The sequence below is a fragment of the Mesorhizobium sp. M1322 genome, assembly GCF_040318085.1.
Taxonomy (GTDB): Bacteria; Pseudomonadota; Alphaproteobacteria; order Rhizobiales; family Rhizobiaceae; genus Mesorhizobium.
This window is the reverse complement of sequence record NZ_JAMYLP010000033.1, coordinates 1-55,934: the sequence shown is the minus strand read 5'-3', so window position 1 is coordinate 55,934 and position 55,934 is coordinate 1. Positions and strand designations below refer to the sequence as shown.

At 57.9% G+C, this 55,934-nt stretch carries 46 protein-coding genes, 1 tRNA gene and 1 pseudogene; 8 read left to right on the top strand and 40 right to left on the bottom strand.

Annotated features, from left to right (window positions below):
- Positions 1-329: 329 nt before the first annotated feature.
- The 14 genes from cysQ to NKH12_RS14750 all read right to left on the bottom strand — a co-directional run bounded on the left by cysQ (position 330) and on the right by NKH12_RS14750 (position 17,983).
- Positions 330-1,118: a 3'(2'),5'-bisphosphate nucleotidase CysQ gene (gene cysQ / locus NKH12_RS14815; RefSeq protein WP_352953804.1), complete on the bottom strand. Its 789-nt coding sequence runs from the start codon at positions 1,116-1,118 to the stop codon at positions 330-332.
- A 10-nt stretch (positions 1,119-1,128) separates the two neighbouring features.
- A complete protein-coding gene (gene cysN / locus NKH12_RS14810) occupies positions 1,129-3,066 on the bottom strand; it encodes a sulfate adenylyltransferase subunit CysN (RefSeq protein ID WP_352953802.1) in 1,938 nt (645 codons plus the stop codon).
- 2 nt (positions 3,067-3,068) lie between these two features.
- Positions 3,069-3,974, bottom strand: coding sequence for a sulfate adenylyltransferase subunit CysD (gene cysD, locus NKH12_RS14805; protein WP_352953801.1), 906 nt, complete (start codon positions 3,972-3,974; stop codon positions 3,069-3,071).
- Between the two features lie 474 nt (positions 3,975-4,448).
- The gene (locus tag NKH12_RS14800; protein ID WP_352953800.1) at positions 4,449-5,768 is read right to left on the bottom strand and encodes an O-antigen ligase family protein; all 1,320 of its coding nucleotides are present in this window, start codon (positions 5,766-5,768) and stop codon (positions 4,449-4,451) included.
- Positions 5,765-6,874 (bottom strand): tetratricopeptide repeat protein, encoded by a 1,110-nt coding sequence (locus NKH12_RS14795; protein WP_352953799.1) that lies wholly within the window; start codon positions 6,872-6,874, stop codon positions 5,765-5,767. The genes NKH12_RS14800 and NKH12_RS14795 overlap by 4 nt, the downstream gene beginning before the upstream one ends.
- Before the next feature lie 37 nt (positions 6,875-6,911).
- Complete coding sequence (locus NKH12_RS14790; protein WP_352953798.1) at positions 6,912-9,290, bottom strand: GumC family protein; 2,379 nt, start codon at positions 9,288-9,290, stop codon at positions 6,912-6,914.
- A 48-nt stretch (positions 9,291-9,338) separates the two neighbouring features.
- A complete protein-coding gene (locus NKH12_RS14785; RefSeq protein WP_352953797.1) occupies positions 9,339-10,124 on the bottom strand; it encodes a polysaccharide biosynthesis/export family protein in 786 nt (261 codons plus the stop codon).
- A complete protein-coding gene (locus NKH12_RS14780) occupies positions 10,124-10,933 on the bottom strand; it encodes a tyrosine-protein phosphatase (RefSeq protein ID WP_352953796.1) in 810 nt (269 codons plus the stop codon). Before NKH12_RS14780 ends, NKH12_RS14785 begins: the two co-directional genes overlap by 1 nt.
- 312 nt (positions 10,934-11,245) lie before the next feature.
- Positions 11,246-11,737 carry a hypothetical protein gene (locus NKH12_RS14775; protein ID WP_352953795.1) on the bottom strand — a complete coding sequence of 164 codons (492 nt, stop codon included), beginning with the start codon at positions 11,735-11,737 and terminating at the stop codon, positions 11,246-11,248.
- A gap of 354 nt (positions 11,738-12,091) precedes the next feature.
- Positions 12,092-12,565 carry a hypothetical protein gene (locus NKH12_RS14770; RefSeq protein WP_352953794.1) on the bottom strand — a complete coding sequence of 158 codons (474 nt, stop codon included), beginning with the start codon at positions 12,563-12,565 and terminating at the stop codon, positions 12,092-12,094.
- 190 nt (positions 12,566-12,755) lie between these two features.
- On the bottom strand, positions 12,756-14,996 hold the full coding sequence (locus NKH12_RS14765) for a mannose-1-phosphate guanylyltransferase/mannose-6-phosphate isomerase (protein WP_352953793.1): 2,241 nt from the start codon (positions 14,994-14,996) through the stop codon (positions 12,756-12,758).
- Positions 14,993-16,168 carry a glycosyltransferase family 4 protein gene (locus NKH12_RS14760; RefSeq protein WP_352953792.1) on the bottom strand — a complete coding sequence of 392 codons (1,176 nt, stop codon included), beginning with the start codon at positions 16,166-16,168 and terminating at the stop codon, positions 14,993-14,995. The genes NKH12_RS14765 and NKH12_RS14760 overlap by 4 nt, the downstream gene beginning before the upstream one ends.
- The gene (locus NKH12_RS14755) at positions 16,165-17,202 is read right to left on the bottom strand and encodes an NAD-dependent epimerase/dehydratase family protein (protein ID WP_352953791.1); all 1,038 of its coding nucleotides are present in this window, start codon (positions 17,200-17,202) and stop codon (positions 16,165-16,167) included. The genes NKH12_RS14760 and NKH12_RS14755 overlap by 4 nt, the downstream gene beginning before the upstream one ends.
- Positions 17,144-17,983: a class I SAM-dependent methyltransferase gene (locus tag NKH12_RS14750; RefSeq protein ID WP_352953790.1), complete on the bottom strand. Its 840-nt coding sequence runs from the start codon at positions 17,981-17,983 to the stop codon at positions 17,144-17,146. Before NKH12_RS14750 ends, NKH12_RS14755 begins: the two co-directional genes overlap by 59 nt.
- A 358-nt stretch (positions 17,984-18,341) precedes the next feature.
- Here NKH12_RS14750 and NKH12_RS14745 point away from each other — a divergent pair, with 358 nt between their 5' ends.
- Complete coding sequence (locus NKH12_RS14745) at positions 18,342-19,145, top strand: hypothetical protein (RefSeq protein WP_352953789.1); 804 nt, start codon at positions 18,342-18,344, stop codon at positions 19,143-19,145.
- 53 nt (positions 19,146-19,198) lie between these two features.
- Here the strand turns inward: NKH12_RS14745 and NKH12_RS14740 are convergent, their stop codons facing one another.
- From NKH12_RS14740 to NKH12_RS14675, 14 genes and pseudogenes are all read right to left on the bottom strand, one after another.
- Complete coding sequence (locus NKH12_RS14740) at positions 19,199-20,275, bottom strand: glycosyltransferase family protein (protein WP_352953788.1); 1,077 nt, start codon at positions 20,273-20,275, stop codon at positions 19,199-19,201.
- Between the two features lie 227 nt (positions 20,276-20,502).
- Positions 20,503-21,234, bottom strand: a complete 732-nt coding sequence (locus tag NKH12_RS14735; protein ID WP_352953787.1) for an O-antigen ligase family protein — start codon at positions 21,232-21,234, stop codon at positions 20,503-20,505.
- 885 nt (positions 21,235-22,119) lie between these two features.
- On the bottom strand, positions 22,120-22,725 hold the full coding sequence (locus tag NKH12_RS14730) for a class I SAM-dependent methyltransferase (protein ID WP_352953786.1): 606 nt from the start codon (positions 22,723-22,725) through the stop codon (positions 22,120-22,122).
- 142 nt (positions 22,726-22,867) lie between these two features.
- Positions 22,868-24,040 carry a glycosyltransferase gene (locus NKH12_RS14725; protein ID WP_352953785.1) on the bottom strand — a complete coding sequence of 391 codons (1,173 nt, stop codon included), beginning with the start codon at positions 24,038-24,040 and terminating at the stop codon, positions 22,868-22,870.
- Positions 24,037-25,362 (bottom strand): polysaccharide pyruvyl transferase family protein, encoded by a 1,326-nt coding sequence (locus NKH12_RS14720; RefSeq protein ID WP_352953784.1) that lies wholly within the window; start codon positions 25,360-25,362, stop codon positions 24,037-24,039. The genes NKH12_RS14725 and NKH12_RS14720 overlap by 4 nt, the downstream gene beginning before the upstream one ends.
- A complete protein-coding gene (locus NKH12_RS14715) occupies positions 25,359-26,900 on the bottom strand; it encodes a lipopolysaccharide biosynthesis protein (protein ID WP_352953783.1) in 1,542 nt (513 codons plus the stop codon). The genes NKH12_RS14720 and NKH12_RS14715 overlap by 4 nt, the downstream gene beginning before the upstream one ends.
- A 134-nt stretch (positions 26,901-27,034) precedes the next feature.
- Positions 27,035-27,550, bottom strand: a complete 516-nt coding sequence (locus NKH12_RS14710) for an acyltransferase (RefSeq protein WP_352953782.1) — start codon at positions 27,548-27,550, stop codon at positions 27,035-27,037.
- Between the two features lie 86 nt (positions 27,551-27,636).
- The gene (locus NKH12_RS14705) at positions 27,637-28,869 is read right to left on the bottom strand and encodes a glycosyltransferase family 4 protein (protein ID WP_352953781.1); all 1,233 of its coding nucleotides are present in this window, start codon (positions 28,867-28,869) and stop codon (positions 27,637-27,639) included.
- Positions 28,870-28,900: 31 nt separating this feature from the next.
- A complete protein-coding gene (locus NKH12_RS14700) occupies positions 28,901-29,899 on the bottom strand; it encodes a glycosyltransferase family protein (RefSeq protein ID WP_352953780.1) in 999 nt (332 codons plus the stop codon).
- Positions 29,900-29,943: 44 nt separating this feature from the next.
- Entirely contained in the window at positions 29,944-30,729 is a 786-nt protein-coding gene (locus NKH12_RS14695) for a glycosyltransferase family 2 protein (protein ID WP_352953779.1), read from the bottom strand.
- A pseudogene (gene gmd, locus NKH12_RS14690) lies at positions 30,726-31,845 on the bottom strand (GDP-mannose 4,6-dehydratase). The gene NKH12_RS14695 and the pseudogene gmd overlap by 4 nt, the downstream one beginning before the upstream one ends.
- 88 nt (positions 31,846-31,933) lie before the next feature.
- A complete protein-coding gene (locus NKH12_RS14685) occupies positions 31,934-33,211 on the bottom strand; it encodes a sugar transferase (RefSeq protein WP_352953777.1) in 1,278 nt (425 codons plus the stop codon).
- 284 nt (positions 33,212-33,495) lie between these two features.
- On the bottom strand, positions 33,496-34,059 hold the full coding sequence (nusG, locus tag NKH12_RS14680; protein WP_352953776.1) for a transcription termination/antitermination protein NusG: 564 nt from the start codon (positions 34,057-34,059) through the stop codon (positions 33,496-33,498).
- A gap of 435 nt (positions 34,060-34,494) precedes the next feature.
- Positions 34,495-35,085 carry a biotin transporter BioY gene (locus NKH12_RS14675; protein ID WP_352953775.1) on the bottom strand — a complete coding sequence of 197 codons (591 nt, stop codon included), beginning with the start codon at positions 35,083-35,085 and terminating at the stop codon, positions 34,495-34,497.
- A 220-nt stretch (positions 35,086-35,305) separates the two neighbouring features.
- On the opposite strand from NKH12_RS14675, the gene NKH12_RS14670 reads away from it, so the two are divergent.
- The gene (locus NKH12_RS14670; protein ID WP_352953774.1) at positions 35,306-36,214 is read left to right on the top strand and encodes an MBL fold metallo-hydrolase; all 909 of its coding nucleotides are present in this window, start codon (positions 35,306-35,308) and stop codon (positions 36,212-36,214) included.
- A gap of 182 nt (positions 36,215-36,396) precedes the next feature.
- Here the strand turns inward: NKH12_RS14670 and NKH12_RS14665 are convergent, their stop codons facing one another.
- The 5 genes from NKH12_RS14665 to NKH12_RS14645 form a co-directional block, all read right to left on the bottom strand.
- The gene (locus NKH12_RS14665) at positions 36,397-37,251 is read right to left on the bottom strand and encodes a phosphorylase family protein (RefSeq protein ID WP_352953773.1); all 855 of its coding nucleotides are present in this window, start codon (positions 37,249-37,251) and stop codon (positions 36,397-36,399) included.
- 80 nt (positions 37,252-37,331) lie between these two features.
- Positions 37,332-38,123: an ABC transporter permease gene (locus NKH12_RS14660; RefSeq protein WP_352953772.1), complete on the bottom strand. Its 792-nt coding sequence runs from the start codon at positions 38,121-38,123 to the stop codon at positions 37,332-37,334.
- Entirely contained in the window at positions 38,116-39,003 is an 888-nt protein-coding gene (locus NKH12_RS14655; RefSeq protein WP_352953771.1) for an ABC transporter permease, read from the bottom strand. The genes NKH12_RS14660 and NKH12_RS14655 overlap by 8 nt, the downstream gene beginning before the upstream one ends.
- Positions 39,000-40,037, bottom strand: coding sequence for an ABC transporter ATP-binding protein (locus NKH12_RS14650; RefSeq protein WP_352953803.1), 1,038 nt, complete (start codon positions 40,035-40,037; stop codon positions 39,000-39,002). Before NKH12_RS14650 ends, NKH12_RS14655 begins: the two co-directional genes overlap by 4 nt.
- Before the next feature lie 28 nt (positions 40,038-40,065).
- Entirely contained in the window at positions 40,066-41,202 is a 1,137-nt protein-coding gene (locus NKH12_RS14645) for an ABC transporter substrate-binding protein (RefSeq protein ID WP_352953770.1), read from the bottom strand.
- 32 nt (positions 41,203-41,234) lie between these two features.
- On the opposite strand from NKH12_RS14645, the gene NKH12_RS14640 reads away from it, so the two are divergent.
- Positions 41,235-42,305 (top strand): LacI family DNA-binding transcriptional regulator, encoded by a 1,071-nt coding sequence (locus tag NKH12_RS14640; protein WP_352953769.1) that lies wholly within the window; start codon positions 41,235-41,237, stop codon positions 42,303-42,305.
- A 97-nt stretch (positions 42,306-42,402) separates the two neighbouring features.
- Here NKH12_RS14640 and NKH12_RS14635 read toward each other — a convergent pair whose 3' ends face one another.
- Together NKH12_RS14635 and NKH12_RS14630 are read right to left on the bottom strand one after the other, a co-directional pair.
- Positions 42,403-43,185, bottom strand: coding sequence for a DUF1499 domain-containing protein (locus NKH12_RS14635; RefSeq protein ID WP_352953768.1), 783 nt, complete (start codon positions 43,183-43,185; stop codon positions 42,403-42,405).
- A gap of 78 nt (positions 43,186-43,263) precedes the next feature.
- Positions 43,264-44,892, bottom strand: a complete 1,629-nt coding sequence (locus tag NKH12_RS14630; RefSeq protein WP_352953767.1) for a fatty-acid--CoA ligase — start codon at positions 44,890-44,892, stop codon at positions 43,264-43,266.
- A 200-nt stretch (positions 44,893-45,092) separates the two neighbouring features.
- On the opposite strand from NKH12_RS14630, the gene NKH12_RS14625 reads away from it, so the two are divergent.
- Complete coding sequence (locus NKH12_RS14625; protein WP_352953766.1) at positions 45,093-45,449, top strand: hypothetical protein; 357 nt, start codon at positions 45,093-45,095, stop codon at positions 45,447-45,449.
- 135 nt (positions 45,450-45,584) lie between these two features.
- Positions 45,585-45,974 carry a DUF427 domain-containing protein gene (locus tag NKH12_RS14620; RefSeq protein WP_352953765.1) on the top strand — a complete coding sequence of 130 codons (390 nt, stop codon included), beginning with the start codon at positions 45,585-45,587 and terminating at the stop codon, positions 45,972-45,974.
- Positions 45,975-46,039: 65 nt separating this feature from the next.
- On the opposite strand, the gene ppdK is transcribed toward NKH12_RS14620, so the two are convergent.
- Positions 46,040-48,718 carry a pyruvate, phosphate dikinase gene (gene ppdK / locus NKH12_RS14615; protein ID WP_352953764.1) on the bottom strand — a complete coding sequence of 893 codons (2,679 nt, stop codon included), beginning with the start codon at positions 48,716-48,718 and terminating at the stop codon, positions 46,040-46,042.
- A gap of 209 nt (positions 48,719-48,927) precedes the next feature.
- Between ppdK and NKH12_RS14610 the strand changes: the two genes are divergently transcribed.
- Both NKH12_RS14610 and NKH12_RS14605 read left to right on the top strand, forming a co-directional pair.
- Entirely contained in the window at positions 48,928-49,272 is a 345-nt protein-coding gene (locus NKH12_RS14610) for a VOC family protein (RefSeq protein WP_352953763.1), read from the top strand.
- A 143-nt stretch (positions 49,273-49,415) separates the two neighbouring features.
- Positions 49,416-49,490 (top strand) — tRNA-Gln (locus NKH12_RS14605).
- A gap of 143 nt (positions 49,491-49,633) precedes the next feature.
- On the opposite strand, the gene NKH12_RS14600 is transcribed toward NKH12_RS14605, so the two are convergent.
- Positions 49,634-50,299, bottom strand: coding sequence for a recombinase zinc ribbon domain-containing protein (locus NKH12_RS14600; protein WP_352953762.1), 666 nt, complete (start codon positions 50,297-50,299; stop codon positions 49,634-49,636).
- A gap of 313 nt (positions 50,300-50,612) precedes the next feature.
- On the opposite strand from NKH12_RS14600, the gene NKH12_RS14595 reads away from it, so the two are divergent.
- Positions 50,613-51,152 (top strand): hypothetical protein, encoded by a 540-nt coding sequence (locus NKH12_RS14595; RefSeq protein ID WP_352953761.1) that lies wholly within the window; start codon positions 50,613-50,615, stop codon positions 51,150-51,152.
- 203 nt (positions 51,153-51,355) lie between these two features.
- On the opposite strand, the gene NKH12_RS14590 is transcribed toward NKH12_RS14595, so the two are convergent.
- The 3 genes from NKH12_RS14590 to NKH12_RS14580 all read right to left on the bottom strand — a co-directional run.
- Positions 51,356-52,666 (bottom strand): HlyD family type I secretion periplasmic adaptor subunit, encoded by a 1,311-nt coding sequence (locus NKH12_RS14590; protein WP_352953760.1) that lies wholly within the window; start codon positions 52,664-52,666, stop codon positions 51,356-51,358.
- Positions 52,659-54,389 carry a type I secretion system permease/ATPase gene (locus NKH12_RS14585; protein ID WP_352953759.1) on the bottom strand — a complete coding sequence of 577 codons (1,731 nt, stop codon included), beginning with the start codon at positions 54,387-54,389 and terminating at the stop codon, positions 52,659-52,661. The genes NKH12_RS14590 and NKH12_RS14585 overlap by 8 nt, the downstream gene beginning before the upstream one ends.
- A gap of 14 nt (positions 54,390-54,403) precedes the next feature.
- Positions 54,404-55,934, bottom strand: a 1,531-nt coding sequence (locus tag NKH12_RS14580) for a tandem-95 repeat protein (RefSeq protein ID WP_352953758.1), incomplete at its 5' end; no start/stop codon positions are given.

The following is a 55,934-nucleotide window of genomic DNA, read 5'->3' as shown; positions in this document are numbered from 1 at the left end:
TAAGCTCTGAAATCGTCATGTGTCGAAGCCCTCAAAGGCTCCGAACATCGTCCTTCACGCCGATCACCGAAAGGTGCCGTCGGGACATCGCTTACGCCGGTTGCCTCACAAAGCCGTATATTCCAATCATGGCGCACGCGGATTTGAGCCGCGGCCAGTTCGTGTATTTTGTCTCAAGGCGCAACGTTTTGGGGCGAATCGTTTCGACGAAGAGATTCTACACTGCGCGCCAGATGCCCACGACCGAGCCGGGGATCGTGACGCGCGGTTTAGAGAGTCATGTTTCGCTCGGAGATTCCTTCCCTGCAGGGCCAGCGACGCTACAATCGTCAGGTTGGCCCGGCTACCTTGCCGCTGGCAATGAAATGCGGGTTGGCGAAATCCTCGTCGTCGCTCTGGTCGCGCTTGCCATAGATGAGCGGCTGGCCGTCCAGAGTGCGCGTCATGCCGCCCGCGGCGCGGAGTACTGCATCGCCGGCCGCGGTGTCCCATTCCATGGTGCGGCCGAAGCGCGGATAGACGTCCGCCTCGGCGCTGGCGACAAGACAGAATTTCAGCGACGAGCCGATCGACACGATCTCGGCAGCGCCCACGGTGCGAATATAGGCTTCGGTCTCCGGCGTATTGTGGGACCGGCTGGCGACGACAGTCAGTGGCGCCACACCCGTTCGGGCCGAAATCGGCCGACGGCCGATGATCTGGTAGTCACCATTGACTTCGATTGCTTCCGCCCTGCCCGGCCGGCCGGAAAAGAAGCGTCCCGTGCATGGCGCAAAGACCACACCGATCTCCGGCACGCCGTGGCGAACGAGCGCGATGTTGACGGTGAAGTCGGTCCTGCGGTTGACGAATTCCTTGGTGCCGTCGAGCGGATCCACCAGGAAGAAGGCGTCGTCGAGGTCGGGCGGCACGATGCCGGTCGATGCCTCTTCCTCAGCCACGCAAGGGATATCGGGGAACGCCGCGCGCAGCCCAACGAGAATGATCTTTTCGCTCTCGCGATCGGCCTCGGTCACCGGCGAGCTGTCTGATTTCTGGTCGACCGCGCAGCCGGCATCGAAGACGCGCATCACCTCTCGCCCCGCCGCCAAGGCGATGCTCTCGAACACGCCGAGCATCGCTTCGTCGTCAGATGCCGCCGCCGCTATCATATTGGTTTTCGGCAATGTCACGCTCGTTCAGCCAGAGTTCCAGGGCCTCTACCATCTCCTCGGCAGACTTGGCGAGTGTCTTGAGATGGATTTCGGGGTTTTCCGGGGCTTCATACGGTGAATCAACGCCGGTGAAATTCTTGATTTCGCCATTCAACGCCCGCGCATAGAGGCCCTTCGGATCGCGTCTGGCGCATTCCTCAAAGGGTGTGTCGACAAACACCTCGACGAATTCACCGTTGGCCATCAACTCCCTGGCCATGCGCCGCTCGGCCCTGAATGGCGAAATGAAGGAAACGATGACGATCAGCCCGGCATCGGCCATCAGCCGCGCCACTTCCGCAACGCGGCGAATGTTTTCGACGCGGTCGGCGTCGGTGAAGCCAAGATCGCGATTGAGGCCGTGGCGGACATTATCGCCATCCAGGATGTAGGTATGCCGGCCGGTGGCGAACAGCTTCTTCTCGAAAAGATTGGCGATGGTCGACTTGCCCGAGCCCGAGAGCCCGGTGAACCAGAACACGGCGGGCCGCTGGTTCTTCAGATCGGCACGGCCGTGCTTGCCGACATCAAGCGATTGCCAGTGGATGTTTTCGGCGCGGCGCAGCGAATGCAGGATCATGCCGGCGCCGACCGTGGCGTTGGTGATGCGGTCGATCAGGATGAAGGCGCCGGTCGTGCGGTTCTCGGCGAAAGTATCGAAGGCGATCGGCGCCCGCGTCGATATGTTGCAAATTCCGACTTCGTTCATTTCGAGCGACTTGGCCGCCTCATGGGCAAAGTCGTTGACGTTGACGCGGTACTTCAGGTCGGTGACGGTGGCACTGGTCTGATCGGCCTCGGTCCGCAGGATGTAGGAGCGGCCCGGCAGCAGCGCATGCTCATCGAACCAGACGATGTTGGCGGCGAACTGGTCGGCGACCTGCGGCCGCGCCGCCGGCGACACCAGCATATTGCCGCGCGAGACCTCGACCTCGTCGTCGAGAACAAGAGTGATGGCCTGGCCGGCGACCGCTTGGCTCAGGTCGCCGCCATGCGAGACGATGCGCCTTACATGAGCGGACTTGCCGGATTTGGCGACGACGACCTCGTCGCCTGTTGAGACGGAACCGGACGCAATCGTGCCGGCAAAACCGCGAAAATCGAGATTGGGGCGGTTCACATACTGCACTGGAAAACGGAACGGCAGTTCGACAACGGTTTCATCGACCGACACGGTTTCCAGATGTTCGATCAGCGTCGGGCCGGAATACCATTCTGTCTTGTCCGAGCGGCTGGAGACGTTGTCGCCATAGCGGGCAGACATCGGGATGGGCACGATCGTCTCGAAGCCGAGCTGGTGCGAAAATTGCCGGTAGTCTTCGATGATGCGTTCGAACACGGTCTTGTCGAAGCCGACGAGATCGATCTTGTTGACGGCCAGGACGATGTGCCGGATGCCCAGCAGCGAGGCGATGATCGAGTGGCGCCTTGTCTGGCGCAGCACGCCCTGCCGGGCGTCGATCAGCACGATGGCCAGATCGGCGGTCGACGCGCCCGTCGCCATGTTGCGCGTGTACTGTTCGTGGCCGGGTGTGTCGGCAACGATGAATTTGCGTTTCGGCGTGGCGAAAAAGCGATAGGCGACATCGATGGTGATGCCCTGCTCGCGCTCGGCCTCTAGGCCATCGACCAGCAGCGCGAAATCGACGTCGTCGCCCGTTGTCCCGTGCTTGCGCGAATCACGCTCGAGCGCGGCAAGCTGGTCCTCGAAAATCTGCTTGGTATCCGAAAGCAGGCGCCCGATCAGCGTCGACTTGCCGTCGTCCACGGAACCGCAGGTCAGGAAGCGCAGCAGCGACTTTCGTTCCTGAACCGCCAGATAGTCACGAATGCCGTCGGTGGGGGCGAGGCTCTCGGCCATGATGTGGCGCATGCTCAGAAATATCCCTCGCGCTTCTTCTTTTCCATCGAACCGGCTTCATCACGGTCGATCAGGCGGCCCTGCCGTTCGGAGGTGCGCGCCGTGAGCATTTCGCCGACAATGGCCTCCAGCGTATCGGCGTCCGATTCGATCGCGCCGGTCAGCGGATAGCAGCCGAGCGTGCGGAAGCGCACCAGCCGGTTCTCCACTGTTTCGCCCGGGCGCAATTCCATACGGTCATCATCCCTCAGAATGAGCATGCCGTCGCGTTCGACGACCGGCCGCTCCTTGGCGAAATAGAGCGGCACGATCGGGATGTCTTCCTGGAGAATGTACTGCCAGATATCGAGTTCGGTCCAGTTCGACAACGGAAACACCCGGATCGATTCACCGGTCGCGATGCGGGTGTTGAATATCTTCCACATCTCCGGCCGCTGGTTCTTCGGATCCCATACGTGCTGGGCGTTGCGGAAAGAGAAGATCCGCTCCTTGGCGCGCGACTTCTCCTCGTCGCGCCGCGCCCCGCCGAAGGCTGCATCGAAGCCGTATTTGTCAAGCGCCTGCCGCAGCGCCACGGTCTTCATCACATGCGTATGTGTATTGGAGCCATGGTCGAAGGGATTGATGTTGTCGCGCACACCATCGCCGTTGACGTGGACAAGGAGATCGAAGCCGAGCTTTTGCGCCATCTGATCGCGAAAGGCGATCATCTCGCGGAACTTCCAGGTCGTGTCGACGTGGAGAAAGGGAAAGGGCGGCTTGGCGGGATAAAACGCCTTCATCGCAAGATGCATCAGCACGGAGGAATCCTTGCCGACCGAATAGAGCATAACCGGCTTGGCGAAGGCCGCCGCTACCTCGCGAAAGATATGGATCGATTCAGCCTCGAGCTGCTGAAGGTGCGTAAGCGCGATGTTCATGGACTGTAAGCGTTCTCTCGTGCCAATCCAGACCTTGCATCGATGCATCAGGCGCAATTTTCAGCGGCCCGGTTCAAGCTTCACTTCTGGACAATCTTATTTTGTGCAGGCGTTCTAGCAGATCGCTATCCTTTATAACAATGCAAGACAGGCCTGCCCCGGAGTGGTTCGGGAATGAATTTTCCACGCAGAGGCGAGAACCCGGAAATTCCTGCTCAACGGGCTGATGGGCTTGGTGGCCCAAGAAAAATATTCCTGAGGGGCCGGATCAGCGCCAACTCGGCTACACTTCCTGCGGTTACGAGTGGCGGCCTGCGGTTACGAGTGGTGGATTGAGCAGCATTGTCGATTTTGATGGCAGCCCGGCCCTGCCGCGCTCGAAATCCATGATCAGTCGCTATACAGGTCCCTAGAATATAGGAGAGCGACCCGTCGGTCGCGAACGGCAGCTCGCAGAGCCGTCGCCAAGAGGCGCTACGACGAAGTTCCGATGGGAACAAACAACTTGTCACCGTTGTGGTCGATCTCGATCAATTCGTTCCTCTGGGCCAAACGGTCTGCAAATCCTTTGTGGAAGATAATGGCGTTCATATAGGCAAACGTCATTGCAAGCGCTTCGGTCCGCAATGGATAATCGACGAGTGAATGGATGAGAAGGAAAGATACCGAGAGGAAAGCTGCCTTTTGAAGTGGATCTCGGCGAATTCTGACAAGCCCCGCAAGAAGTAATATGAAATAAAACATCATAAGTAGAATTGCAATAACCCCACCCTCGAAGGCTATTTCAAGGTAATCATTGTGGGCATGATTAACATATTGCTTGAAAATCATCCCTTCCTTTTCATATATCTGATAGGCCTTTTGAAAATTCCCAAATCCAACGCCAGTAGCCAAATTCTCTTTGATTCCCTCAATAGTGGTGCGCGCAAATTCTCCTCGCCCAAAGGCCGGATCGACCACCTCGGCATCGATCCTAGTCCACGCGCCTATCGTGTAGACCGAGAGCCCTATGAAAATCGCGAGGATGCTCAATCCACTCACCCTCGAACGCGCTGAAAGAAACACAATCGATAGTACGGTAATCGCCAACCCAATCAGAACGCCAGCACGCGAACCGGCAGCCAAAAGGAGCAGCAAAAGCGAGACCAGTCCGAGCGATCCTGACAGGAGATGTCCACGGAACAGACCGTAATAAACGACGAACGGGATAGAAACAAAAAGCAAAGCCGCAAAATGATTCTGATTGGCAAAAAGCCCAGCGTTGATCGTAAAAGGCAATAATCCCTCTATGGCGATATCTTCAGAGAGCGAATATTGAATCGCTCCCGCTAACCCATTGCAGATAACGCCCATAAAAAAGAACGGCAGAAGCCCTTGAACCTGCTCGGTGCGCAAACGCAATACGCTCAAGAAAAACGCGGCTGACGCCACCAGATACAACAGACATTCGATCGTCCGTCCGACTCCGACGCTGACGAAGCGAAATCCGCTCTGTCCCGCCAGCCATGAATCTCCGAGCAACAGCTCCGGTCGCAATCCGTTGAATATGGCCGCAGGCAACGGAACGATTTGTAAAATCACCAATGCCACAGCGAAGATAAGCAGCCACAGAATTGTAGACGGGATTCGTTGGCTAGAGGTCTGTGAAAAGACAGCTGCCGCCGTGATGATTGCCGCGACCTCAATCAGCGTGTCCGTATAGAGGCCGCTTGCAGTCCCTCCGCCGATCAGCAGCGATAGAAACAGAACCGATCCGAGGAGATATTTATCCCGTTCCGATGGTCGGTCGCTCAAGATGAAAGTCTCTCGATGCTCAATTTGTGCATTACCAACGTACCGACGTAGCGAAACCGCCAGCTCTCGGCAATGGCGGCCGTCTCCAGCCGTAACAATTGCATGGGGCAGCCAGCCGGTCCAACCGAAAAATCCTGACTGAGCGCCTGACGATTGTATGTACCCTCCGGAATATTGAACCTCGCTATTTCGCCGGCTGGACCCAAGCACCTGATCGACCAGAATAATTCCTTTGGAAGTTTCAGGTTCCTTGCGGAGGCATTCAGAGAAATCTTGTACGAACCTGGAGGGAGTTCAATATACTGCTGAAGAGAAGCGTTCTTGACGGGCGTGTTCAGGAAGCGAACCGTCGCTCCACCCTCACCTTCGACCGCATCCTGGGATGTTACAAAGGTAACTTCCAAACCTGACTGCTCGCCGACTTGCCAATCGAAAGGTTTACCACTGGGTACCGGTTCAAAGGTGCTGTTGAAAATGTACCCGCCCAACTTCCGTTCCTGATCAGACAGGCTGAAAAGAAACAACCGATACGCCTGTTCATATTTCTTCTGACGAATATGTTCGTAGATCACCCGTGACAATTCGCTCGAGTTTGGCGGCGCGCTTGATCCGGTCAAATCGAGCAGCAGCCGATTTGCGAAATCGAGCCCTTCCGGGGTTTTGCCAAGCGCGACGAACAGACTAGTTCTCCAAGGTGCCTCCGCCTTGATGGCTGCCAGAACGGCCTGGTATCCGTCGGGGCTCGAGAGGATTGTCGGCAGGCCCTCGGCGATAGCCGGAAATCGATCTGGCCATCGCCGTAGCAATATATCGATCTCGCCGACAGCCTTTGACAGATCGCCTGTCTCGATCGAATGGCCGATGGACCTCTGGAGCGCGTGGATTTCGGTCTTGGATAACTTTCGAGCTTGATCGAAGTACTCATAGGCTTCTTCTTTTTTGCCCTGTCGGTATTTGATCTCGCCAATCAGGCTGTAGAGACGCGCATCTGCCACGTCAAAGCGAAGCGCGCCTTCGGCCTTGGCGAGCAATGCGTCAAAATCGGGAGTGTTGCTTGTATCGTTCAGGTCGCCGGTGATTCCGCCTATCAAGGCATCGACGTTCAACGGATCCAGCGCGAGGGAAACGGCCGGCGTTCCAGTTTCAAGAAACCGACTTAGCCCGATCGACGAAGCCGCCAACACTAGAACGGATGCGACGAACCAAACGCCTGAACGCCGGAGATTTCGCATAAGCGGGCTGGTCTGCTCCGTCATCGACTTTGCCCTCAATTTTCGGGGTGCTCGTGCCGTAGTCGTAATACTGGTAATTCATATATTTATAGGCGTAGTTGTAATCGAACTTGTTCACTGCAAACTTCGACATTGCGGCTCCCACCACGTTCGCGCCGGCAGCTCGCAGACGCTTCAACGCCGTCTTCGCCGACTTGCGTGTCACCTGATTGGTAGAGATGACCATTAATGTGCCCTCGGCAAGCCGGCTGAGAATGGGGGCATCTGAAAGCCCGACGACCGGTGGGGCATCGATTATGACAAGATCGAAGCGCTTGCCAAGATTGGTAACAATCAGCGCCATCTTCGGCGAGGAGAGCAGGTCCGCAGGGTTGGGGGGGATCGTTCCAGAGGTCAGGACGGTCACATTAGGATATTTCGTCGCCCTGAAAATGCTTGCCAGATCCTCTTTGCGGACAGTGTTCGTCAGGAGATTGCTCAGTCCGATTGTGTTGTCGAGACCAAACAGCCGATGAAGGTTGGGCTTTCGAAGATCGCCATCTACAATAACAACTCTCGCACCGAGCGCTGCAAAATCCTGCGCGAGCTTGAACGAGGTGGTCGACTTGCCTTCCGACGGCTCCGAACTCGTGACCAACAGCGATCGCGGCGCACCTTCGGCGCCGGAGAACTGCAACGAAGTTCGAAGCGAACGGTAGGCTTCGGACAATCCTGATTTCTGGTCAGCGATACTGGCTATGAGTTCCCGGTCATCGATAAGCGGCAAGATGCCAAGCATCGCCAATCCCAACTCCTTCTCGATCTGCTCAGGATTGGTAAAGGTGTTGTTCAACAACTCGATGATGTAGATAATTGATGCACTCAGAGCCAAGAAAAGAGCCAAAGCGACCGCAAGATAGATGCTCAGGCGCGGAGAATAAGGACTACTAGGCTGCGTCGCGAAATCAACGATTGCCGCGCTTTGTGTCTTGAGTTCAGAGCTGACGCCGACCTCGTTCAGCTTGGCAATAAGATTATCATACTGCGACCTATTCGAATCAACCTCGCGCTTCAGGATCGTGTATTTGATGTTTTTGTCATTGAAGATAACCTGCTGCTTCTCCATCTCGGCAAGTTTGGACTTAAGGTCGGCTTCCTTGTTCTGAGCCTCCTGGTACTTCTGCCGCAACGAATCGGTTATGGTCAAAACGCCATTGTTATAAAGCCGTTGCAGTTCCTTGATCTGCGCCTGAAGCTGCTGCATTTCTGGAAAGCCAGGCTTCAATATGCCTAATTTCTGCTGATACTGGCTGGTCAAATCCGCCAGTTTATCGGTGATCCTCTGCAGACCTTCGCTTTCCAGGACCGGGCCAAGACTCGACCCGCGACCTTTGTCTATCTGGTCCACCATCCGTCCGGCATCGAGACGTTCCTGGATTGCTGTCGCGAGCGCGGTGTTCAGGGCCTCGATGTTCGACCCTATCAGCGATTTGTCGTCGCCGGTTATCGTAATGCCAACATCCTTTGCATAAGCGACCAGATCCTCTTCGGATTTCTGAAGCTTTTGCTTTACCTGCAAAACCTGTTCCTGGATGAACTGCCGTGCCAGGTCGGAAGTCTCGCTGGTCTGATCGAGGCGTTGATCGATAAAGCTTTGTGCGACCTGATTGGCTATATCACTTGCATATTTCGGGTTCTGGTCGACAAACGCAATCGACAGCAGGCTTGTGTTGGTGACAAGAGTGACCGTGAGGTCATTCATAACGCGACCGATCGCAATCTTCTCACGTTCCTCCGGGGTTTTCTCTTCTATTGAAGGCGATTTGGAAATTCCGAACGCACGATAGAAAATATTGCTAGGCGAGAAGTTCGGAGTCGGAAACAGAAAATCCGGCTTTTCGCTGAGCCCCAGTTGGAACACCACGCGTTGCGCCAATGCACGGCTTTTGAGCTTTTCACGGGCGGTTTGAAAGGCCCGCAGATCGCTGCTTTCAGAAACCACCTCAATGTCCTGGAAGACCTTGGCCGAAGGAACCAACACTTCCAATTGCGTTGTTGCCAGATATTTTGGCGTCTGCATCATGGTAACAACGGTGCCGGCAACCAGCCCGGCTGCCGCCATCATGACGATCAGCCACCGATACTGGACAACGTAAAACAGCAGCCTGAGTGGATTGAAGCCCTCGTCGTGCTCCGAATAATCGCGACCATACGAGCTATAGTTTTGCGCACCGTCATAATACAGGTCGGGAGACAAGGCTTGGCCATGTCCTGGGCCTGCAATTTGATGCTGCCTGTTGCGATCGAGCATAGCGCTAGATTATCCTAGGTTGCCTGTGTTTGGCTGGACGGAAAGCATCTATGGAACCAGCGCGCCAATTCGGGCTGCACTCGACGCGACACCGAGGGCGTCCTTGAGATTGTTCAGCGCTATCTTCGATTTCGAGGCGAAGACGACAATCTTGTCGCCACCATAGATGCGTGGATTGCGGCTCTTGCCGGCGCGAATCTGCTCCACATTGTAATTTGCAACCAACGTATTTGGGCCGACATTGCGATAGACAAAGACTTTTTTCGCGTCTCCAACATTGTTGAACCCTCCGGCAAGGGCGATCGCATCGATGAGAGAAGAATTGCTCGACACCGGAAAGATACCGGCCTTGGTGACTTCGCCGTCGACGGTAACGCGCTGTCCGATCGATTCCTTCACGAAAACCGACACATCGGGCGACTGCAGATAGTTGGCGCCGTAAGCCGATTCGATTTCCTGCTCCAGCTGACGGACGGTCTTTCCTGCCGCAATGACGGTCCCGATAAGTGGAAGCGAAATCTGCCCGCCGGCGTCGACTTGGACGATTCTGTTCAGATTGTCGACCTGGAATACATTCACCTCGAGCACGTCGTTCGGAGATAAAGGCTGCTCGCTGCCGTTCTGCGTATTTTGCGGCGCAGGCAGGTCCTTTACGACCTGCAGAGCACCGCCGCCCGAAAGCGACGCCGACGTTGATGTCAGTTGCAGCGCATCGACCGAGGTCGGCGAAGATGATGTCGTCGACGAGGTGCTGGTGCAGGCAGACATTGCGAGTGAAGCGAGCAAGACACATAACGTGCCCGTATAGCTTTTTGCGAAATGAAAAACGCCCATCACGCGGTCCCGCCCTTCAACAGGCGACCCAATCCTGCAAAGCGACCAACGTTGCCGGGGCTTGGCTTTTTCGAGCGTGCCTTTCCGACCGGCTCGAGAGGCCGGTTCGCCAATATTTCGCCTGGACGTTTCAACACCATATTGCGGGCCTCGTCTTCCCCACATCGCTTCGCGGCAACGGCGACTGCCTGCGAAAGCCCAGGCGGTCGACGGGTGGCGCCATGAGTGTCCGATGCGATAATATCTACCCTGCCCTCGTCAATCAGCTTTTCCGAATAGTAAAGCGCCGTGCGCCCAAAAGCACCAACAATCGAGTCTGCGGTAAGCTGAACAAGGCAGCCGATTGCATTCAACCTCTCGACAACGTCGTAATTTGCCTTGATCCAGGTTAACCGCTCAGGATGGGTAAGAATCGGAATGAACCCGGCGTTTATGAGGCGCAGAGCTAGATCTTCCAGTCTTGGCGGTAAAACGTGATGCGGCGGTTCGAAGAGAAAATAACGAGATCTGTTCAAGGTCGGCACGCTACCCACCGCCAATTGCTCCGGAAGATCCGGCGCTATATGGACGTCGGCCCCAACGTAAAGAGCAAGCGGTATTGCCGCGCTGCGCAGCGCCTGCTCCAACTCTTGAACCGCTCGGGTAATATTTGCCGATCCGTTTTCGTACATGCCGGGCACGATATGCGGCGTACACGCCATATGCGTCGTTCCATCTGCCACCGCAAGCCGCGCCATTTCCAGCGATTCAGCAAGACTGGGCGAGCCGTCATCAAGACCGGGCAAGATGTGGGAATGCAGGTCGATCATTGGCGTTTGTGGCCGCACTGAAGCAACGTGACGATTTCTCCCGGATAACAGGCAAATGCGCCACGCGCACGATAGCGAATGGCGCATTCGTCAAGTTCATGCAATGCGGTAGATGCCAGATTCAAGCTATTCGCTGACAGCGTTGTCGTCATCGTGCAAGCTAATGATCAGCGTTGCCGCACCCATCTGTCACAGCGCCCACCCAGTCGGGCGAGATGAAATCGCCCAGCCGGCACGCAAAGGCACAGAGACGCCGCCAATATAAAACAGCAGAGGCAGGCACATGCCTCTGCTGCATCGTCTTAACTGCGCCTATTGGCTGACGCCGCCGTTACCGTCGCCATCATCCTGCGTTGCAGCAAGAATACCAGCCGCACCAGCCATGCCCCCAAAAATAAAGAGCGGAGTGTTGGACCGGTTGTTGTCCCCCGGGGGAACCTGAGCCGTATGCTCAGAGCCCAACATTCTCAGGCAGATATTGTTCTCGACACGAGAAATGTCGAGGCTTGAGTTCGCAGGCACATCCAGGTTGCAGCCCCCGACATTGACGGAAGCCGATCCCCGGGCACCGACCACTACGCGGCTGCCGAAATCCAGAGCATTTCCCGCCTTGGCCGGGCCATAGCCAGCGGCTTGCGAAATCATTACGTCGCCATTGGCGGTCGCGATGGAACCAATCGAATTCGCTGCTGCCTGATAAGGTGTCGTACATGTGCATGGCGCGTCTTGAGCGAAAGACGAAACCGGGCCGAAGCCGATCGAGGCGACAAATCCGGCCAACGCAATTTTTACAGTAAGGTTCATTCGTTTCGATCCTTTTTTCCCGCCGTACCTCGGCCCCGCCCAAGCACTAAGGTATTAAACAAGCGCGTAACAGCTTTTTGCTTTGATTCCAACCTGTTTCGCCTTTGCGAGATGACTTTTTGGTTTCCGCTGTGTTTCAATAGACACACTCACTTGGCAGATTGAATCTTCCATTTTCGCTGCCGGCCACTGGCAATTTGTCGGAAGGCAGGTTCATTTGGTGGCCTTTGATAGTCGCCATCGCGCCAACCCTTCGTGCAGGGTTAGGCGTTATCGCACATCCTGTCTTTCATTTTATGACAGTCGCATTTCGCGGGAATCAGGGACGCCCTGGGCGGTTGGCGAAACCATAAGCTACGAGCCCGACAAACAAGATTTGTAGGTCGAACCCGCTTGCGCGGGCTGTCCGCACAAGATGCCATTCTCGGCAAGTTTCGCGGCTAAATCCATGCCATCGGACGTGAGGCACTGCACAACGATGGCATCACCAAACTTTGAGGCGACATTGCCGTCGCAAGGTGTCCCCGTGCCGACCGGCTTGCAGGTCAGGGCGAGCCCTTGGTAATCCCGGCGCGCCGCCTCCGTTACCATGGCACGCATGGATCGCGGCTTGGTAAACGCCACGCCGCACAGCACAATCTTGCGGCCGGCGACGCGAAGATCATCGACTGCCTGGACGAAAAGCTTGCCCTCAAACGGCTCAAGTGCCGCTTGTGGCTTTGGGGATTGCGGACGGACAGGCGTCCCTTTTTCCACGATAATGGCAAAGAAGCCAACCGCAAACGCCAAGGCAACAAGGGCAAGCAAGCCTATTTTCTTGAGCGACAATATCCTACTCCCGCCGTGGCCAAGCACGCATCTCTATCGCCAACGGAAACGCCCGCGCAACCACACCATTTGTTTGGTCGCATCGATAGCGGCTGAATGGGCTCCGACATTGGGTCAAAAAAACCGATGTTTGGCTCGAAAAACAACAGACCGTTTTCAATCGAAGAGACTTTTTATTCCGCCAACCCCTCTATCGAGATTTGCCGATGGTGCCGTCGAGATACTGGGTCAGCGCACAGACCAGATGGTAAAAGATGCTTGCCGGCACATCGGTCGCCAGCGAGCGGCCACGTTCATCGATCCGGTCTATCCACAAGCCAAGCGGTGCTGGGTCGATGTGCCAACGGAACAGGCGGCCGACACGCGCTTCGATCTCGGGCTTGAGGTCAGGTCCGCCTGAACCATCCAGTGCAATCGCCGCCTTGATCGCTTCCGCCTGCGGCCAACTGCGAGAGACAAGGTCGAGTGGCAGGCCTTGCCGCGAGACGGCACCATAGGCAAGGCCGGTGGCGCGATTGAGGCCATTGGCGATGGCCGAGGCATAGAGCTTTCTGGCAAAGCCGGTGAGGTCACTCTGGCCGCTGCGCCCGGTGAAGTCGACCAGCAGCGAGGCCCATTCGAAATGGTGGCCGGGTTCCGTCCATGTACCTTTTTCGCCCTCCGCCGGCCTCCACTCGGCGTCGAAAAATTCGCCCAGCGTCCAGCTTTCCGGATCGAAGAAATGGCTGCGAAACAGATCGACGATGCGCGCGGCGCGGCGAAGATAGGCGAGCTCTCCGGTGGCTTGGTGCCAGGCCAGGAAAGCCTCGAGCAAATGCATGTGCGGGTTGGAACGCCGTTCGCCCACGCCGCCCGACGTTTCGAGAAAGCCGGTCATGCGGTGATCCTCGAGATGCGCGTCGAGGAACGAGAACGTTTCTTCGCCAAGCCGCAATGCATCGGGATTTCCGACCATATGGGCATGCGCCAGCGCCAGGAGCACGCATGCATGATCGTAGGCATCTTCGGTTGCGTCGGCGACCGTGCCATTGACATTAAGCGTGCGCGCCCAGCCACCATTGTCGGTGCGGCCGTTCCTGGCCATGAATTCGAGGCCATGGCTGATCAACCGGTCGGCCGGACCGTCCCAGCCGCGCGCCTTGGCGACAGCGAAGGCGTAGACTTGCCTGGCCATGGTGCGCATGCGCTTGGGCTTCATCAGCGGCGTGGTGTCAAAGCCGAGCGCTTCGTGGAAACCGCCATGGCGCTCATCGACCCCGACCGTGGACCACAGCGGCACCGTCTCTTCAAACAGCCAGTGGTGCACACGGCGCCGCCAGGCACCGCTTTCGATGACGCGGTCGCCGGCGGGTGTGAACCTGGTTTCCAGCCGGCCGCTCTTTTCGAGCTGCTCGACGATCTTCTTGACATTCTGGCTGCGGCTGACCGGGGCGACGAAGGTGGCATCGGCGGTCGAGACGATGGCAACGTCCCTCAAGCCGATGGCAGAGAGCAAGCGACTGTCGCTGCGGATGTAGGAGTTCTCGCAGTCGATGGCGACGACATCGCCGACGATGACGTTGCCGTCATTGTCGGACGGACCGATATCGAGCAGTGATTGCCATGAACCGAGATCGTTCCAGCGGAAGCCGGCCGGCACCATGGCGATGTGGCTGGCGCGCTCCATGATCGCATAGTCGATCGACGTCGAGGGAATGGCGGCGTAGAGTTCCAGAGGCATGTAGAGACCGGAAAGATCTGACGTCGCCGCCTGATAGGCATGTTCGGTGGCCTTCCAGATCTCGGGCTCGAAAGCCGTGAAGGCGTCGCGCATGGCGCTGGCGCGAAACAGGAAAATGCCGGTGTTCCAGTAGAAATTGCCGGCCGCCAAATAGCCCTGCGCGGTTGCGAGGTCTGGTTTCTCGACGAAACGCGAGACATCGTAGATGCCATCCCTCTCGTCGGCGACCTCGATATAGCCGTAGCCGGTCTCGGGGTGGCCAGGCTTGATGCCGAACACCACCAGCCGGCCCGCACGCGCCGCGCCGGCGCCGTTTTCCACGCTCTGCCAGAATTGCTGTGCGGTCGTGATCTCATGATCGGACGGCACCACCAGCACCAGGCTGTCGCCATATTCGGACAAGGTGCGCAGCGTTGCCAAGGCAACGGCGGCGGCAGTGTTGCGGCCGGTCGGTTCGAACAGGGGGCCGCCGCCGGAAAGGTCGAGGCCGGCGAGATCGGCGTGGACGCGATCGGCGTGCCGCTCCGATGCAATCAGGAAAATCGGCGTTTCGCCCTTCGGCCGCGCCATCAGCCGGTGCAACGTCTTGGCCAGCATCGAGCCATCGCCCGAAAAATCATGGAACTGCTTGGGATTGTCTTCGCGTGACAGCGGCCACAGCCGCGAGCCAACGCCGCCGCTCATGACAAAACTGACGATCCGCTCGGTCATTGGGTGACACCTCTGACATTTTCAAACAAAGCAACGAGCGCTGCCGCGTAGTCTCGGCGGCGCATTTGTTGCCGGCTTTGCAGCACGGCGACACTGTCGCGGGCTAAGCGTGGGCGCTGCCCGGCTTCCAGGAGTCGCCGCGCCAGCGCTTCTGCACTATCGGGTGCGAAGAAGAGCGATTCCGGCGCCTGCTCGCGATGCAGTGGAATGTCGGACAGCAGCATCGGCGTGCCCAGCGACTTCGCTTCCTCGACCGTGGTTGACCACCCCTCGAAGTGCGAAGGGTTCAGGAGATAGTCCGCGGCACCGATCAGGGCGACGACATCGTCGTAGGGAATCAATCCGAGGTGTCGAAAATGGCTTCCGAGCCGGTGCGTTTCCGCAAGCTCCATCAGGCGCTTGAACAATGTCGGGTCGCGCGGATCGGTGGTGCGCCCCGTGAGGATTATCGGCGGCAAGGGGCCTAGCGCCCCGATTTGGTCTATATGCTTCAATGCCTCTATGACCAGCCTGTGGTTCTTGTGGACCCAGAACTGGTTGGGGAGAAAGAAGAAGCGCTCGGGCAGCCCATGCGTCTGGCGCGCCTCATCGGCACGCGCCAGGATGGCACCGGGATCGAGATCGATAGCGAAACGTACGACAGCGGTCTTGTTGCGCGAGGCCGGATAGAATTTTTTGCAATCCGCCAGCGCGTCCCCGCTGGAGAGCATTATGGTGCGATTTCCGGACGTCTGCAGGCGATAGCCGAGATCCCTGCGCCACCAAGCGCTACGCGGAAAGAGGTGCGGCAGACGACGGTGCTGGAAATCCGGAATCCAGGAAACGACCGGCACTGGAAACCGGTTGCCGAACCACTGGGCGACTTCAAACACAACATCGAGGCCTTGCGCAGCGACAAGATCCGCGAAGACACGGTCGCTGCCGCCAGCAAGTGCGATCAGCCCTCGCCTGCCGAGCCCGGCGCCCGTGACCCGGTCATCAACAATAGCAGGCGCAGCCAACATATGATCGAAGGACGCACCAATGCTTGAATGCTGCTCAGGTGTAAGAAACAGTTTCGCCTGCACCTTACCACGCAACTCAGAGGCGATGACGCTCAGCATGTTGCGGAGATAGGACTCGCCGCCTGACCAAGTTCCGCGGCCGATGAGAGTGAAGCCGACGGTAATCAAGGCGCGGAGCGTCGCAGATGACCGACCGGCTCGGCGAGAATTTCAGCGCGATACCAATCCACATAGCCGGCAATGCCCCTGCTGAGCGGCACCTGCAACTGAAGCCCCTCCGGGACGCCGGAGGGATCCGAGATCAGATTGACAGGGTCGCCCCGCCGGGATTCTCCAGAAAACGAGAGGCGATGGTTCCCTCCCCAGGCCTCCAAAACCATGCTGGAAATCGTGCTGACGGACGCAGGAGCGCCCGCACCGCCATTATAGACGGCGAAGCGCGGTTCGCCGGCAGGCAAAATGCGATGGATCAACCGCACGACATCCGAGACATGGTGCCAATCCCTCATTTCCCTACCCGTGCCGCCAAGCACAATGTCGGTTTCGCCTGCCGCGAGCCTTCCGCAGAGATCCCACAGCAATTGCTTGCGCAACCCTTCGCCATAGACCGAAAAGAGGCGAGCCACCGAGACTGGCTGGCCGTATGCGGCACAATAAGACCGGCCAAGCTCCTCGACCATGCGTTTGTGATAGCCATAGGGAGAATAGGGATCGAGCGCCGCGTCGACCCTGATCGAACCGGCATGGCCGCCGCCATAGACGGCCGCAGAGGATGCAAGAACGACAGGTGCATCGGGTGCGCGTCGGCGCAAGAAATCGAGGACACGAGCCGCAGAGACAACGCTTTGTTCAAAGTCCTGCAGGGGATCGGCAATCGACTGGCCGACCGTCGCGCCACCCGCCAAATGATACACGGCCGATGGGCGACCATGTGCTGCCAGAGCCGCATCCATTGTTTCCACGGCTACTCCTCCGGAAAAAAATACGCCGCCGGTCGCCAACGCAAAACCCGGTGCTTCTTTTCGACCGAAACCGATAACATGGCAGCCCTTTTGACCAAGAAAACGAGCGAGGTGCAAGCCGATGAAACCGCCGGCCCCGGTCACCCAGACAGGCTTAGCCTCTTTTGATTGCGTCAAGAAATCAGTCCTTCCCGTGCTTGTGGCAAAGGAAAGAGACCAAGCGCCCAGGCCGGCGATCAAGCGAAGCGGCAATCCTGGCGACGGCACCAAAGGGCACAGGCGAAAGGGCCAGGCGAACAACCGGGGAAAACGGACCAAAGATTTTGGCGAGCCTCTCGCGAATCTCCGATGGTGTCATTGGGTCATAATTCACGACGGACTGGAACGAGATCAATTCGCGATCGATCGTCAGCCCGGCCCCCTGGATTGCAGCGCGGTAGCCCGCCAGCGTAAAGGCGTTCTCTCCACCGTAGAGATGATGAAGCGGGTGGGCGCGCAGAAAAGGCTCGAGTTGCTGCGGCCCGGAGACCACGTGGTCACGCAACGACAGCACCGTCGCGCCTTCGCGAGAGAGACGCGCCATTTCGCGGCAGAAAGCCGGAAGGTCATGGGCATGATGGAGCACCTGCCGTGCGACGACCAAATCATAGCCTGCGGCGGACAACGGGATCGCCTCCCCGAAGGCTTCGACCACATCGATGGGCGTGCCTGTGCTTTCGGCAAGCGCCCGGATTGCAGCGGCGCCGACGAGTGCGCTCGGATCGGGCTCAACAGCCGTTACAGACCAACCTTCGCGCGCCAAAGCATAGGAGAGGATGCCGTTGCCGGCGCCAAGATCGAGAGCACGGCCCACCTTGCGCGGGATCATACTGCGAACCGCGTCGAACTCGGCGCTTTCGTGATAGCGCTGCGCGGCCACGACCGGATCGTCGAAATAAGCGGCGCGGGCGAGCTCTTGCATCGAAGGCTCGCTCATGCACCAGCGGACGGCGTCTTCCCAAGTCATGGCCGCTTCAGGCATCGAGAGAAACCATATGCTTGATCATCCACGCCGGATTTTCCGCGACAACTGCGTAAGGCGGCACGTTCTTTGTCACAACGATCTCGACCTCCTCGTCAGATTTGTAGATGGCCCACAACAGCCGCCGCAAGGCTCAGCTTGACGCGTGCGTCGCCGCTTCGGTCATAGGCTTGGATGCTTCGCCCGTCCACCGCTCCAGGCGGATAATTTCCGGCGTCGATCACGCTTTGGTCAGGAGGTTGTTCCAGACGTCCAGCTAAGCTACCGTTTCCAGACTCGTCAAGTTCAGGTCACGAGAAGTAGAACCGCGCGAATTTCGTCCGCGTAAAACTCACCCCGTTGACGGCCCCGGAGCATCATGTTTTTCAAGACAGTATTCTGCGCGATATGCCTTCTAGCCAGTTCATGGCCGGCGACGGCGCAAACGCGCACCCCATTCAGGCTTTTCGAGGCTATGAACTTCGCCGGCGGGCCCGATTTCGGCTCGTTCGGCCTTGAGCATCTTACGATCGTAGACCCTCATGTTCTGGGACCGGATATCCCTGACGCCGGCCAAGTGCAGAAAGCTCTGGCACGGCCGAGGAGCAACGAATATCTCAATATCGACATTGAAAGCTGGCCCTTGGAGGGCCCAGATCAAGCATCGTCAATCGCGAAATACCAGAAGACGCTCAGCGCCTTCAGAAAGGCAGACCCAAACGTCAAGCTCGGGCTTTATAGCGTTTTGCCGCTCAGGGATCATTGGAGAGCGATCGGCCATCAGGGCGCCGCTGCACTGGACGACTGGAAGCAGCAAAACACCAAGATCGCATCCTCCCTCGTACCTTATGTGGATGCGCTATTTCCCTCCCTGTATACATTTTACGGCGACAAGGACGCTTGGGTGGCTTATGCGCAAGCCAATATCGGGGAAGCACGAAGGATTTCACAGGGAAAGCCGGTCTACTGCTTTCTCTGGCCGCAGTTTCATAAGACCCTTGCGTTTCTGCCGGGCGACCTCTGGTATACCCAACTCGACACTTGCAGGAGGCTGGCTGATGGGATCGTTATATGGGGCACCATCGGCAGCAATTCGCCCTATCGGCCAGCGAAATGGGACGAAAAAGCGGAGTGGTGGCAGGCCACTTTGAGATTCCTTCGGGAGCTGAGAAAGATCCCATAGACTTGCTACTTATGCCGAAGAGCTGGTTGCAGAAATAAACTGAAGATCGCCAGCTATACCAATTCGAGAAACCGCTCAAATTGGCGTATTTTGCTGTATTCTTCACGAATTGCGCGGTTCCCCGCCCGGCCGATCTCGTCCCAGTTTCCGCTATCCAATTGCTGTTCGATTCTATCCAATGCGTCCTGCGGTTGCTCGTAGACGACCATGGTTTCCCCGTCGCGCATCGGTGCGGGATAATTGCCGGAATCGGATATCAGCAGAGCGCCAGCGCCCATCGTCTCAAAACAGCGCATGTTGCCACGGTCCGGACCCGCCATATCGATCGACGCGTTGACCACGACTTTGGCTCTTCCGAGTTCGGCATACATAGCGCGACCGAATACAGGAGGCGCGCTGACACTGCGGATAGTGCGCGGCCGGCGCACCGCGCGCAGGGGACCGAACCAGCCAAGCGGCGTCTCGGCGAGTGGCGTATAACGCGACAGGTCGAGATGGAAGACGACGCGCCAGCGGCTGGATAGACTTGCGACAGCTTCCAAAATCTGCCTGCGGCGCTGGTGATGACGACTGTAGCCGCCGAAAAAAAGGACATCGATATCCCTGTTCCGGTTCGCGGCAACGGCATCGAGTTCCGGATCGTGAGCAGGAAAGAAGTGGGCGGTCCTGGCGCCCTGCTCTTCCCAAAGCTTTCGCATCGACTGGAAATTGCAAACGACGAGATCATAACCGGAAAAATCGATCCTGCCTGGCGCAGCACGCCAAGCAATCTTTCGCTTCACATGCCCCGGCAGCCGCCGCAGGAAAGAGGCGTCGTAACGAAATGGATCAAGGTTGTAGAAGATGTCCGTCTTATGATGCTCGATCTGGGCAAGAAGGATATCGGCCAGCGATGCATCTTCGCCCAGCCCATTTTCGAGCGCCCATGCCCGCTGTAGCGATTCGTCGTCTCCGTTCGTAAAAAAGGCTTCAGGGCTGCCGGCCTGCATCGGCAGCAGGATATGCGCCGCGCCGTAGCGGTCGTTCAAAAACACTTGTTTCTGCGGCTCGAACCCACGAACCCCCGCCACGAGTCCGGCGAGTCTGGCCCGGTAGCTCGGCGAGATCCCGGAATTTTGAAAAATGCGCATGGTTGGTTCCCGTTGGAATTAATCTCGGAGTCCTGGAGCGCTGATAGCGATCCGTGTTGGCCGACCACCGGCGTCCCGCGGGCACGGCGCGAGTGCCTGCAGCCAATCAGGCGAAGTTCGACCACATCGAGGACGAAACCAACGCTGGTACCGATCGAAATAGGACTTCAATTCACTGTCAGCCTACTGATCGGTTACGGGACGCTCAACTTTAATAGGCCCGCCCCCTAGTCTGGATTGCGGTTTTTGGCAAGAAATCCCTGGTATCCATACCAAAACGATATTGTCAGAGCGGAGGTGACCCAGAAGAGCGAATTTCCCCATAGGCTGCCGCTCGCCATGCCGGCGATCGCTTCCCTGATGAATAGCACCGCAGCCAGCACCGCAGCGAGCGGGAATTTGCCGGACCGAATGATACCGACCGTCGATCTGAGTGCCAACACTATGTGAGCCACAAACGGCAATGATCCGAGCGCCCCTACCGCCATCAGGGATTCAAGATAAATGTTGTGAGGATAGAAATTGAACCGCATCTCGACCGCATAACGCCCGAACACCGGGCTTTCCAGAAACTGCCGCCAGGCCCCGGCGAACAATTGACTGCGTACCATTGTGGATTGATCGACATCCACGTTGATCGTCTGAAGTCTTGCAATGACAACGTCGACGAGCTCCACACCGCTGGTCGCCAAAATTGCCATCGCGACAACCAATGCTCCCAACACAGCGAACACTCTTTTTGAGCCTTTAAGCAACAGTATGTAGACTAATAGTGCCCCCGCGCCGGCAATGTATGCACCGCGAGACCGAGAAAATACAACAACCAACAATAGCATCGGACCCAGTATCGCGGATTGGATCGTTAATTTTTTTGTCTTTCCCAAGACAAGGAAAAAGTATATCAAAAATGCAAATGCCGCGTGCCCCATTGCTATCGGGTTGATTTTGTCGAGATTCATTCTTTGGTCATGACTCACAAACAGCACGTCCCTGTTTAGGTAAAGTCCAATGAGAAAAATAACACAAAGGGCATTCATAACAAATATCAAATCTGTATTTCTTATCGCCCTGTCCATCGATGCTATAACAAGTCCAGCTCCGACACCTGTCACCAAGAATACACTAAATACCATCATTGGTCTTGGGGATATAACTATCGACGATATATAAATATTCTCCACAAGTCGGCATGTGTACAGTATGAAAAATAACTTCATTGGAATAAGCGCGGCCGTTGACGACTTCAACTTTGCTGGAAGAAGCACATATGAGCCGATAGTGATCAGAACAATGGATACTCTTACCAAGATCGATCCGGTACTTCCTTCTGGATCAAACCAGTTTACCAGACCGGCGAAAGCGTACACGCCACAGATCGCGAGCGCGAACGCCGCTGCAGGAGAAAGCCAAATGCGCCGGTCGACGTAACCTCTCAAATACGCAAATCGGCGGCCAGTACCTCCGCGAGCGAAACCGGTCGATGTGCCGTAATGAATATTGGCTCTCCGAGTCATGGGACTAGTCGCACCTCACACGGTGAAGTGTGCCACGCCGTGGATACCGCGGGCTATGTTCCCTATGGAAAAATAGAAAAGAAATCTGATGCCGAAGAAGCCGGTCCAGCTTGCTGCGCCGAAGGGGCGAGCAACTTTCGTTCGCGCCGACAAATGCTGAGTCGGAAAGCCCGGTGAAGTTGACGCCTGTCGGCAATTCGAGTCCAAGACGCCGGAAGAACGGCACGGGGTCTTGTCGTGTCTCTCTTCTATGCCGCCTTTGATGAATTCGCGCCAGACAGCAAATCGACGACACTGGTTGGAGGCGCAGCTTTCGGCGGCCCTGCATTTTTAGCCTCCCCCCGAAGAGGGTGGGGGTGATACTTTTTCAGCCACTAGAAGATAGCCCATCGGCATGCTCTCGCGAGTCGCAACCCCCAATTTCTTGATAGGCGGCAATGCACGCATGAGCGTGGTGAGCCAATAGACCGAATTGGCAATCCAGGGCCGAGACGCCACCGCCTTCGTGGCAAGATCGGAAAGAACATCTGTGACGCCGCCGTAGGATAACAACTCGATTGTCCTTAGTCCCGCCTTCACCGTCATCCGCTCCAACGCAAAGCGGGTGTAGCGATGGTAATCGTGGGGCGTCTCGTGTAGCCAGTAAAAAAACGGGACGCCGATTATCAATTTACCACCAGGGCTCAAGGCCCCGGCTGCACTGTCGAACAAGGCCTGCGGCGTATGCAGATGTTCGATAACATCGCTGGCAATGACGGTGTCGAAAGTCCCTTGCTCCAGGACCAACTGCTCGTTGAGGTCCGCAAACAGGTCGACGTAGGCGGCGCCATGTGTGCTGCCCGGCCAATCGACGCGGAACACCTCACTGACATAGTCGCGGTAGATCCCGTAAAGCGGAACGGCCCCACAGCCCGTCGGCGAGACGACTTCTGGCATGAGTAGCGATCGCGGCGGCATAGACGGACGCCAATCGATCGGCGATCAACTGCGACCGCGCCGCCACCTCCTTGCGGCTCGAGCGCCAAACATCCCTTGCTGGTCCGTTCGAACTTAGTGGACTTCCACTGGTCGGCATTCTTCATTGAATTTGGCGCTCTTCGATGTCGAGAGGTTCGGCTATAGCCGGCAGCGCCATGGCACGTCGAAGGCGATCGCGCGTGTGCCGTTGCGTGAAATGATCTAGTACACGCCGCCGCCCGGCATCCCCCATCCTGGCAGCACGCCGCGTATCTGCCAGTAGACTGGCAAGCGCCTCTGCCGTGCTTTTGATATCGTGCTCTTCTACAAGTACGCCGGTCTCACCATCGACAACGGCTTCTGGAATACCGCTGTGACGTGTTGCCACAACGGGAAGTGCGCTCGCCATTGCCTCCAGGATCGATACCGGCAGGCCTTCCATATCTCCGTTACGGGCCGTCACTGAATGCTGTACGAAGATTGCAGCGTTCTGCATCATGCCTTGAACAAATTCCGTGCTCCGATAGCCGTGAAAAATGACACGATCCGCCAGGTTCTCCTGCGCCACCAATGCCCTAGATCGCGCCATCAACGGCCCATCCCCAACCAGATCAAGCCGCGCCTCCGGAAACCTTGAAGCGATCCGGGCGAACGCCTCGATCGTGAGGTGCGGTGATTTCTTTTCAACGAACCGCCCAACGACGAGGAGCCGACCGCTTTCGCGCTTCGATGGGGTGAAGTGCTCGGGCAAAATTCCGCATGGACTGACGTGGAGTTTCTCGTTCGGACAGCCGATTTGAACCAGACGATCGGCGATGAAACGTGATGGCGTGATGATCCCGTCAGCGCTGGCGAAGAGACGCCGGTAGCGACGTCGCCACGTCTGTTTCCTAGGCATCACGGTAGAATCCGCCCCATGGGCGTGGACGTACAATCGCACGCCGGCGCGGCGACAAGCGCGAGCGAACAGTGCACCTATCGTAAGATACTCGACAAGGGCGGCCTCCACGTTGTGAGCCTTGAAAAATTCGACAACTCTGTCCTCGTCGCTCCTGCTGATTCCGTCACGGACGTACGCTAGCCAGAACAGGCGTGCCGGAATGGCAATGAGGCTGGGCAGCTGGCTAAGCGGTGACGTCCCCGGAATCCCGGAAAGAACCGGATAATTGAACTGATTGGCGCCATCCGGCTCTTGGGAGATGAGCACAGTCTTGCCGGGCGCAAGGTGGCGGACATGATCTCGAATGAATGTCTCGGAAGGCGTGTTGAAGAATTGCGAAATGATCGCAATCATGAGGACACTGCCTCCGGCTGCAACTCCGCCGGTGCAAATCTGCTTTTGAGAATACCGACCGTGGATAGAGCACTGTCACGCAACGCTAGCGTCCCCTGCCGCGATCTATCTGCTATCGATTCCTGGTTTTCCCACCAGCGCTCAACAAGATTGCGAAAACTATTCGGCTCAATCTTATCGATGAGAGTAACGTATTCCTCCAGGCCAAGCGATCGGAAAAGATCTTCCGTTTTCCTCTCGTAGCAAATCGGTAGGACCGGAAGGCCTCGACACAGACACAAAATGCACATGTGCATGCGCGTGCAGATGGCGCCATCAAATTCGTCGATCTTGCGAAGCAATGCTTCGGTGTCCCTGAACTGCGAATCGACGACCACGCGGCTTCGAACGCGATCCGGCAGATACTTCAAGATATCGCGCGCCGTGTTTGAGTCATTGGTATACTCGGGGATCCCTTGGCAGGTCGAAACAAACGTCACTTCGGCCCCTACCTCCGTCACCAACCACTCTGCCGCTTTAGCTACCGATTGGAGATACTTCTCCCGTCCGACTTCCACAGTTCGGTCCCCGAAATCAGACCACGATCGGACTGAAACCGCGATTTTCGGTTTACGTCCTTCCAAACCAACTTGCGACGCTGTACGCCGTCTCGAGATCTCGTCCTGATCGGCCAGTACGAATACGCTGTCTGCCACGTCCTCGATATTACCTGTGTGCCCGACCAGTTCTTTGGCAAAAGCCTTGGATTTCTGGTCTCTGACCAGTATCAGCGGGCTTTTTCTAAAAACCTCTGCGAGTCGGCGGAAGATACGATCATCGCCGAATGGACCCATCGACTGTGTAAAAAAAATGGGCGGCTTTCCAAGATAAATGTCTCTCTGATATTCCGGAAGACGAGAGGTAACCGATCCCGGATGTTTCTTTGACAGGTACGTGCCGCCAGTCGAAATAATTAGGTCCGCATCAATATACTCTCGCAAGCTCTTGACTATCTCTCCCTTACGTCCAGGGTATTTCAGCCACCGCAGACGACGCTCTAACAAAATCAAAGTGACTTGAGTCAAATTGATTAATTGCACAAACAACTTCCCTCGTGTCAATTTATTTATAATTCGAAAAGCTATTTTCTTCCGAATCTGCTCGGAAGGAACACAAATAAATTCCATATCAGTGTAGTATCGTTCGGCGATCTTGGCTTCCATATCTGCTATGAGGACTTCAGTATCGTCTCCGAATGCGGCCTTAAGAATCCTTATTGTCGCGACTTCAATCGCAGCGTCTCCACCGTTCAAGCAAACAGCAGTTTCGATAATGATCTTCAAAGTTTCAGCCCCTCTGAGCGTACGTCTCTATCCAGAAACAGCCTTATGTCCCCTAACATCGAACCCGCGAAACGATATGGTGCAACAACAAAAACGCCATAGACCACCATCGCGATGGCAGATTTTAACACGAGGCCGCCCTCAGCCAGCAGAGGCAGGACGCTGAATGAGGACCCAACATGAAAGAAGGCGACCACCACGACATAGGCACCAAAGAAGGGCGCCGCCGCCTTCACAAGACCCTTGAAACTCAGTTCTGTGTTTCTTGTTGCATAAAGCCAAAGCATTGGGGTGAACACCCAAGATGTTATGCACCACGCGATAGCAACTCCAGGAGCCCCCCATTGAATCGCAAACAAGAATAGCGCGAACCGAATGGTTGATGTAAAGATGGAAAATACTAACAACTCACGCGTTCGACCCAAAGAGATCAGCGCCCAACCACCAAACTGTCCGGAAATACTCGTGATTAGAGACAAGGACAGTATCATCAAAATCGTCCCTGACTTTGACCAATTACTCCCATAAACGATCTTTACGATTTCTTGTGCATTGATCGTGATGAGAATGCACAATATCGTGTTCATCAAGAGTGTAAGCCGCATGGCGCTGAGATAAGTTCTAGCCCATTTGTCTGGCTGGGTTTGAAGGCGGCTCAGCATGGGAATGATAACCGAGCCGATTGGTCCGCTGATAAGCGTTATCGGTAACATAAACAGTGAGTAAGCGCGGGTGTAGAATCCGAGCTCGTGCGGACCGGATTTCCAGCCGACGAGCACGTTATCGGATTGGCGATTAATGTAGTTTGTGAACTGGGATCCACTGTAATTGATCCCAAAACTAATGGCTGATCGTGCATTCTTCCAATTCGCGACCTTGGTCGGACGCCAGGGTGACAGTATCCACTGGCCAACCGTGCCGACAAATGCCGTGGTGAGCGTCGCCGCAGCGAGCGACCAGTATTTGAAGTCCCAGCCCCATGCCATCGCAACGCCGACGGCACACCCACACAAGAGACTGCCAAGATTCACACTGTGCAACGACATCCACCGCATGTTGCGGACCAATAGCGCCTTATGCTGCGCACCGGCCGCAGTGATCGGGATGGCGATCGCCAGAACTAGGATAAGTTGAAAAACGCGAGGATCATTGAAAAGCCAGGCTGCGACCGGCGCCGTCAGCCAGGCCAGCGGCATGAGAGCGAAGCCGACGCCAAGATTGACGAAAAATAACGCGCTGACGGTGTCATGATCAACCTCCTTGCGCTGGATGGTGACCATCGACAGACCCAGGTCGGCGAAGACTCCGACAAACGCAGTAGCGGACGCCGCCATGGCCACCAGACCGAAGTCATCGGGCTGGAGCAAACGCGCCATCAGCGCCATGTAGCCGACTTGTGTAAGAAGAATCATAGCCTGGGCGCAGAGGGCTATAATCCCTCCAGATGCCGTGCGTCTCCCGAGATCGCGCGTCAGATGCTCACTGCTTAGCACCGAGCCTTTTGATGTGTCAGAACGACCGGACGGAGCCTTCGTCACAATAGCATTCCACCGCGCCCTAGTCGGTTGGTCACGAGGCCATCCACGTAGCTATATGGCATCTGCTGCAATCTTCGGCGCCCGCTCTTCTTAGCAGCATAAAATGCTATGATAATGCAGGACGTTGTAGCTCTTCATTCAATCGACGCGGCCTGCGTGGGTGCCAGGGAACGTATGACTTTGCAGGGCACGCCGCCGGCCAGGCAATTCGGCGGGATGTCGGAAGTGACGACACTGCCCGCCGCAATGACGGAGCGCGCGCCAATCCTCACGCCTTTCAGAACGGTCACGTTGGCACAGAGCCAGACATCGTCCTCGATCACGATTGGCGCGGAAAGAGTGCCACGCCCATGCCGTCGGTCCAGATAATCGACGGCATGAAAGTCGGTATCGAAAATATTGCAATTCACTCCGACCAGAACATTATTTCCAATTGCAATGTTCTCGACACAAAAAATAGACGCTCCGGAAATCCCGACATTATCCCCTATGGAGAGTTTTCCTGATGCACCAACAACCAGCTGAGTGGGATGATTTATACCCGCTCGATTAAACCTGGATTTGCTGACGATGGTTACGTTATCTCCGATCTCGAGGACGCCCGCCCCTCCTAGCCCAACTGGCCCGAGGACAGACAAGCCACGAGGCATCTTTCTGCGCCTCACCGCAAACTGAAGGGCTGCAAGTGCATTCCAGAATAGGCGTTCACTTCGGTCAAGTAACTTTAAGACGGACATCAACGGCCTGATTCTGACAGATCGCGGTAAAGCTTTTGAATTGCCGCGACGTTTTGATCGATGTGGAACCTGGCCATTGCGAACTGGCGTGCGCTCCGTCCCATATCAAGCCGGGTATCGCGCCGGCAGAGTTTTTCAATCGCTTCGAGAAGACCGGCGGAAGAGGAAATTTCGAAGCTCAAGCCGGTTCTACCTTCTTCGATCAGCTCAAGCAAATTCGGCAAGCGGGTGACCAAGCCCGGGCGTCCTGCCGACGCTCCTTCGAAAATGCACCGAGCACTGTGACTTGTCAGAAAAGGCGCAATGACGACGTCACTGGCCGTGAGAACGGGAGCGATGTCATCTATGAATGGCATGGCGCTGCACCGGCGGCTTGCGTTTATCGCCTCCAATGCTGCTTTTCCATAGCCTTCTTCGTTTTTTCCAAAACCTGCAAATACAAACCGAGCGCATTCGGGAAGGTTTGCCTCAAGCGAGTTGACCGCCTGGACGAACGGCAGAATGCCATTCGACTCCGCAATTCGTGACAGTGACAGGAATATGACATCGCCATCCCCCCATCCAAATTTCCGCCTCAATTCAGTAACGCCTTCGTCCGGCGTACGGAAGAGACTGCTGTCAACACTGTTGTAGACAACCGACCCCGTGGTGGCGGAGCCGCCAATGCTATCCAAACCGGCTTTGTCGATAGAAACGAAATAATCAACGTGCTTCTTATTTAAGTTGCGAAGTATGTTACCCCACCAGTTATGCAGGATCGGTTCACGGACGTGGGCAATAACGGGGATTGAGGGATCGGCGTCATGCGCGCCCTTCGCGGCGGCCACCATACAGGTGGAGTTCAGGTGAACAATGTCCGGCCGTATGGCACGAACAAGCTTCCTAGCGCACCTGACGAGAAGCGGAAAGGACAGTATCGCATGTATCCTCGACTTCACGTCCTTGCAGGGCGCGACCGTCGATCCATGGAAAGGTCGAATGTCCCTTTCCTCGATTACCTCCGCCCCGGCATCTTCGAACAGTTGGCGGACGCCGGAATTACCTGGACGAAGCGGCATCGCAACTATTGGAGAGAATTCTTTGCGATCCAGTGATTTTATCAGCAATGCCAAACTCTTCGGCGCACCTCCCAGCGCGGTCGCATGATGAAAAAACAGTATTTTCTTCACCATTCCAGGAGTAGCCACAATGCTCCGGTCCGGATTACGAGATCGGGCATCAGACATGTTCATGACGCCCCTCGGTATTTGACGCGCGTGTAGGTCAAAGGGCCGCGCGGATTTTCTGCACAAAATCGGCCCGCCAGCCGCCGACGATTTCGCCCATTCGCCCGGGCTTGTCGGATCGATTGGCTGCAGCGGCTGCGATACTGGCTGCAGCGTCACGGGTATCGCCGTAAACCAGACACACCGGTGCAACTGCACCTTCTTGCGCATATTTCTCGAGATACGCGCCCTTGCGGATGATCGGACGTGTGCCCAGTTGTACGCTTCGTCCGAATATGCCGGAGGCCTGGTCGTAGTCCGGCTCGTAGCAGCACCAGGCGAAATCGCAGGTTTTGTACAAGCTCAGCAGTTCGTCGTCCGACACGAACCGGTCGACCACCATTCCCCCGGCAGAAATCAGGCGAGCGCAGTCCTCGCCACAGGCTGGATCGACGCGCCCGACAGCCACCACAAAAACATCTTTCGCGAGATCTGGGTGGTCGGAGACGATGTCAGCCAAGAATTCGAAGCCCTTCGACTTTCTCACGCTGCCCAGGAAACACAAAATGGCGCGCCCGCCGGCTGCGGTCAGCACGTCGCGTGACAGTTGGCTGGTTTCGATAAGCGCCGCGCCGTCATGCATGTCCCACATCTGAGGGTCGTGTACCCACCCGTGCGCGACCTGGGCAAATCGGCGATCAAATTTGAACGGCAGAATCGTAAAGAGCGACAGGCGAGGCAAATGCCGCAAGCACCGGAAAGTCCATCTCTTGAGGCGATAAACGAGCCTTCCGCTCTCGAAGCATTTGGAGGGCCTGAGAAAGAGCCCAACCGTCCGCCGTCCAATCAGCGATCTTGCCAACGCAACTGCTATAAAACCAGCGTAATCATCGTCGATGGTGGCGAACAGGAGGTGGCGGGCCCTAACCAGGTCAAGCCACAGTCGAGGTCCAATGCGTCCCATTGCCGGTTCGAGGTCAAATAGGCCGGCAAAGAGATCCTGGTAGAATTGGCGGTGACCACCGGGCGCAGACACGTGAACGTAGTTGCGCTTCACCTCTGGGCCGACCTTCGAAGCATGGATATCACCTACCGAAGCCACTATTCAGCGTACCGGCTTTGCTTCGCGGTTCCGGCACTGTTGATGCCGAAAAACTGCCCCAGCTTGCGCATTGGCTTCGCAACAAGCGCGTAGTCGATTGGACCGGAGCGCAGCCATTGGCGCCGCGACCGGAGGGCCTCAAAATTGTGCCCGATATAGGAGCTGAGGCTCCGTGTGCTGGCCCCGCCAACCATCATATCTACCAACACATGGTTGGTGGTAGCGGACCCGAATCCATGAAGCTCAACCGCTCTCAGCATCCAATCGTAATCCGATGCCACTTTGAGACCGAGGTCGAACGTGCCGACCGTCTCCGCCACCTTCCGCCTGACGTAAAACGTTGGATGGGCCGGCATCCAACCAGTCCGGAACCCCTTGGCGGGTCTGGGGGCGGCACGCCAACGCCGGATGACCCGCTTGTTGAAATGATTTTCAACAAAATCCAGATCGCCATGCACGATGTCGGCCTGTTCGAGTTCTGCCGAAATTCGCGTCAGCACAGTATGGTCATGGAAACAATCGTCGGAATTCAGCACGCCTACTGCGTCTCCAGTATAGAGGTGCAGCCCCTTATTGAGTGCATCGTACATTCCGCGATCCGGCTCGCTGACCAACTGAATCTGGTCTTGGGGATAGGACCGAACGATCGTCAGCGTTTCGTCCGATGACCCGCCATCGACGACCACCAACTCTTTGTGCTGATGGTCCTGGGCAAAGAAGCTATCGACCGTATGCCTGATGGTTGCGGCTGAGTTCCAGCAGACCGTTAAAACCGAGATTTTCATGTCAACTCGGTCCAACGTTCCTTACTGTGCCGCAACGCGAATGCGATCCTCGTCCAAGCGCCGGTGCTCGGATTCCCGTCTTACCGTATCGAGGTCGGACTGAACCATTTCCTGGACCATTGCATCGAGCGAGGTTGTTGCCTTCCACCCGAGGATACGCTCCGCTTTCGAGGGGTCGCCGATCAGAAGCTCTACTTCGGTCGGCCTGAAGTAGCGCGGATCCACCTCGACCAGAACAGCGCCGGATCTTGCATCGATGCCTTTTTCGTCGATGCCGGAACCGACCCATTGGATCTCGGTCCCAACTTCGCTGAATGCAAGCTCGACAAAGCGACGGACCGAGTTCTTTACGCCGGTAGCGAGGACATAGTCGTCGGGCGCATCCTGCTGAAGGATCCTCCACATGCCTTCGACATAGTCGCGGGCATGGCCCCAATCTCGCTCGGCAGACAGATTGCCGAGGTAGAGTTTGTCCTGAAGGCCCAGGCTGATCGCGGCAGCCGCGCGCGTGATCTTACGCGTCACAAATGTCTCGCCTCGCATCGGACTCTCGTGATTGAACAGGATGCCGTTGGAAGCGTGAATGCCATAGGCTTCGCGGTAATTTACCGCAATCCAGTAGGCATAGATCTTTGCCGCGGCATAAGGCGATCGCGGATAGAAGGGCGTCGTTTCCTTTTGTGGGATCTCCTGCACCTTCCCGTAGAGCTCGGATGTCGATGCCTGATAGAAACGCGTCTTCTTTGTCAGGCCGAGCAGCCGGATGGCCTCGAGAAGGCGTAGTGTGCCTATCGCGTCGGCATTCGCGGTATATTCGGCGGTCTCGAAGCTCACCTGAACATGCGATTGCGCGGCGAGATTGTAGATCTCGTCTGGCTGCACCTCCTGGACGATGCGGATGAGGTTCGTGGCATCGGTCATATCACCGTAGTGGAGCGACAGCCTTACGTCCTTCTCATGCGGATCCTGGTAGAGATTGTCGATGCGACCGGTGTTGAACGACGACGAACGCCGCTTGATGCCGTGGACGTCATAGCCCTTTGCCAGCAGAAGTTCCGCCAGATAGGCGCCATCCTGGCCAGTGATACCGGTTATGAGTGCGATCTTCCTGGTCATTGTGCTTCTCCGGCGATTTCTGGAACGCGATTGTGAGTGTCGTCCAAGCGAATAATAATCCTCCCGCAATCAGTAAGCCTCTTCGGCTCTACCGAGCACCAAATCCTGTCAGCATGGTTTGGATAGTACGAAACACAATCAGCACGTCGAGCCAAGGCGAAAAATTCTTGATGTAGTAGAAGTCGTAGTGAAGTTTTTCCAGAACGTCGTCCACCGCCGCAACATGGCCCTGATTGACTTGCGCCCATCCGGTAATGCCAGGCCGGACGATGTGCCGATATCGATAGAATGGCAGCTCAGCCTCATACCATTTCGACAGCACGAGTGCCTCCGGCCGCGGTCCGATCCAGCTCATTTCGCCGCGCAAAATGTTGATCGCTTGCGGCAACTCATCGATCCTGGATTTTCTCAAGAACTGTCCTAAGCGAGTGATCCGCGTATCGCCGGCCTTTGTGATGGCCTCGTCCTTTTCATCGCCAGCAGCGGCGCTGAGTTTCATCGTCCGAAATTTGTAGACCTCGTAGATATTTCCTCTGTATCCCATTCTTTTTTGCTTAAACAAGGCTGGGCCAACTGAGTCGAGCTTTACTGCTATCGCCACAAATAACAGCAGCGGCGAGAAAACGACAAGGATAAACAGCGCCGAAAACCAATCAATAGCCTGTTTTATTTTCAAATAAGCCTGGTTTGGATTCAGGGATCCCAGAGTATTTTCGGAAAGATGTTCTATTTCCACTCGACCTGTGAGCGACTCGCTGATTTGTTTGACGTGGTAGACTGGCGTTCCCGAGAGCGCGCGATCGGCGATATACCGTTCCCATTCATCCGAAAGATCGGATCGAAGATCGGCCACCACACCGCTCGCATATTCGACAATCGTCTCGGGCGAATGAATCCGGTGCCAACTGACGCCTGGTATGCTTTCCAGCCTATCGACGTCTCCGCCTGGAATTACTGCCAACCGGTATGGGTCGAGCCGTCGCGTGGCCAAACTCAGCCCAAAATACCACAATGTCGACTGAAACAAACTTGCGGCGGCCTGGAACCGGCTATAGTCGAACCTGAAAAAAAAGATGGTGACGAACACGAGGCCATAGGTCAGGGCGAAGGTGGGTAAGATGTAACCAGCCGCCGCCACACCCGGAAAATTGCCGATGCGCTTGTAAAGTAAATAACCCGCCGCATGAGCGATGAATGCCGCGACAATTGTAACCTGCATATTCGATTGCAAGATTACTTGTTGGTTGAACGACATGCGGACCAGTGCGGGGAGCAAGATCGCGAAGGTCAGCCCACCAAGCAACTGAAAGCGCATCCGAAGCAGAAGATGCCTTTGGCCAGGAAGGTTGATGGTGGTGGTGTTCAAATTCGTCAGGTCGCTCTCTGGGGTTGCCGATAAATAAGCCAGGAACTCTCAGATGTTCAACGCAAACCGCTGAGATTGATTGTCAGGCTCCGTATTCCATTTCACGCGATAGGCGGCCCGACAAATCACGATCTGGCCCAGCGCGTGAATGAACACCAAGCTGCGGCAACGCCATTCGTTCTACCGGTATGCTTCGGCTCCAACAATGGCTACCGCACTCCCGGGTGAAACCCGAGAGCCGACTTTGCAACAGCTTGCATCGCATAACCGAGCGTCAAGTACGGTTATGCGATCGCGACGAGTTCCCTTGAGTCCATGTCAACAGGGATCTCGCCATTCATGATGGCAACCAGCACTCGGGCCCTTCCGGCTGGATCGAGCCGGTCGAGGCGACCGATCATCTCCGCGAAAGGACCTGAAAGAATCCGAACCGATGCGCCCGCAGCGAGGCCTCCGCTGAAATCAAGCAGGCCGTCCCGGCCAGTCAGAGCTATGAACCGCTCCACCAACCCCGACGGGACTGGCAATGGCCGTTCGCCCTGCATGATGAGTGAGCGCACGCCGAACGTTCCATTGACCGAGCGCCACCGCTGCAGCGCGACATCGAGGGCGATGAACATATAACCTGGAAAATAGGCCGCCGGTCGCGTCTCGATGCGCCGGGCATGACGTGTGGTCTTCTCGCAGCGAGGTACAAACGGGTGAAACCCCTGCATCCGAAGATGCCGTTCGGCGACGTCTTCCTTTCCCGGAAATACGCTGGCGGCATACCAGCGTGCTGCGGTGCCGGTTGCGGGCCGCTGCGGCAATACAGTCGCCTTAACAGTTGTTTTTTCCGGGGTGATCACAAGTATCCTTCTCGGCGGTCTTTGGCACTGTCGGGGCAAGCGTTACGACAGCGCGAAGATACCAGCAAGCAACATGTCGCGAGAATCGATGCGGTTGATCGAATCCTGCTAATTGTCCACTACTTTAGCTGCGCTTAAAAGTCATCGCGCCGCTTTCTTTCTTAGCTATCCAGCAGCGGTATCGAGCAATTGCGGCGATATGTAGCTGCTTGGTTACGCTGACCTCGCGACGAACCGCTGGCTCTTCTGGTCCTTAATCGGTCGATTTGAACATAGTGTGACGGTTATCGTTAGCAAAGCGTTACCGACCACTTGGCGGCGGCCTGCTTTGACGAGAACTCGCGGCAGGCCGTCGCTGAAACGGGACCATTCCACGATCACATCCTGTGGTTGCGTGCACTCGATCAGTGCCGCGCCCGATCTATCGACCAGAGTTCAGGAGCGTTTGAGCAGCGACCAGACGGCTGGCACAAGGCTCGCCGCCAGGCCGACCTTGATCAGGTCGCCGACGATGAAGGGCACGACGCCGAACTGCCATGATTTTTCCGGGCCGATGAGCAGCGCCAGCCAGGCAAAACCCATCGCCATCATGACGATTTCGGCAACCACAATCGCGTTGAAGAGCTTGATCGGATGGCGATCCCAACCGCGATCAGCGGCCCAACCGACGATCGCCGCCATGACCACGAAGCCAGCAAGATAGCCGCCGGTCGAGCCGAGCATGTAAGCGACGCCGATGCCCTTTTCCGGCGTGCCCTGGAAGACCGGAAGACCCATGGCGCCCTCCGCCATGTAGAGAAGCAGCGTGGCGACGCCGAGGCGCATGCCGAATGCTGCGGCGATCAGAAAGACGGCTAAGGTCTGCATCGAGATGTCGACCGGTCCGAGCAAAACTCTGGTCTTGGCCGACAAGGTCAGCACCAGCGTTCCAACGATCGCCAGCAAAAGCTGCGTCGCCAGGCGGGCCGCGCCCTTTTCAGGCAGAGCGAGAGAAACAAGCGGACGCATCGTCGTTGCAATTGCCATGGTCTTCCTCATATCGGACTGCCGCAGATCGCGGCCTTGCGTTTTCCTATATTGGCTTCCGTGTTATGCGGCAATCGGTTTTGCCGTCTCTAAAAGCGCGTCGCGTTTGACCGGCCTCATGCGACGCGCTTTAGGTTGTTGTTTTATGCATGTCGTAATCGCAAAACCGCTGCACACTTTTGCGCGACATGCATTAGAACAGAGCTGAACGACATTCGCCATGGCGCTGAAATTCAACACAGACTTCGACCCGTCCTACGGCCAGGGCGTGACCGTCGCGCCCGACGTGCTTCGGATCACCGCGAAAAATCCCAGCCCGTTCACCTTTTACGGCACCAACAGCTACATCGTCGGGCGCAAGACGCTGGCGGTGATCGATCCGGGGCCGGATGACGATGCGCATCTCAAGACACTGCTCGAGGTGATCGGAGACAGGCCGGTCAGCCACATTTTCGTCAGCCACACGCATCGCGACCATTCTCCGCTGGCAGCGCGGCTGAAGCAGCACACCGGGGCAATTGCCCTGGCCGAAGGCCCGCATCGGCCGGCCAGGCCGCTGCGCATAGGCGAGGTCAATCCGCTCGACGCCAGCGCCGACACCGCCTTTAATCCGGATATCGCGCTTCCCGACGATACGACGGTTGACGGCGACCGTTGGGCGATCAGAACAGTGCTGACGCCGGGCCATACCGCCAATCATGCAGCCTTTGCGCTGGAAGGAACCGGTATCCTGTTCTCGGCCGATCATGTCATGGCGTGGGCGACCTCCATCGTTGCGCCGCCGGACGGCGCCATGGCCGACTATATGGCCTCGCTGGATCGGCTGATCGAGCGCGACGACCGCCTGCTGCTGCCCGGCCATGGCGGGCCGGTGACAGCGCCGCGCAGTTTCATGCGCGAGTTGAAGTCGCATCGCAGGATGCGGGAGCAAGCGATCCTCGAGCGAATCAGAAGCGGCGACCGGACAATCAAGGACATGGTCAAAGCAATCTATCGCGATACCGACCCGCGCCTTCACGGCGCTGCCGGACTGTCCGTGCTTGCCCATCTCGAGGATCTGGTGGCTCGCGGCCTGGTGAGCACCGATGGCGACCCGGCTATAGACGGCATATTCAGGTGCCCTGGCTAAGAGACCGTTTGGAAACTCTACTCTGGCGGCCATCTGATGGTGTTTTCTGCGCTTCCGGTGCTCACGGACCCAAATGTCCGCTGCGCGCCGGTTCTCGAATACACCACCATATGACTCGCCAGAGCGAATTTCGAAACAGTCTCTCAGATCCCGCCACGAGCTCGCACTACGCTCCTGAAAGCTCAGAACCGGCTGGAACGCTCTTCTGGTTGAGGCGACTTCAGGCCATGGCAAGAGCATTCCGGATTGGCCGGAAGTCGCGCGGCGGTCTCCAGCGCGACCCGCGAGGCGGTCATGGAGAGATTGGGCAGCACGTCCTCCTGCAGCAATTTCTGGCGATTGCGGTCCATATAGTCGTTGAAGCCTGCCGTAACAAACGCACAGGGCACGAAGCAAGCGCCGATCTCGCGCGCCAAGGTGGCCTCAGGGGCGATCGAATGGTTGAGCACATCCGCCCCCATGCCGCGATACGCCAAAGCCTCGGCTGGAGTTGTCAGTCGCGGCCCATAACAATGGGCAGCCACCAACTGCTGTTCGATGCCATGAACGCGGCATTCGGCTGGCCAATGACGGCGGGCCGTCTCAACCAGAACCGCCGCACATCTTGGACATACGATCTGCTTGCCCGAACAGTCAAAGCTTTGGCGGTCCGGAAGCAATGAAAACGGGGTCTGCGTCAGTTCGATGATATCGGCGTTCACCACCATGTCGCCAGGCTGGATCGCCTTATTGACGGAGCCTACAGTCGAGCAGGCGAGAACTTGCCGTACACCCGCCCGCATCAATACCCAGAACGCGCGGCGATGGCAGGAATGGTCGATATGGTCGCGGGGATTGCCGTGCGAATACATGCACAGCGCCCGCTTCGCTCTCCCTTCGGCTGTAATCGACGCATCGAACTCGAGCAGCTTCCAGTTGTCGGTGCGACCGAAAGGTGTTTCAAAACTCATGTCGCGCCGCAACGTTCGCACGCCATCGAATTCGACATCTTCCGGGAAGGCAAGCCCCCAGTTTGCCGACCCGGTGATGATGGCCAACCCTACCTGAGGTATGTCCGTCGACTGATCCGCCGGAGCACCAGTTGCGTAATGGTTTGTAGGCATGCTTCCAGTCTCGGTCAGGATTTTTGGCGAAGGGCCACGATTAAGACGACGACCACAACAATAGCGGTCCACAATGTTGAGATCGCCGCAATGGTCGGATCGATCTGATCGCGCAGCGACACGAACATGAGCTTCGGCATCGTGCTGTTGCGACCACTCGCGACGAAGATCGAAATCACAGACTCATCGAGCGACGTCAGGAAGGCCATCAAAGTCGCCGACAGCAAGCTGATCTGAAGTTGCGGAACGATTATTCCGCCAATAGCTCTGGCCCAATTCGCACCGAGGCTGCGCGCCGCCTGAACCTGGTTCCAGTCAAAGCGAGCCAGAGCGGGCAACAACACAATGCACGCGACCGGAATGGCCAGCACCACATGTCCGACCAGCACACCGAACAACGTTCCGACCAAACGTTGTGCCGCCAGCACAAAGAAGAGACCGATTGCAAGCAGGATTCCTGGGGTGATCGAGGGGGTTAGCAGGACGCTCTGGATGGTCGCAGCGGTCTTTCCGCCCAGCCGATTCATTGAAATGCAGGCGAGCAGCGCAAAAGGCACCGCGACCAACGCCGTCAATGTGCCAAGGACCAAACTCGTCCTGAGCGCAGCCATCCACGCTGCCGAGCCGAAGAAGTTCTCGTACCAGCGCAACGAGTAGGCGTGCGGCGGAAACTCGAGGAGATTCGACGCCGAAAACGAAAGCGGCACCACCACGAGCGTCGGCAACATCAGAAATGCCATGACAAGAGCAGCAAAGCTCCAGAGGAAAATGCGGGCCAGCCGGTTGTGCGGATAGGCTTCAAGCACGGGAGGCTTCCACTGTGTTGTGGGCCAGCAGGCGCCGTGCCGCCAGCAGCATCACACCGATCAGCGCCATCAGAACGAGGAGCAGAATGCCCAGGACGCTCGCCGACCCCCAATCCTGAAAGGTCGATAGCGTACGCTCGATCCGGGTAGAGAGAGGATTTACCTTGCCGCCGCCAAGCACCGCTGGCGTGATGAAAAAACCGATGGAATAGATGAGGACGATGACCGAACCCGAGAAGATGCCGCCGGCCGAAAGCGGTATTATGACGGTGCGGATGACCTGCCCGAGCGTGGCTCCCATGCTCGCTGAAGCGCGAACGAGGTTTGGCTCGATATCGCGCATCGCGGCATAGACCGGCAGCAGAAACAGCGGCAGCATGTAGTGAACCATGCCGATGAGCGTTCCCGTGAAGTTGTAGACCAGCGGCAAAGGCTCCGCCGTCAGGCCCGAACCAGTCAAAGCCGCGTTGATCATGCCATCACGCCGCAAGAGCACGAGCCAGCCATAGGTGCGCACCAGGATAGCGGTCCACAACGGCAGCATGACGAAGGCCATCAGCACGTTGGCCACCCTTGGTCTGGCGCTGGCCAAGGCCAGTGCCAGCGGGGTGCCCAGAAGAATGCAGATCGCCAGCGTGCCGAGGGACAGTTCGAGGGTGGTGACGAGCGCCGACCATGTCAGTCCGCTCGAAAGCACTTTCGCGTAATTGCCAATGGTGTACTCACCGCCTGTAGTCAGGAAAGATTGCCGGATGATCCAAAGGATGGGCAAAATCGCCGCCAGTCCAACGATGAACAGCGCCGGCAGCGAAAGCGAAAGGAAGAATCGCCGCTCGCGTCGCGCATCTGCGGCGAGCGCAGGATCCACAGTGACGGTCACGCTGTCGCTCCCGGTATCGCGTGAACCTTCGCCGCCGGTGCATATGCGGTCATCCGCTGACCGGCGGCAAGCTCGGCGCAGCCGCCGGCCAGCGCAGCGGGAATGCAGACAAGAACCTCTTGCCCACCGTCAAGCACGAGCGTTAAAAGCCAGTTTTCGCCGCGAAACGCCTTGGCGCGCAGTATTCCTTCGAGCGCCACTCCGTCTCGCCCGACGAGCTTCGCATCGAGAAGGAAGCTTTCGGCGCGGATCATCAAAGTCGCGCGTGACGCTTCGGCGTCATCGATTCGGCGCACCGAGCCTGGCGCCACAATGTTGGCCTCGCCCATGAACTCGGCGACGAAGCGGGTCGATGGACGGTCATAAATTCGCTGCGGCGTGTCGATCTGCTGGATGCGGCCAAAATTCATCACCGCTATCCGGTCAGACATGATCAGCGCTTCGCGCTGATCGTGGGTCACGTAGATTGTGGTGATCCCCAGATCATCGTGCAGGCGCCGGATCTCGTACTGCATGGTTTCGCGCAGATTCTTGTCGAGCGCCGACAGCGGCTCGTCCATCAACATCACGCGCGGCTCGAAGACGATAGCCCGCGCCAATGCTACCCGTTGACGCTGGCCGCCGGACAGTGCGGCAACATTGCGCTCCGCCAGGCCATCCAGCTTCACGCGGGCCAAGGTGGCAAGCGCCCGCTGACGCGCCTCCGCCCTCGGCGTCTTGCGCAGCACCAGCGGATACGTGACATTCGCCAGGACATTCATGTGGGGAAACAAGGCGTAATTCTGGAATACTATGCCGATGTCCCGTTTGTTGGGCGCCAGGCGAGTGATGTCCCGATCGCCCAACAAGAGTTTACCGGAATCCGGCCGGACAAAACCGGCCAGAGCCATGAGCAAAGTGGTCTTGCCCGATCCCGATGGCCCCAGCAGCGTGAGGAATTCGCCAGCTTGAATGTCGAGCGAAACATCATCCAGTGCGACGTAGGACCCGTAAGCCTTGCTGACGCTGTCGATGGTGATCGGGAGCGACTTCATCATCTGCTCCAGCCTTATCAGCTGAGACTCAGCGGGCCATCATCTCATCGAAGGCTTGTTGGGCAGCCTCGCCGTTCTTGACCCACCATTCTGAATTCGAAAACACCGAGGTGCCGGCATTTTCAGGCGCGGTCGCAAGCGTCTTCAGACGGTCCTCGGGAATCAGGCCACCCTCATATGCCGCAGGATTGACCGGGCCATAGGCGATGAAATCGGTCAGCTTCGCAACGCGCGCGGGCTGCGTCATCGCTGCGATGAGCTTCATCGCGGCTTCCTTGTTCGGCGCTCCCTTCGGCACCCCAAGGCAGTCCGTGCCGATGACCGAACCCTTGAACGTATAGTCAGCCGCGCCGCCATCTTTTTTCACAGTCTCTGCCCGTCCGTTCCAGGTAACGACCAGATCCGCCTCGCCGTCCTTCAGCAGCTGCGCGGACTGGGCTCCCGAGGTCCACCACACGGCGACATCTGGTTTGATCGCTTCAAGCCGCCTGATGGCGCGCTCCAGCCCTTCCGGCGTGCTGAGCACGGCATAGACGTCCGCCGGCGCCACGCCATCGGAGAGAAGCGCGATCTCGATCGAGTCCTGCGCATTGGCGCGCAACGCGCGGCGGCCCGGGAATTTGGCTACGTCCCAGAACTCGGCCCAGGTCTTCGGCGGGTTCTCACCATAGGTCTTGGTGTTCCACGACATGACGGTGCCATAGGAATCGAACGGATAGCAGTAGTCGGACTTTGCGCCGTCCGGCACGGATTTGGGATCGATGATCTTGTAGTCGAGTGGCTCCAGCAGCGATTGAGCGGCCGCCTGGGCACCTTCCGGTGAGCCCAGGTGAATGACGTCGGTCGCGACCGCACCCGAGGTGACCTGCATCTTCAAGGCGGCCAGGCCGTCGCTTAGCGTCTCCTCGCGGACTTCATAACCAAGCTCTTTTGCGGCAGGGCCCCACATCGCCTCTTTCATGGCGTTGCCATAGTCGCCGCCCGCGGTCGTGATGGTGACTGTTTGCGCATGGACGGGCAAGGCAGCCGAGATTGCGAATGCGGTTAAGGAAATGCGTAGCCAGGACATAGGTTCTCCCCCTAAACTTTTTGTCAAATGTTGCTCGAAAGAGCCATTTATTTGCAATCGTAACGTTACGATTGCATCGGAATGCGCCAGAGTCAAGCTGCTTCCTACGGGCGTTTGGATTGACCGGGATGTCGAATCCGGTAACGTTGTGGCGGTCAGCAAAATCAGCCGGCGCTTTCGCAAATGAAGTCGGGCGGACAATGGCTAATCTAAAGCAGATCGCGGCGGAACTTTCCCTCTCGGTGACCACAGTGTCCCGCGCTCTGAAGGATGGGCCGGAAGTGCAGCCCTCGACCATAGCCCGCGTCAAGGAGGCGGCTAAGCGGGTCGGCTATTTACCAAATCATCATGGTCGTGCGCTCAAAACCGGTCGAACGCAGACGCTGACGGCAGTACTCCCGATGGAGACGCGAGACCATCTGTCCGATCTGTTGAAGCTCCCTTTAATCGAAGGCATGACGCTGGCGGCGCGGCAGGCCGGTTATAGTCTGTCCATCTATTCCACCACTCCCGACGACGATCCCGTCGAGAGTGTGCAGCGGCAGCTTCAGGCGCGCAGCACAGACGGACTGATCATCACGCGCTTGGTGTCGGGTGATCCGCGCGTCAAGCTGCTGCTGGATAAACGCATGCCATTTGTCGCGTTTGGAAGAACCGACCTCGACATTGCGTATCCTTATGTCGATGTCGACAATGAACAGATTGCCTACGAGGCAACCCGACGGCTCATGGATAAGGGCTGTCGACGCATTGCACTGCAACTTCTGGTTCCGGAAGATCAGGCAAGTGCCATGCGTCTTTCCGGCTATGGAAGGGCAATGGCCGAGGCCGGTATTCCGATCGACCAATCGCTGATCGGGCATGGCATGTTCACCATGGAATCGAGCGCAGCCTGGTTCGATCGCTTGCTGGCTTGCTCAGATCCGCCGACAGGCTTGGCATGCGCCAACGAACTGGGCCTTCTAGGGGCGCTGCACGCTCTTGGCAAAAGAGGTCTTGCGCCGGGGAGCGACGTCCACATTGTAACGCGTGACAGCACGCGGCTGGCACGCTTCCTGCCGGCGAAGATCGGAGTTCATTCCGTTGATATGGCCGGTGTCGGGCGCAAACTTGTCGAAATCCTGGAGAACCGGATTATCAATCCGCTTGGACCGGTGGAGACAATCCTGCTCAAGGGTGAATTCGAGCCGGCCGAATAGCTGCCCGCAGACTCAATCGACCCAGGGACTACGACAACCCCTGATTGTATCTGTGGCGTCAAAGCGATTCCGCTTGGCTGTAAAAATGCTCTGGACATCACTCGGCAGGGGCCGTGCCGACCTGGCCGGCGACTTCCTGATCCAGCTCGGCTAGGAAATCCACGATGCGGGCCGCATTGTCGCCAAGGTCGTAGCGGCCGTAACGCGAGGCCGAACGCATGTCGACGACGACCGCATCGCCATCGTCGGTCACACGGATGGCGACGTCGGCGGGAAGGCTGAGGATGAAGTTCCTGGCCAGGGCGTTGATCGTCACCTCGCTTTGCCCGATCGCACGGGGAAACGGCGCCGTAAGCTGCCAGTCCCGACGATCGAGCACGGTTTCGACTGCTTCCAGGACCCGATCGAAAGGCAGATTGTAGCTGCGTCCGGTGACAAGCGGATAGGTCTCGGTCTGCAGGCGCCGCTCGCCCGGGGTCGGCGGCGAAAGCGCGTTCATATCCCCGGTCCGGGTGCTGGTGTCGAGCACCGGCGGATCGTCGAAATCCGTCGAGATGTCCCTGAGCGGTGGATAAGTCGCTGCCCAGTAGGCGGCAATGCCAAAAGGAGCAAGCACCAGCAGTGCCAGCAACGTTCCGACGGTGAGATCGCGACCGCCACGGTCGCCGAAATTCCACAGTCTCGAAAAGGCAAATCCGGCGAACAGCAGCGCAAAGGCGGCAAGCAGCGCGACAATGCCGAGCACCCAAAGGAAAGCCGGCGTTTCAACAAGTTCATATCGGTGGCCGACGAGGACGGTCAGAAGCAGGACCGCCGAAAAAGCGCCTGTCCGCCGCGACCAGCCGGCCGCCCTCGACGTCTGTCGCTCGGCATTTTTCATTATTTTCAGCACTGCTTCACCCCGAACCGGCGCTTAAAGCCGTTTAGCGGCGGCTGAAGGCGAAAGACGTCACACCCGTCAGTCCGTCGGCAGGCGATAGTCCCTGAACTGCCGGCGCAAGGTTGTCTTCTGTATCTTGCCGGTAGCGGTGTGGGGAATTTCGCCGACGAAGGCGACGTCATCCGGCATCCACCACTTCGCCACCTTGCCGTCCATGAAGGCCAGGATATCCGTCTTGGTCGGCTCCCGGCCCGGCTTGCGGACCACGACAAGCAACGGCCGTTCGCCCCATTTCGAATGTTGGATGCCGATGGCGGCCGCCTCCGCCACGTCAGGATGACCGACCGCGAGATTCTCGAGCTCGATAGTCGAAATCCATTCGCCGCCCGACTTGATGACGTCCTTGGCGCGATCGGTGATCTGCATATAGCCGCTCGGGTCGATATGGGCGACATCACCGGTATCGAACCAGCCTTCTTCATCGAACTGTTCGGATCCGATGCCGCCATAATAGGCGCGCGCGACAGCCGGTCCGCGGACCTTCAAGCGTCCGAATGTCTTGCCGTCCCATGGCTGCTCCTTGTTGTCATCGTCCGTCACCTTCATTTCGACGCCGAAAGGCGGATAACCCTGCTTGCCCTGGACGTCGAGCCTGGCTTCGCCTTCAAGCCCGGCATAGCCCGGCTTCATGGTGCACAAGGTGCCAAGCGGCGACATTTCGGTCATGCCCCATGCATGGATGACCTCAACATCGTAATTGTCCTGGAACTTCGTCGTGATCGCGCGCGGGCAGGATGAGCCGCCGATGACGACCTTCTTCAGATAGGGAAGTTCCTTGCCGGTCTCCTCCAGATGCTGGAGCAGCATCAGCCACACTGTCGGCACGGCGGCGCTGAACGTCACCTTTTCGGTGTCGAGCAACTCGTAGATCGAGGCGCCGTCCATCTTGCAGCCAGGCATGACCAGCTTGGCGCCGATCATCGGGGCGCTCTGGCCAAGGCCCCAGGCGTTGGCGTGGAACATCGGCACGACAGGCAGTATGGTGTCGCGCGACGAGAGGCCCATGGCGTCGGGCATCGCCGCGATCATGGCGTGCAGCACGTTCGAGCGATGGCTGTAGAGGACGCCTTTCGGATCGCCTGTCGTGCCCGAGGTGTAGCACATGCCGGCGGCGGTGTTTTCATCGAACGTCTTCCAGGTGAAGGCGCCGTCGGCTTCGTCAAGCCACTCCTCATAGGCAACGACGTTCGGCAGCGCCGTTTGCGGCATGTGCGTGTTGTCGGTCAGCACGATCACCTTTCTCAGCGATTTGACCGCGCCGGCGATCTTTTCAAGCAGCGGCATGAATGTCAGGTCGACGAAGATCGCCTTGTCCTCGGCATTGTTCATGATCCACACGATCTGCTCGGGAAAGAGCCGCGGATTGAGCGTGTGATAGATCGCGCCAACACCCATGATGCCGTACCAGGCTTCGATGTGACGCGCCGTATTCCAGGCCAATGTGGCGATGCGGTCGCCAAGCCCAAAGCCGTCACGCTCGAGCCGCTCAGCGACCTGCAAGGCGCGGCGATGAATTTCCGCGTAAGTGGTCCGGACGATCGGGCCCTCGATCGAGCGCGATACGATCTCGCGTTCGCCGTGCTGCCTGGCTGCGTTGTCGATGAGCTTGTGGCAAAGCAGCGGCCATTCCTGCATCAGTCCGAGCATTCTTTTCCTCCCATTGCTTTTTCATTCCATTGTGGGACGAACAAGCGGATTGTCCAGCCATGACCGGGCAGAAGCGTTGCATTGATCGAAAAGACAGGGAAATCCGCCACAATCCGGCCATCGTCGGCGTTAACTTTGATTAATGGGCTTAACTTTGATTAATGGGCAGGGGGTGCGATTGGCGAATGAAAGAGGTTCGCATGGACGCGCAGCTCGAAGACAAGACTCTCGAAGATACGCTCGCCGAAAGCCTGGCTGATTTGGTGCCGGACGCCAAAACCGTTTCCGAAGACGAATTCGTCGAAGTTGTTGGCGGCGCCCTTGAGGCGGTCGGCGGCACGCTGTTGTTCAAGATGTGCGTTCAGAACGAAGGCGAAGGCCAGCACGTTGCCGCGGCATGCGTCGGCGATGGCGGCAACCGCCAGTTCCTGCTTCTTACCTTGCCGACCGGCGGTGGTGCGCTCAAGGTCGAAACCGCGTCGAGAAGCACCAATCCGGTCGCCAGTATCGCCGCCGCCTATGCCGGGCTGATGGATGCATTTCAGGCTGCCGCCTGATTGTTCATCGGCAGGGCCGATTTGACGAGAGACCTGCAACGCCAAAGGCGATGGTTTTCGAGCCCCGCATTCGACGGCGGCCTTGCGCGGCGCGCACGCCCGACACACTTTAGGTCGACGCAAGGAGAACCCGTCATGGACCAGATCGCCAATCCGTCACCCGGCTTCCAACGCAACCCGGGTAAAGTGATCACTGTCGCGCCCTACATCGGAACTGTCACCGTACGCGTCGGCGACTCGATCATTGCCTCGTCCACTAAGGCCAAGGTGTTGACCGAATCCCCCTACCCCCGGGTCCTCTACATTCCATTCGAAGACATCGATTTCGATCAGCTGCGCAAGACTGAACTGTCGACCCACTGCCCTTACAAGGGCGATGCGAGCTATTGGAGCGTGCTGCCTGCCGCGGGAGCAGGCAAGAATGCGATGTGGGGGTATGAGCAGCCTTTCGACGAGATGATCGAAATCCGCGATCACGGCGCGTTCTATCCCAACAAGGTGACGATCGAAGCCAAACCAGCCTGAGCAGGGACGGCTCGAGACCTGTCCTGCCGATCAGTCGGATACGGTCATGGCCGATGTCGTGTCCCTTACCTGCGGCCATTCTTCGCAGCCTGGACCGCCGCCTGCGCGGCAGCCAGCCTGGCGATCGGCACGCGGTAGGGCGAGCACGACACGTAGTCGAGGCCGACCTCCTCGCAGAAATGGATCGACGCCGGATCGCCGCCATGTTCGCCGCAAATGCCGAGCTTGATCTCCGGCCGCGTTGCCCTGCCTTTTTCGGCCGCCATCCGCACCAGTTCGCCGACGCCCTCAATGTCGAGGGACACGAACGGATCCTGCTCGATGATGCCCTTCTGGCGATAGGTCTCCAGGAACGAGGCCGCATCGTCGCGTGAGATGCCGAAGGTGGTCTGGGTCAGATCGTTGGTGCCGAAAGAGAAGAATTCGGCCGCCTCGGCGATGACATGGGCGCGGATCGCGGCGCGCGGCAGTTCGATCATCGTGCCGGTAAGATAGGTGATCTTGACGCCGGTTTCCTCCATCACGCTCTTGGCGACGGCGTCGATCCGCGCCTTGACATAGTCGAGTTCCTTCACCAGACCGACCAGCGGCACCATGATTTCCGGAACCACCAGCGCCCCGGCCTTTCTGCCGGCTTCGACGGCCGCCTCGAAAATGGCGCGCGCCTGCATCTCGGCGATTTCGGGATAGGAAACCGCAAGCCGGCAGCCGCGATGGCCAAGCATCGGGTTGAACTCGTGCAGGGCCTCGGTGCGCTGCCTGAGCTTGTCGGGCGACACGTTCATGGCGGCGGCGACTTCGGCCACCTCTTCCTCGGTCTTGGGCAGGAATTCATGCAGCGGCGGATCGAGCAAGCGGATCGTCACCGGCAGGCCGGCCATGATCTCGAACAGTTCGAGGAAATCCGAGCGCTGCATGGGCAAGAGTTTTGCGAGCGCCGTTCGCCGGCCCTTTTCGGTGTCGGCCAGGATCATCTCGCGCATGGCAACGATACGGTCGGCCTCGAAGAACATGTGCTCGGTGCGGCAAAGCCCGATGCCTTCGGCGCCGAAGGAACGCGCCATGCGCGCGTCGAGCGGCGTTTCGGCATTGGTGCGCACCTTCATGCGGCGCACGCTATCGGCCCATTCCATGATGGCGGCGAAATCGCCCGACAGCTCCGGCTGCAGCATCGGTACGGCGCCTTTCAGCACCTGGCCGTTGCCGCCGTCGATGGTGATGATATCGCCCTTGCGGAACGTCGATCCCATTGCCATCAGCGTGCCGGCTCTGTAGTCGACGCGCAGCGAGCCAGCGCCCGACACACAAGGCTTGCCCATGCCGCGCGCCACCACCGCGGCGTGGCTGGTCATGCCGCCACGCGTGGTCAGGATGCCTTCCGCCGCATGCATGCCGTGGATGTCCTCGGGACTGGTCTCGATGCGCACGAGAATCGCCTTGCGGCCTTGCGTCTTGAGTTCCTCGGCCTCATTGGAGGAAAAGACGATCTCGCCGGTGGCGGCACCCGGAGATGCGGGCAGGCCGATGCCGATCACATCGCGCGCCGCCGTCGGATCGATGGTCGGATGCAGCAACTGGTCCAGCGAGGCTGGATCGATGCGGGCGACGGCCTCCTCCTTCGAAATGAGCTTGTCCCGCGCCATGTCGACGGCGATTTTGAGCGCCGCCTTGGCGGTACGCTTGCCGGACCTCGTCTGCAGCATCCACAATTTGCCGCGCTCGATAGTGAATTCGAGATCCTGCATATCGCGGTAGTGCTTTTCCAGACGGTCGGAGATGGTGACGAAAGACTGGAAGGCATCCGGCATCAGCTTCTGCAGCGAAGGCTTGTCGGAGCCGGCGGCAATGCGCGCCGCCTCGGTGATGTTTTGCGGTGTGCGGATGCCGGCGACGACATCTTCGCCCTGCGCATTCACCAGGAACTCGCCATAGAGCATCTTTTCGCCGGTCGACGGATTGCGGGTGAAAGCGACACCGGTGGCCGAAGTCTCACCCATATTGCCGAAGACCATGGCCTGGACGTTGACCGCGGTGCCCCAGCTTTCGGGAATGTCGTGCAGGCGCCGGTAGGTGATGGCGCGGTTGTTCATCCAACTCGAAAACACGGCGCCGATCGCGCCCCAGAGCTGCTCGTTCGGATCTTGCGGAAACGGCTTGCCGAGTTCCTCCTCGACCTTGGCCTTGTAGAGTGCGATCACGCCCTGCCATTCGATGGCAGTCAGTTCGGTATCGAGTTCATGGCCGAGCCCGCCCTTCTGGTCTTCGAGGATTTCCTCGAACACCTCATGATCGAGGCCCATGACGACATCGGAATACATCTGGATGAAACGCCGGTAGCTGTCATAGGCAAAGCGAGCATCGCCTGAATCGGCGGCCAGCGCCTCGACCGTCTCGTCGTTCAGACCGAGATTGAGCACGGTGTCCATCATGCCGGGCATCGAAGCGCGGCCACCGGAACGCACCGACACCAAAAGCAGTTTCGAGGGATCGCCGAAACGGCGCCCGGTCAGCCGGCCAATGTGGTCAAGCGCAACCGCGACGTCCGCCTCCAGCGAGGCCGGGTAGGTGCGGCCGTTGGCGTAGTAGGCGTTGCAGACCTCGGTGGTGATGGTGAAACCCGGAGGCACGGGCAGGCCCAGGCTGCACATTTCGGCCAGATTGGCGCCCTTGCCGCCCAGGAGGTTCCTGTCGCCGGCACGGCCTTCCGCAGCGCCGTCGCCAAAGGTGTAGACCCATTTGGTCATGCTTGCTCTCCGGTTGCAGGAGATTGAAAAGATTGACGAAGCCGAAGCTCCGCCGTGTCCCTATCCGAGCGATATGATGCTGCAGTGCGAAAGGCAAGCGTCGGCAAAGCCAGCCGGCTTCTACAATCGATTAAGAAAAAGCGATGCCAAAAAGACTTGCGGCCCGGTGGTCAATTAAGTAGAACATAACAGGAACCAGGGATAACGCCATGAGACGGACCGGAAAACTCGATTATCTGGAAATGCCGGCAACTGGTGGAACGCTGGATAGGCTCAAGGCTTTCTACAGCGCCGCCTTTTCCTGGTCGTTCACCGACTACGGGCCGACCTATTCGGCGTTTTCGGAAGGTCTTGACGGAGGCTTCCAGGCTGATGCCGGCGAAGCGCCCGCCAAGCCGCTTCCCGTGGTTTATTCCGAGCACCTGGAAGAAACCCTGGGCGCCGTCGAAAATGCCGGCGGCACGATCGTCAAGCCGATCTTCTCATTCCCCGGTGGCAGGCGGTTCCATTTCATGGATCCGGCAGGCAATGAAATGGCCGTCTGGGGTGAATAGCGACAGAGCTCCCCATCCAGGACGATGATTACCGACCCAAACTCTGGCTACAGTCCAGTTGCGCATAGCCGCTATTCTCGGCATTGAGCTTTCCGTCGGCTCGTCCTATAAGGCCGCGCGCGCAACGGGCATGTTCCCGTTGCTGGGGCGTAGCCAAGTGGTAAGGCATCGGTTTTTGGTACCGACAATCCCAGGTTCGAATCCTGGCGCCCCAGCCAAACTGGATGCCCTGTGGACAATTTCGCCCTGGTGGCATCGCTCGACGCCGCTGCGGCCGCTGATTCTGCAAGTAAGTCAAAAGGTTGCCTGAAGTTTGCGCGAACTTCGCCGCGATCCCATTCGCAGTTCGACAGCACTAAATTCAGGAGCCGTTTTTTCTCGTTTGCGGCCTGTTCACAAATAGTCGGCTGGCATCACGGGCCAGTTCTAGGAGCCGCAGGCCGTCCTCCATGTATGATTCTTGCGCCTCGCTGTGCCGCTTGATCTCGCGTAGCAGACGCGTCTGTTCCGCTAGCCATTGCGCCGACATGCGATCATAGAAAGCATTGTCGATACGTCCGTCGAGCTTCTCCAGATACATAGCCTGGAGGCGATCCTCGAGGCGCTTGTACTGCGTCTGACAACGCTGGATCGCCTGTTCCTGCTCACATCCCTCAACAGCATGGCTCGCCTTGAGCGCGTCGCGCATCCAATCCAGCACCTCCTCATCGAACTGGAGCTTGTCAAGTAACGCGGCAAACGTCTCGTCCGGCACCTCCTCCCGTACATATTTGCGCCGACAGTCTGCATAGCCGCCACGCCCTTTGTCGACATGCCCGGTACAGTGATAGTAGATGTATTTGCCCTTCTTGACCTCGGCCACGACCGCGCAGCCGCACTGGATGCAGGTCATGAGTCCCGCGAAGGCAAACTCGTAGCCATAGGAATGGATCGGGGTCGCGTGCCGGCCGGTCAGAACGCCTTGGACCCGCTCCCACAGCTCGATCGATACCAGCGGCTCGTCCTTTGCCCTGATGCAGCTTGCCATGCCACTGAAACAGCCCCGTATAGAGCCGGTTGCGCAGCATCGTATGCACCGTGCTCACCGGTGCCGGATTGCCGCTCTTGGGATAGATGAGTCTTCGCCGCCTTCGCAAGCGCCTTGCGCGAATATTGGCCGGTCGCGTAACGCTCGAACAGCTTGGTGACGATGGGAGCCAGCACTGGGTCCGGCTCGATGACCTTGCTGCCGTCCTTTGCCGTGACGTTGAGGTAGCCGAGCGGCGCCTTGGACGGCCAGAGCCCCTTTCTCCTGCTCTTTCGAAGACACGCGCGCATATAAGAGCGCCTTCACCAAACCGGTGGGCTTCGCGATCTGCGCAGTTCGTCTGGCCACACTGGAAGCCACGATTGAAGCGAAGCCTGACCAGAGCGCGGCCATCGAAGCGCAGACATTCCTTACGACAGCGCAGCTCCGGCTGACTGACTACCGCGACGCCATGCGGAAGAACGAGGCCGCGAAGATCGCGAACAATTCCGCGCGGTCGGCCTACGATGCCTACTGCCGCGTGATGGAAGACGAACTGAATGCGCTCTATGACGACGTGCAGGAGGACTTCGGTACCTTCTACCGGCTGATCAATGAAGACGATGAGGCCAAGTTTACAGCGAAGTTGACCCCAAGCGAGGGGCGGCTCGATTTCGATGTGAACTTCTATGAGCGCGGTCTGTTTCCGCCAGGCACCGATCAGGTAACCGGTGGCGAAAGCGCGCCGGCAGAACGCCGTCACGGCGGCTGCCGCGCCAGGTCTTGGGACTACTCTTCCTCGGCGTCGGCACGCTTGCCGCCGAAGTCACTCCATTCGTCATCCAGAGCACCGCTGGCCTCCAGAGAACCATAACAAATTGGACAGGACCGCTGCCTGGGCCGATGCAAGGCCAGGCCTCTGTTGTCGACGGCGACACGGTCGAGATTGCTGGTCAGCGCATGTTCAATGGCATCGACGCACCGGAGAGCCGGCAGTACTGCAACGACGCCAAAGGATTCGCATATCCCTGCGGGCGCCGTGCGGCCCAAGCGTTGGGCGAGTTCGTGGCGGCATCGCTACTCTCTGAAGGCTTTGTTCACCTGTTCAGTCAACGGGTTGAGCAGATAAGCCAGGGCAGTTTTCTCGCCCGACTGAATGAAAGCCTCAGCAGGCATACCGGGGCGGATCGGTTCATGGGCATCTAACCCTGCCAGGTCAGCAGAATTGAGCACAATGTCGACTTCGAAGAACTGAAGACGGGACTGGGCATCTGTCGAGAGGTCTGCGCCGATCATAGCGACCTGTCCGTTCACCTCTGGCGTGGTTTTCTGATTAAATGACAACAGGCGGACCCGCACGGGTTGGCCGACCCAGATCGCGTTGATGTCACGTGGACGGACCCGTGCACGGAGAACCAACGGATCCGACTCTGGAACAATGAGCATCAGCGTCTCGCCCGGACCGACCACTCCGCCGACCGTGTGAATGGCTAGCTCATGCACGAATCCCGACTGCGGCGCGATGACATCGATCCGGTCAATGCGCTCCTGCGCAGCTTGGCGCTGCTCGCGAAGCGATCCGACCTTTGTTCTTACTTCCGCAATCGCAGTCAGCACTTCGGAGCGCCAGTCATCGTCGACTTGTATTGCTCTAAGGTCCACTTCACTGACGCTCCCTCTCAGCTTCGCGATTTCGGCAACGAGCCTGCCAATATCGCCATCTACGCTCGCCAATTCGCGTTCAAGTTCCAGGACGCGGTTTTTCTGAACCAGCCCATCCTTTAGCAGACCCTGCATTGTCTCGAGCTCAGCAGCCGCGATCGCCAGCTGCCGTTTTCTGCCTTCGAGTTGGGCTTCCATGCCGCTGATCTGATTTTTGATTTGATTAACCTGTTCAGCAAGTTGACGCTTTTTCCCTGCAACAACTTCCAAGCGCGACGCAATAAGCTTTTGCTGACTGTCAAATATACGCTCAAGTTCAGATTTCGGCATCAACTTTACAAGTTCTGAAGGAAACTCCAACTCGGCATGTCCGTCGCGTTCCGCTTCGAGTCTTTTTAGTTCGACTTCCAATTCGGCCAACTGTGCAATAATGATTGCCAGCCGCGCTCGGGGCTCAGATGGGTCAAGCCTCATGATCGCATCGCCTGCATGCACCCGTTGGCCATTCTCGACGTTCAATTCAAGGACAATTCCGCCTTCGAGATGCTGCACCTTTTTCGCGTTTGAACGAACAACGATTTGGCCTGGAGCGATCACCGCGCCCGAAATGCTTGCGGTTGCGGCCCAACCACCCAGAACGAGAACGAGAACCGCTACGACCGCAATTCCGGCTCGTTGTGTCCGCCTGAGCGAAACGGAAAAATTGCTTTCACGGCCGTCACTCATTGCCGGCCCTCATCACCGTAACATTGTTACCCTGGCGCGGTTCCGGTACGACCACCTGGGTGACTTGTCGAAGGACTTCGTCTTTCGGGCCGAAGGCGACCTGTTTGCCGCTGCGCAGATAGAGCAGCATGTTGACCGCGTTGATCGCGCTTGGGCGGTGGGCGATCACAATGATTGTTGCGCCGCGGTCGCGCGTCGCTTTGATCGCCTGCGAAAGGGCTTGGTCGCCCTCGGCGTCTAAGTTCGAATTAGGCTCGTCGAGAACAACAAGTGCAGGATCACCATAGAGCGCGCGGGCCAGCGCGATTCTTTGTCGCTCTCCCGCGGACAGCGCCACGCCGCCCTGGCCGACCAGGGTCCCGTATCCATTGGAGAATGATAAGATCAGTTCGTGAACGCCGGCGAGCTTGGCGGCGTGAAGAACGGCCTTCGCATCTGCATTCGGCTCGAATCGCGAGATGTTTCTGGCTACCGATCCTGGAAACAACACCGCATCCTGCGGCAAATAGCCGAGTTGGCGCCCGAGAATATCGCGGTTCCACTGGTCGTGCGTCGAACCGCTTATCCGGATTTCGCCTCTGACGAGAGGCGCAATTCCAAGTATAGCGTGTGCAAGCGTCGTCTTGCCCGCGCCCGAGGGTCCGATGATGCCGAGGCCGTCACCCGGGTTCAGCTTGAAGGAGATGCCGGCGAGCAGCGGCTCCTTCCGAGCGGAAGCCACGCAGACAATATCCGAAACCGACACCGCTCCATTGAGTGGAGGAAGCTCCATTGGGTCGGACGCTGTTACTTCGGCGGCATTGAGCAACTGCGAGACCCTGCGGGACGAACGAACCATTCCCAGCACGCTTCGCCAATGGACGATGGCCTGCTCGACAGGTGAAAGTGCGCGTGCCAGCAGTATGGACGCGGCAACCATCACTCCGCCGCTGATTTCCTGGCCGATGGCTAGATAGGCCCCGACGGCCAGTATTCCGGACTGGGACAGAAGTCGTGTCGCTTTTGACATCGCGGACAGGGTTCCGAGCCTGTCGGAAAGTCCGTTCGACAAAAGTACCGCTTCTTGGACTTTCGATTCCCAGAGCGACCGCAGATTGGATTCCATGCCTAGCGCGACGGCGGGCGCTGCCTGACGCCGGCTTTCGTCTGCAAGGCGCTGGGCTGACTCGGCGGCGGTGGAGGCTGCGAGTTGCGGTCCGCGGGTAAGCCATTCATTTGCAACTGCAAAGCAAGCAAGCACCGATGCAGCGCCCACCGCGAACCATCCGAGCCATATGTGGAGCAGAAAGATCACACCGATATAAAGCGGCACAAACGGCGCATCGAAAAACATCCCGGGCCCCGGGCCGGAAATCCAACCGCGAATGGTTTCGAGATCGCGGATCGAAGGACCGGCGTTTCCAGCGCCCCGCCACGCATCCGATTGAACTGCAGAAAAGACCGGTCCACGCAGAATTTCGTCAAGTCGCCCGGCAAGGCGGGCAAGAACGCGTGATCGCATTGCGTCAAGCGTACCCATGAATGCGAAAAGCACGACGACCAGGATGACAAGTGCTACCAGCGTTTGAACACTGCCGCTGGAAAGCACGCGGTCATAGACTTGCAGCATGAACAACGGCCCAGTCATCAGCAGAAGATTGATCACGCAGCTGAACAGGGCAAGTGCGCAGATGGGCTTGCGCACTTGCTGGCGTAACATCCCAAGCGGGCCGAGACCGGTCATCGTCGGTGCTTGTTTCACAGGTTGAAGTCGTCGGCCGTGAGAGTAATGAGGCCCGAAAGCTGGATCTCGAAATCGGCCGTTGTGTTTCCGTCTACATCGCCGTGTACGATTGTGACATTATTGACGGTGTCTTGATACCAAGTGACGCTGTTTGCCTGAACTCCGGGATCGGTTGCAGGAGTCGGATTGGCGACGAAAGTAAATGCCTGATCGCCAACAAATCCCGCCTGCGTCTTTGCGTCGATGGCCGACAGATCAATCTTGTCGCCTTCCGCCTGGCTGAAATCGGTGATCACATCCCGGTTGCCGGTTCCAATTGGCATTTCATTCGGCGCAATGAAAACGAAAGTATCCGCGTTGGCGCCGCCGGTCATGGTGTCCTTGCCGAGGCCACCCTCGATGCGGTCCGCTCCTGCGTTACCATTGATCGTGTCGTTTCCGCCGCCGCCGATGAGCACGTCGTTGAAAGCCGACCCGGTGAGTGTATCGGCCAAATTCGTCCCGATCACACCTTCGATATTTCTGTATGTGTCTGTTCCAAGGCCCGCGGCGCCAGCGTTGAAAACTGTGTTGCTCGCGCTCTGAATCAAGGTGAAATTGAGCCCTGCCCCCGTTCCGTCTGAAAAATCGATGAGGTCGATATCGGTCCCGGCACCTTGCCCATCGATTGTATCATTTCCGGCACCGCCTCGAAGTGTGTCGCTCCCGGCACCGCCTCGAAGGGTATCTGTACCAAGGCCTCCAATGAGTATGTCAATTGAGGGACCACCGTCGTCGACGTCGGTGCCATTTCCGCTATCGATATAGGATGCCTGATAAGACGCTGGGGTTGCGTACTTAGTTAACAGATTTACATTGTCTCCATTGACAGTATCAATCGATACAGTGCCGGTGGTAAGCCCTCCGTTTCCATCTGATACCTGGTAGGTAAACGATCCGGCATTGACCGTGTTGTTCGATAGAGGGTCTGTATTGTACGTTATGGTTTGACTGACCGCGTTGTACGTAACATTCGCCCCAGAAACAGACACTATCTGCAATTTATCCGAGTCGCCGTCCGTATCATTGCCCAGAAGAACAGCGGCAGAAAATATTGCCGTCGTGTCATTGGATATAACAAGCTTGTCATTCATGGCCACCGGCGCTGCATTTACCGCGCTGACGGTGACGTTGACGGTCGCGGTCTCGGTGACGCCGCCCGAGGTCACCGTGTAGGTGTAGCTGTCGGCGCCGTTGAAGTCGGCGTTCGGCGTGTAGGTGACCGAGTTGTCGGGATTGACGACGACCGAGCCGTTGGCGCCCTGGGTGACCGCCGTGACCGCCGGCGTGCCCTCGAAGCTGTCGTTGGCCAGCACTGCGGTGGTGATCGCCGTGTCCTCGTTGCCCGAGGCGGTGTCGTCGGCGATGTCGGCGATCGCGTTGACGGTGACGTTGACCGTGGCGGTCTCGATGACGCCGCCCGAGGTCACCGTGTAGGTGTAGCTGTCGGCGCCGTTGAAGTCGGCGTTCGGCGTGTAGGTGACCGAGTTGTCGGGATTGACGACG

Coding starts and splice junctions, on each gene's coding strand:
- cysQ (WP_352953804.1), bottom strand. CDS start 1,118: ATGCTCGGCGTGTTCGAGAGCATCGCCTTGGCGGCGGGGCGAGAGGTG.
- cysN (WP_352953802.1), bottom strand. CDS start 3,066: ATGCGCCACATCATGGCCGAGAGCCTCGCCCCCACCGACGGCATTCGT.
- cysD (WP_352953801.1), bottom strand. CDS start 3,974: ATGAACATCGCGCTTACGCACCTTCAGCAGCTCGAGGCTGAATCGATC.
- NKH12_RS14790 (WP_352953798.1), bottom strand. CDS start 9,290: ATGCTCGATCGCAACAGGCAGCATCAAATTGCAGGCCCAGGACATGGC.
- NKH12_RS14785 (WP_352953797.1), bottom strand. CDS start 10,124: ATGGGCGTTTTTCATTTCGCAAAAAGCTATACGGGCACGTTATGTGTC.
- NKH12_RS14780 (WP_352953796.1), bottom strand. CDS start 10,933: ATGATCGACCTGCATTCCCACATCTTGCCCGGTCTTGATGACGGCTCG.
- NKH12_RS14775 (WP_352953795.1), bottom strand. CDS start 11,737: ATGAACCTTACTGTAAAAATTGCGTTGGCCGGATTTGTCGCCTCGATC.
- NKH12_RS14765 (WP_352953793.1), bottom strand. CDS start 14,996: ATGACCGAGCGGATCGTCAGTTTTGTCATGAGCGGCGGCGTTGGCTCG.
- NKH12_RS14750 (WP_352953790.1), bottom strand. CDS start 17,983: ATGCCTGAAGCGGCCATGACTTGGGAAGACGCCGTCCGCTGGTGCATG.
- NKH12_RS14745 (WP_352953789.1), top strand. CDS start 18,342: ATGTTTTTCAAGACAGTATTCTGCGCGATATGCCTTCTAGCCAGTTCA.
- NKH12_RS14740 (WP_352953788.1), bottom strand. CDS start 20,275: ATGCGCATTTTTCAAAATTCCGGGATCTCGCCGAGCTACCGGGCCAGA.
- NKH12_RS14735 (WP_352953787.1), bottom strand. CDS start 21,234: ATGAATCTCGACAAAATCAACCCGATAGCAATGGGGCACGCGGCATTT.
- NKH12_RS14730 (WP_352953786.1), bottom strand. CDS start 22,725: ATGCCAGAAGTCGTCTCGCCGACGGGCTGTGGGGCCGTTCCGCTTTAC.
- NKH12_RS14725 (WP_352953785.1), bottom strand. CDS start 24,040: ATGATTGCGATCATTTCGCAATTCTTCAACACGCCTTCCGAGACATTC.
- NKH12_RS14710 (WP_352953782.1), bottom strand. CDS start 27,550: ATGCCTCGTGGCTTGTCTGTCCTCGGGCCAGTTGGGCTAGGAGGGGCG.
- NKH12_RS14705 (WP_352953781.1), bottom strand. CDS start 28,869: ATGAACATGTCTGATGCCCGATCTCGTAATCCGGACCGGAGCATTGTG.
- NKH12_RS14695 (WP_352953779.1), bottom strand. CDS start 30,729: ATGAAAATCTCGGTTTTAACGGTCTGCTGGAACTCAGCCGCAACCATC.
- NKH12_RS14675 (WP_352953775.1), bottom strand. CDS start 35,085: ATGGCAATTGCAACGACGATGCGTCCGCTTGTTTCTCTCGCTCTGCCT.
- NKH12_RS14670 (WP_352953774.1), top strand. CDS start 35,306: ATGGCGCTGAAATTCAACACAGACTTCGACCCGTCCTACGGCCAGGGC.
- NKH12_RS14650 (WP_352953803.1), bottom strand. CDS start 40,037: ATGAAGTCGCTCCCGATCACCATCGACAGCGTCAGCAAGGCTTACGGG.
- NKH12_RS14640 (WP_352953769.1), top strand. CDS start 41,235: ATGTCGAATCCGGTAACGTTGTGGCGGTCAGCAAAATCAGCCGGCGCT.
- NKH12_RS14635 (WP_352953768.1), bottom strand. CDS start 43,185: ATGAAAAATGCCGAGCGACAGACGTCGAGGGCGGCCGGCTGGTCGCGG.
- NKH12_RS14630 (WP_352953767.1), bottom strand. CDS start 44,892: ATGCTCGGACTGATGCAGGAATGGCCGCTGCTTTGCCACAAGCTCATC.
- NKH12_RS14625 (WP_352953766.1), top strand. CDS start 45,093: ATGGACGCGCAGCTCGAAGACAAGACTCTCGAAGATACGCTCGCCGAA.
- NKH12_RS14620 (WP_352953765.1), top strand. CDS start 45,585: ATGGACCAGATCGCCAATCCGTCACCCGGCTTCCAACGCAACCCGGGT.
- ppdK (WP_352953764.1), bottom strand. CDS start 48,718: ATGACCAAATGGGTCTACACCTTTGGCGACGGCGCTGCGGAAGGCCGT.
- NKH12_RS14610 (WP_352953763.1), top strand. CDS start 48,928: ATGAGACGGACCGGAAAACTCGATTATCTGGAAATGCCGGCAACTGGT.
- NKH12_RS14600 (WP_352953762.1), bottom strand. CDS start 50,299: ATGGCAAGCTGCATCAGGGCAAAGGACGAGCCGCTGGTATCGATCGAG.
- NKH12_RS14590 (WP_352953760.1), bottom strand. CDS start 52,666: ATGAGTGACGGCCGTGAAAGCAATTTTTCCGTTTCGCTCAGGCGGACA.
- NKH12_RS14585 (WP_352953759.1), bottom strand. CDS start 54,389: ATGACCGGTCTCGGCCCGCTTGGGATGTTACGCCAGCAAGTGCGCAAG.